This window comes from Aeromonas media (assembly GCF_000819985.1).
Classification (GTDB): Bacteria; Pseudomonadota; Gammaproteobacteria; order Enterobacterales; family Aeromonadaceae; genus Aeromonas; species Aeromonas media.
The window spans coordinates 1-54239 of record NZ_CDBZ01000071.1; the positions used below are offsets into that span (position 1 = coordinate 1).

Sequence of the window (54239 nt, forward strand, 5' to 3'; positions counted from 1 at the left end):
GTTGAGGCAGTTGAGGCAGTATCAGAATCCATTAAAAGAAAAGCCGGGACAAGCCCGGCTTTTTCTTTATAACTCAGCAGCTGCTTCAGCAGCGGCCGGGCGGTCTACCAGCTCAATGTAAGCCATAGGGGCGTTGTCGCCTGCACGGAAACCGCATTTCAGAATGCGAGTATAACCGCCGGCGCGCTCCAGGTAGCGCGGGCCCAGTTCATTGAACAGCTTAGCCACGATCGCGTTATCGCGAGTACGGGCAAATGCCAGGCGACGATTAGCAACGCTATCAGTCTTGGCAAGGGTGATCAGCGGTTCAACTACACGACGCAGCTCTTTTGCCTTAGGCAGAGTCGTCTTGATGATCTCATGACGAACCAGGGAGCTGGCCATGTTGCGGAACATAGCCTGACGATGGCTGCTGTTCCGGTTCAGTTGACGACCACTCAAACGATGGCGCATGACCTTATCCTTCTAACTAAATCTGTGAAACCCGTAATCTGGATTACTCGTCAGCGATGCTGGCGGGCGGCCAGTTCTCAAGGCGCATGCCAAGAGACAGACCACGGGAGGCCAACACGTCCTTGATCTCAGTCAGGGACTTCTTACCGAGGTTAGGAGTTTTAAGCAACTCAACTTCGGTACGCTGTACCAGATCACCAATATAGTGGATAGCTTCTGCCTTCAGACAGTTCGCTGAACGAACTGTCAGCTCCAAATCATCGACAGGACGCAGCAGAATCGGATCAAACTCGGGTTTCTCTTCTTTCTTCTCGGGCACGCTGACATCGCGCAGATCCACGAAGGCTTCCAGCTGTTCGGCCAAAATAGTGGCAGAACGGCGAATGGCTTCTTCCGGATCCAGAGTACCATTGGTCTCCATGTCGATAACCAGCTTGTCCAAGTCGGTGCGCTGTTCCACACGTGCCGCCTCAACATTGTAGGCGATGCGAACGATGGGGCTGAACGCGGAGTCCAGCAGCAGGCGACCAATAGGACGCTCTTCATCATCGTTGTGAACACGAGCAGAAGCAGGCACATAACCACGACCGCGCTGAACTTTCAGACGCATGCTGATCTCAGCATTGGCGCCTGTCAGGTGGCAGATTACGTGCTCCGGGTTTACGATCTCGACTTCATCACCGTGAGTGATATCACCAGCGGTAACGGGGCCTGTTCCAGACTTGGTCAGGGACAGAGTTACCTCGTCCTTGCCTTCCAGCTTCACAGCGATACCTTTCAGGTTGAGCAGGATTTCAAGAATGTCTTCCTGTACACCTTCTTTGCTGCTGTACTCGTGCAGTACTCCGTCGATCTCGACTTCAGTAACTGCACAACCGGGCATAGATGACAGCAAAATACGACGCAGGGCATTACCCAGCGTGTGACCAAAGCCACGCTCAAGCGGCTCGAGAGTCACTTTCGCGTGAGTCGGGCTAACTTGCTCGATGTCAACTAGCCGCGGTTTAAGAAAATCTGTTACAGAACCCAGCATTGTGTCCTCTCTTTAGAAGCTAGCTTTACTTGGAGTAAAGCTCGACGATCAGCTGTTCGTTAATGTCGGCAGACAGGTCGGAACGCTCTGGCAGGCGCTTGAAGGCACCTTCCATCTTAGCAGCGTCAACCTCTACCCAAGTCGGCTTCTCGCGCTGACCAGCAACTTCCAGGGAAGCTTTGATACGCGCTTGCTTCTTAGCCTTCTCGCGAACGCAGATCACGTCCTCAGGGGATACCTGGAAAGAAGGAACATTCACAACGCGGCCGTTTACCATGATGGCTTTGTGGCTCACCAGCTGACGAGACTCAGCACGAGTGGCGCCGAAGCCCATGCGGTAGACGACGTTGTCCAGACGACCTTCCAGCAGCTGCAACAGGTTTTCACCGGTGTTACCCTTTTGACGGGCAGCGTCGCGGTAGTAGTTGCGGAACTGTTTTTCCAATACGCCGTAGATACGACGTACTTTTTGTTTCTCGCGCAGTTGCACACCGTAGTCAGACAGACGCGCTTTACGCGCACCATGTTGACCAGGAACGGTGTCAATCTTGCACTTAGAATCAATCGCACGAACACCAGACTTCAGGAAGAGGTCGGTGCCCTCACGACGGCTAAGCTTAAGCTTAGGACCGATATATCTTGCCATCTTCTTTCTCCAACAATCCTAGACCAAGTAGCTACAGCGTTATACGCGGCGCTTCTTGGGAGGACGACAACCGTTGTGCGGGATCGGAGTCACATCAGTAATATTAGTGATGCGGAAACCAGCCGCGTTCAGAGCGCGGATGGAAGACTCACGACCGGGACCCGGACCTTTGACCATGACTTCCAGGTTCTTCACGCCGTATTCTTTGGCGATCTCACCAGCGCGCTCAGCAGCTACCTGGGCAGCAAACGGAGTGGACTTACGGGAACCACGGAAACCGGAACCACCAGAGGTAGCCCAAGACAGAGCATTGCCCTGACGGTCAGTAATGGTCACGATTGTGTTGTTGAAAGATGCATGAACGTGCGCAATACCGTCGCTCACTTGCTTTTTAACGCGCTTGCGAGCACGAGTCGGAGTTTTAGCCATTTTCTACCTTCCCGTTACTTCTTGATAGCCTTGCGCGGACCCTTACGGGTACGAGCGTTGGTCTTGGTACGTTGACCACGAACAGGCAGGCTACGACGGTGACGCAAACCACGGTAGCAACCCAGATCCATCAATCGCTTGATGTTCATGGAAATCTGACGACGCAGGTCACCTTCAACGGTGAATTTACCTACTTGTTCACGCAGACTCTCGATCTGAGCTTCGTCCAGGTCTTTAATTTTCACATTCTCAGCGATACCGGCTGCGGCACAGATGGCCTTGGAGCGGGTACGACCGACGCCATAAATCGCAGTCAACGCAATGACTGCATGCTTATGGTCAGGAATGTTAATGCCAGCGATACGGGCCACTATTCACTCCTACATATAGTAGATAACGACCACCACAAAGCCCGTGAGCGGATACGTGGCGGTCAACCAATACACAACAAAAGTTGGCTGGCTATATTAGCCAGCACAACTATTTGTTGCAAGTACTAACCGTAAAAAATTAGCCTTGGCGCTGTTTATGCTTTGGCTCGCTGCAAATCACACGCACCACACCGTGACGCTTGATGATTTTGCAGTTACGGCAGATTGCCTTAACGGAAGCACGAACTTTCATTGCTTAACTCCGTAACTACGCCGACCTTTAGCGGCCGTAGCCCTTCAGGTTGGCCTTCCTCAGGACGTCGCCATATTGATGAGACATCATATGGGTCTGAACCTGAGCCATGAAGTCCATGATAACTACCACGATAATCAGCAGCGAAGTGCCACCGAAGTAGAACTGTACGTTCCAGGCAGTCATCAAGAACTGGGGTACCAGACAGATAAAGGTTATATAAAGCGCACCTGCCAATGTCAGGCGAGTCATAACCTTATCGATGTAACGTGCTGTCTGCTCGCCCGGGCGGATCCCCGGGATAAAGGCTCCACTCTTCTTCAGATTATCTGCTGTCTCGCGGGGGTTGAACACCAGCGCGGTATAGAAGAAGCAGAAGAAGATAATGGCTGCTGCATAGAGCATCTCATACAAGGGTTGACCCGGCTGCAGGACCATAGAGACCTGTTGCAGGATATCTGCCACCTTGCCCTCGCCCTGACCAAACCAAGAGGTAATGGTCCCTGGGAAGAGGATGATGCTGGATGCGAAAATCGCAGGAATCACACCGGCCATATTCACTTTCAACGGCAGGTGTGTGCTTTGCGCGGCGAATACCTGGCGGCCTTGTTGACGCTTGGCATAGTTAACGACGATACGACGTTGACCACGCTCCACGAACACCACAAAGTAAGTCACTGCGAAAACAATCAAGCCCAGCAACAACAACAGCAGGATGTGCAATTCCCCTTGACGTGCCTGTTCGGCCGTAGCGCCAATGGCATGAGGCAGACCAGCAACGATACCCGTGAAAATAATCAGCGAGATACCATTACCAATCCCACGCTCGGTAATCTGTTCACCCAACCACATCAAGAACATGGTACCGGTGACCAGACTCACAACGGCTGTGAAATAGAAGCCCAAACCCGGATGAGTCACGAGTCCTTGCATCATATTCGGCAGACCGGTTGCAATACCAATGGCCTGGAACGTTCCCAAAACCAGCGTGCCCCAACGGGTATATTGGCTAATCTTGCGACGGCCGGATTCACCCTCTTTCTTGAGTTCAGCAAGAGCGGGATGAACCACAGTCAGCAGCTGGATAATGATCGACGCCGAAATATACGGCATGATCCCCAGCGCAAGAATAGAAGCACGCGAGAGTGCACCACCACTGAACATGTTGAACATCTCAATGATGGTGCCCTTCTGTTGTTGGAACAACTCGGCCAGTACGGCGGCGTCAATACCAGGAATCGGCACATAAGAGCCTGCGCGGAACACGATAATTGCCCCGAGAACGAAGAGCAGACGGCTCTTCAATTCACTCAGACCACCTTGTGCTTTAACATCCAATCCTGGTTTCTTAGCCATTGTACTGATTATTCCTCGATTTTACCGCCAGCGGCCTCGATGGCTGCACGTGCACCTTTGGTGACGGACAGACCACGAACGGTCACAGCACGGTCAATGTTGCCAGACAGAACAACTTTAGCGAAAACGATGTTCTTGGTAACAACACCGGCTTGCTTCAGAGTGCTCAGATCGACCACATCACCTTCTACCAGGGCGATTTCATTCAGGCGCACTTCGGCAGAAACCAAAGATTTGCGAGAGAAGAAACCGAACTTCGGCAGACGGATTTTCAAAGGCATCTGGCCACCCTCGAAACCGTTGCGGACTTTACCGCCACCGGAACGAGAAGTTTGACCTTTCACACCACGACCACCGGTCTTGCCCAGACCAGAACCGATACCACGGCCCGGACGGTGCTTAACACGCTTGGAACCAGCGGCCGGAGACAGAGTATTCAGACGCATGCTTAGCCCTCCACCTTAACCATGTAATAAACCTGGTTGATCATGCCGCGTACGCAGGGAGTATCTTCCAGCTCAACGGTGTGACCAATGCGACGCAGACCCAGACCACGCAGAGTCGCCTTGTGCTTTGGCAGACGGCCGATAGAGCTGCGAGTTTGAGTTACTTTTACAGTGTTAGCCATGTCGCATTACCCCAGAATTTCTTCAACGCGCAGACCACGCTTGGCAGCGATCTGTTCCGGTGATTGACCGTGAACCAGAGCGTCGACAGTTGCGCGAACAACGTTGATTGGGTTGGTGGAACCGTAGGTCTTGGCCAGCACGTTGTGGATACCAGCAACTTCCAGAACGGCACGCATGGCGCCGCCTGCAATGATACCAGTACCTTGTGAGGCCGGCTTCATGAACACGGTGGAACCGGAGTGAACACCGCGCACCGGGTGGTGCAGAGTGCCATTGTTCAGTTCAACCTTGTTCAGGTTACGCTTAGCCTGTTCCATCGCTTTTTGAATAGCGGCCGGAACTTCACGGGCCTTACCGTAACCGTAACCTACACGGCCGTTACCATCACCCACCACGGTCAACGCGGTGAAGGACATGATACGACCACCTTTAACAGTTTTCGAAACACGGTTTACTGCAATCAGCTTTTCTTGCAGTTCGCCGGCTTGAGATTCGACTTTAGCCATCTTCGACTCCTAGCTTAGAACTGAAGACCAGCGTCACGAGCAGCGGTAGCCAGAGCGGCTACACGACCGTGATACTTGAAACCGGAACGATCGAAAGATACGTTCTGAACGCCTTTGGCAATAGCACGCTCAGCGATTGCTTTACCTACTGCGGTAGCTGCATCAGCATTACCGGTAGATTTGAGCGCTTCACTGATGGCTTTCTCTACTGTAGAAGCAGAGGCCAGAACTTCGGAACCGTTGGCTGCGATAACCTGCGCATAGATATGACGCGGGGTACGGTGAACAACCAGACGGGTAGCTCCCAGTTCCTGCATCTTTTTCCGAGCACGAGTAGCACGACGGAGACGAGCTGCTTTCTTGTCCATAGTGTTACCTTACTTCTTCTTAGCTTCTTTAGTACGCACTTGCTCGTTGGCATAGCGTACACCCTTGCCCTTGTAGGGCTCCGGAGCGCGGTAAGCACGGATATCGGCGGCGACTTGGCCAACCAGCTGCTTGTCCACACCACGCAGAATGATCTCTGTGGCGGACGGACATTCAGCGGTGACACCAGCCGGCAGCGCATGCTCAACCGGGTGAGAGAAGCCCAGAGCCAGCGCGACAGCATTGCCCTTGATGGAGGCTTTGTAGCCTACACCAACCAGCTGCAGCTTGCGCTCGAAGCCTTGGGTAACACCGATTACCATGTTGTTAGCCAATGCACGTGCAGTACCGGCCTGAGCGTCAGCACCAGCGATGCCGTCGCGCGGGGCGAACTTCAGTACATTGTCTTCTTTGGTCACTTCTACACCGGCGTGGATGGAACGAACCAGAGAACCTTTACCACCTTTGATGGACAGTTCCTGACCGTTCAGAGTCACCTCTACGCCAGCAGGAATAGTGACGGGTGCCTTAGCAACGCGAGACATTTCCGACCTCCTATTAAGCGACGTAGCAGATGATCTCACCACCCATGCTTGCCTTGCGGGCAGCACGGTCGGTCATCACACCTTTAGACGTGGACACGATAGCAACACCGAGACCGCCCATGACTTTCGGCAGATCAGTAGTGCGCTTGTAAATACGCAGGCCGGGACGGCTCACGCGTTGGATCAGTTCTACAACCGGCTTGCCCTGGAAATATTTCAGTTCAATTTCCAGTTCCGGCTTCACATCACCTACTACGGAGTAGCCAGCGATGTAACCTTCTTCCTTCAGCACTTTGGCAATAGCCACTTTCAGCTTGGAAGAAGGCATGGAAACCGCAACTTTGCTCGCCGCCTGACCGTTACGGATGCGGGTCAGCATATCCGCGATCGGATCTTGCATGCTCATAGTCTAACTCCCGAGATTCTTACCAAGAGGCCTTTTTGAGGCCCGGAATTTCGCCCTTCATGGCATGCTCACGCACCTTGATGCGAGAGAGGCCAAACTTCCGCAGGAAACCGTGCGGACGACCAGTGATGTTGCAACGGTTACGCTGGCGGGACGGACTGGAATCACGGGGCAGCTGTTGCAGTTGCAAGACAGCATCCCAACGCGCTTCTTCAGAAGCGTTCATATCAACGATGATAGCTTTCAGCTCGGTACGCTTGGTCGCGAACTTGGCTGCCAGCTTCGCACGCTTTGCTTCACGTGCTTTCATGGATGTTTTAGCCATAACCCTAACCTTACTTGCGGAATGGGAAGTTAAAGGCAGCCAGCAGAGCACGGCCTTCTTCGTCGGTATTCGCGGAAGTGGTGATGGTGATATCCAGACCACGGACGCGATCGACCTTGTCATAGTCGATTTCCGGGAAGATGATTTGCTCACGCACGCCCATGGAGTAGTTACCACGGCCATCGAACGCCTTGGCGTTCAGACCACGGAAGTCACGGATACGCGGTACGGAGATGCAAATCAGCCGTTCCAGGAACTCCCACATACGCTCGCCACGCAGGGTTACTTTACAACCTATCGGGTAGCCTTCACGAATCTTGAAGCCCGCAACAGATTTGCGTGCTTTGGTGATCAGCGGTTTCTGACCGGAAATGGCAGCCATATCGGCAGCAGCATTTTCCAGCAACTTCTTGTCAGAGATCGCTTCACCAACACCCATGTTCAGGGTGATTTTCTCGATCCGAGGGACTTGCATGATAGTCTTGTAACCGAACTGCTTGGACAGTTCATTTACTACATCGGATTTGTAGTAATCATGCAGTTTCGCCATCGTTAAACTCCAATTACTTCACAAGTTCGCCGGTGGATTTGAAGAAACGGACTTTCTTGCCGTCTTCAATCCGGAAACCAACGCGGTCAGCCTTGCCAGTGGCAGAGTTGAACAGCGCGATGTTAGATACATCGATGGGGGCTTCTTTGGTGACGATACCGCCAGCCTGACCCAATGCGGGTACCGGCTTCTGGTGTTTCTTCACCTGGTTGATGCCTTCCACGATTACCTTACCTTTTGCAATCAGGACTTGAGTGACTTTGCCACGCTTGCCCTTGTCTTTGCCGGTAAGAACAATTACTTCGTCTTCGCGACGGATTTTAGCTGCCATCGTTCGACTCCTTACAGTACTTCGGGTGCCAGGGACACAATCTTCATGAACTTCTCATTACGGAGTTCACGGGTCACCGGGCCAAAAATACGAGTACCGATTGGCTGTTGGTTGTTGTTAAGCAACACAGCCGCATTGTTGTCGAAACGGATGACTGAGCCGTCCGGACGACGAACGCCTTTACGGGTGCGTACGACCACCGCGTTATACACATCACCTTTCTTCACTTTACCGCGAGGAATGGCTTCCTTGATGGAAACCTTGATGATGTCGCCGATGCCGGCATAACGGCGGTGCGAACCACCCAGAACCTTAATACACATTACACTGCGAGCGCCGGAGTTGTCGGCAACACCCAGCATACTTTGCATCTGGATCATCTTAGTGCTCCGCTTTGTTTACTTCTTATCCCTGATGGGATCTGGCTGCCTTCAAAAGGCGCGAAACTATAACACAGGTATTTTTGAAAAGGTAGCCTAAAAAACAAACGGCCCCGATGGGGGGCCGTTTGGGCTAAAAAGTACCGAATTAGGCCTTTTCTACGACAGCAACCAGGGTCCAGGACTTGGTCTTGGACAGCGGGCGGCATTCGCGGATTTCCACGAGATCGCCAGCTTTACACTCGTTGTTCTCGTCATGTACGTGCAGCTTGGTAGTGCGCTTGATGATCTTACCGTAGATCGGGTGCTTTACCTTGCGCTCGATAGCGACGGTGATGGACTTGTCCATCTTGTCGCTAATTACACGACCTTGCAGAGTACGGATCTTGTCAGTCATTACGCACCTGCCTTCTCAGTCAGTACAGTCTTGATACGTGCGACGTCACGACGCACTTGTTTCAGAGTGTGAGTCTGAGCCAGTTGGCCGGTGGAAGCTTGCATGCGCATGTTGAATTGCTCACGCAGCAGACCCAGCAGCTCCTGGTTCAGTTCTTCGACGCTCTTTTGACGCAGATCTTGGGCTTTCATCACATCACCGTCTTAATTACGAAAGTGGTCTGAACAGACAGCTTAGCTGCGGCCAGGGCAAACGCTTCACGCGCCAGAGCCTCAGGTACACCATCCATCTCGTACAGAACCTTGCCAGGCTGGATCGGGCAGACCCAATATTCCACGTTACCCTTACCTTTACCCATACGAACTTCGAGGGGCTTTTCGGTGATGGGCTTGTCCGGGAACACACGGATCCAGATCTTACCTTGACGCTTTACGTGACGGGTCATGGCACGACGGGCTGCTTCGATTTGACGAGCAGTCAGTTGACCACGAGATGTCGCCTTCAGGCCAAAGGTACCGAAGGATACTTCGTTACCAGAGTTGGCCAGACCGCGGTTACGACCCTTATGGGTCTTGCGGAATTTAGTACGCTTAGGTTGCAACATTTACCGAATCTCCTTACTTAGCAGCGCGGCGCTTGTTGTCACGCTTGGGCTTTGCAGGAGCTTGCTCTTGAGCAGCGGCAGCGTTAACAGCAGCCAGACCGCCCAGAACTTCGCCCTTGAAGATCCAAACTTTGACGCCGATCACACCGTAAGTGGTGTGGGCTTCAGAAGTTGCGTAGTCGATGTCGGCACGCAGGGTGTGCAAAGGCACACGACCTTCACGGTACCATTCGGTACGCGCGATTTCAGCGCCGCCCAGACGACCGGACACTTCTACTTTGATGCCCTTGGCACCCAGGCGCATGGCGTTCTGTACGGCGCGCTTCATAGCGCGACGGAACATTACGCGACGTTCCAGCTGAGAAGTGATGCTGTCGGCAACGAGTTTGCCATCCAGCTCCGGCTTGCGGACTTCGGAAATGTTGATCTGAGCAGGCACGCCAGCAATAGCGGCTACGGCTTTGCGCAGTTTCTCAACGTCTTCGCCTTTCTTGCCGATCACGACACCCGGACGAGCGGTGTGAATGGTCACACGGATGCTCTTGGCCGGACGCTCGATGGTGATCTTGGACAAGGAAGCGTTTTTCAGCTCCTTGGTCAGGAACTGGCGTACTTGGAAATCGCTGTACAGGTTGTCAGCGAAGTCTTTGGTGTTCGCGAACCAGGTAGAATTCCAAGGCTTGGTAATACCCAGGCGAATGCCATTAGGATGTACTTTCTGACCCATTGCTTATCTCCCAGCCTTAGCGTCGGATACCACTACAGTGATGTGAGCGGTACGCTTGAGGATACGATCCGCGCGACCTTTGGCACGCGGGCGGATGCGCTTCATGGAGGGACCTTCGTCTACCATGATGGTGGCAACACGCAGTGCGTCGATGTCGGCGCCTTCGTTGTGCTCAGCGTTTGCAATGGCAGATTCCAGCACTTTCTTCACCAGAACTGCAGCCTTTTTCGGGCTGAAGGTCAGGATGTTCAGAGCCTTGTCTACGGACAGACCACGTACTTGATCGGCTACCAGACGAGCTTTCTGGGCAGAAGTACGGGCATAACGGTGTTTAGCGATAGCTTCCATCATTTATCCCTTAGCGCTTCTTAGCCTTCTTATCAGCAGCATGGCCGCGATAAGTACGAGTCGGTGCGAATTCACCCAGTTTGTGACCGATCATTTCTTCGGTAACGAAAACCGGAACGTGCTGACGACCATTATGGACAGCGATGGTCAAACCGATCATGTTCGGGATGATCATTGAACGACGGGACCAGGTCTTAACCGGCTTTTTATCCCCGCTTTCCACCGCTTTCTCTACCTTCTTCAGCAAGTGCAGGTCAATAAATGGACCCTTCTTGAGAGAACGTGGCATGGTGATTCCTCTATGTTAACAATTACTTGTTACGACGACGTACGATGTACTTGTCGGTACGCTTGTTCTTACGGGTCTTGAAGCCCTTAGCCTTCTGGCCCCATGGGGACACAGGCTGCATGCCCTTGTTACGACCCTCACCACCACCGTGCGGGTGATCAACCGGGTTCATCGCCATACCGCGAACAGTCGGACGAATACCACGCCAGCGGTTTGCACCGGCTTTACCCAGTTGACGCAGCATGTGCTCGGAGTTACCCACTTCACCAATGGTGGCGCGGCACTCGGCCAGAACTTTACGTACTTCGCCGGAACGCAGACGCAGAGTTACATAGTTACCTTCACGAGCCAGAATCTGGATGAAAGTACCAGCGGAACGAGCCAGCTGAGCACCTTTACCAGGCTTCATTTCTACGGCGTGAACGGTAGAACCAACCGGGATGTTACGCATCGGCAGGGAGTTACCTACCTTGATCGCAGCATCAGCACCAGAAGCGATAGCATCACCTGCTTTCAGGCCTTTCGGAGCCAGGATGTAACGACGCTCACCGTCTGCATACAGCACCAGGGCGATGTTTGCGGTACGGTTAGGATCGTATTCCAGGCGCTCTACTTTGGCCGGAATGCCGTCTTTGTCGCGTTTGAAGTCGACGATACGGTAGTGTTGCTTGTGACCACCACCGATATGACGGGTAGTGATACGGCCGTTGTTGTTACGACCACCGGACTTGCTTTTGCTGTCCAGCAGAGCGGCAAAGGGCTTGCCCTTGTACAGCTCTTGGTTGACGATCTTGACGACGTGGCGGCGGCCCGGAGAAGTAGGCTTGCACTTAACGATTGCCATTTTTGAGAACTCCTCTTACTCGGCTGCGCCCATGAAGTCGATGTCCTGACCAGCTTTCAGGGTCACATAAGCCTTTTTCCAATCGGAACGACGGCCTACACGCGCACCTGAGCGCTTGGTCTTACCCTTCATGTTCAGGGTACGGACGGTCTCAACTTCGACCTCGAACAGTTTCGCAACTGCAGCTTTGACTTCCGCCTTGGTGGCATCAACAGCAACTTTGAACACGATAGTGTTCTGCTTTTCTGCGACCATGGTGCTCTTTTCAGAGATGTGCGGAGCCTTCAGAACTTTCAACAGACGTTCTTCGCGGATCATGCCAGCATCTCCTCGATTTGCTTAACTGCGTCAGCAGTCATCAGAATCTTGTCGAAAGCGATCAGGCTGACCGGGTCGATACCGGCAACATCACGCACGTCGACCTTGTACAGGTTGCGAGCAGCCAGGAACAGGTTCTCATCGACTTCAGCAGTCACGATCAGAACGTCAGTCAGTTCCATTTCTTTCAGCTTGGCGATCAGTTCTTTGGTCTTCGGCGCTTCGATGCCGAATTTCTCGACAACGATCAGGCGCTCTTGACGTACCAGCTCGGACAGGATGCTACGGATAGCGCCGCGGTACATCTTCTTGTTTACTTTCTGGCTGTGATCTTGCGGCTTAGCAGCAAAGGTCACACCACCGGAACGCCAGATGGGCGAACGGATGGAGCCAGCACGGGCACGACCAGTACCCTTCTGACGCCACGGCTTTTTGCCGCCACCAGACACTTCAGAGCGAGTCAGCTGCGCACGAGTACCCTGACGGGCACCAGCGGCATATGCAACGACGACCTGGTGAACCAGAGCTTCGTTGAATTCGCGCCCGAAGGTAGTCTCGGAAACTTCAAGAGCGCTCTTGGCGTCTTTCATTACCAATTCCATTACTATCTCCTCAGACGTTACGCTTTGACGGCAGGTTTGACGATCACGTTGCCGTTGGTTGCACCCGGTACTGCGCCTTTGATGAGCAGCAGGTTGCGTTCAGCGTCAACACGAACCAGTTCCAGGTTCTGAGTCGTTACACGCTCAGCACCCATGTGACCAGCCATCTTTTTGCCCTTGAATACACGGCCCGGGGTCTGGTTTTGACCGATGGAGCCAGGTACACGGTGGGACAGGGAGTTACCGTGGGTCATATCCTGGGTGCGGAAGTTGTGGCGCTTTACAGTGCCCGCAAAACCTTTACCCTTGGATGTGCCGGTAACGTCTACCATCTTAACGTCAGCGAGAAGATCTACTTTCAGCTCGCTACCAACAGTGAAAGTTTCACCGTTGTTCAGGCGGAACTCCCACAGACCGCGACCGGCTTCTACACCAGCTTTGGCGAAGTGGCCAGCTTCCGGCTTGGTCACACGGCTGGCTTTTTTGGCGCCAGTGGTAACCTGAATAGCGTTGTAGCCGTCGGTTTCTACAGATTTGACCTGAGTTACACGGTTAGCTTCAACTTCGATAACAGTCACCGGGATAGAAACGCCATCTTCAGTGAAGATGCGAGTCATACCCACTTTGCGACCTACAAGACCGATTGTCATTGTTATCAACCTCTTTCCGTAATTAACCCAGGCTGATCTGGACGTCTACACCAGCTGCCAGATCCAGACGCATCAGGGCGTCTACGGTCTTGTCAGTCGGCTCAACGATGTCTACCAGACGCTTGTGAGTGCGGATCTCGTACTGATCACGCGCATCTTTGTTGACGTGCGGGGAGATCAGGACGGTGAAGCGCTCTTTGCGAGTCGGCAGCGGAATAGGACCGCGAACCTGCGCGCCGGTGCGCTTTGCAGTTTCAACGATTTCCGCAGTGGATTGATCGATCAGGCGATGATCAAAAGCCTTCAGGCGGATACGGATTCTTTGGTTCTGCATTGACAGAGCTCCAATAGATAAAAGAACATAAATCAACACCGCCCGACCGAGATTACTCCCGCCAGAGGTGTGATTTTTCACGTTTCCCCCCATATCGGGAGGACTGTATGGCTGGCGACACGTAAACGGGAAGCTCAGCAAGCAGACATATCGTCTGGCATGCCTCATGGGCAAGCGGAGGGGATTATACGGATTTTTTCAATTCGCGCAAGAGAAGGCGGACAGATTGTGCGCAATTTTGTGTGGCGGATGGATCTCGCTGGCGATCGCTCCCTTGCCCGCCACAAAGCGGTAACGACAATGTTGCAAACAGGCTGATAGACTGCCCCCTTGCCTCAGTCAGCGGAACGACCCCGATGCTCAAGAATCAGAAGAAAGCCTATCAATACGGACTCTGCGCCGTCGCCCTCTGGTCGACGGTCGCCACCGCCTTCAAGATATCCCTCGCCTACTTCGAGCCGGTGCAGTTGCTGCTGGTCGCCGCCATCACCTCGACCCTGACTCTGGGGTCCATCGTTGCGATCCAAGGCAAGCTGCCCCTGTTGTTGAGCTATTTCAGGGCCCGCCCCTTCTACTATCTGGCCCTAGGGGTGCTGAACCCCTTCCTCTATTACCTGCTGCTGTTCAAGGCCTATGATCTGCTGCCGGCGCAACAGGCCCAGACCCTCAACTACACCTGGGCCATCACCTTGAGCTTGCTGGCCGTCCCCTTCCTCGGCCAGAAACTGCGTCGCCGTGACGGGGTGGCCATCGTGCTTGGCTACTTCGGCGCCCTGGTGATCGCCACCAGGGGAGATGTGTTTGGCCTGCAGTTTGACAGCTCGCTCGGTGTGACGCTGGCCCTGGTCTCGACCCTCATCTGGGCAGGCTACTGGATCCTCAATACCCGCAATCAGGGGGACCCCATCGTCAGCCTGCTGCTCGGCTTCCTCATCAGCCTGCCATTCATCGTGGTGGCGACCTGGCTGCTCGCCGACTTTGCCATGACCGCCTGGCAGGGCTGGCTCGGTGCCATCTATGTGGGGCTGTTCGAGATGGGCTTCGGCTTCGTGCTCTGGCTGATGGCCCTGCGCCACGCCACCAACACGGCTCCCATCAGCAACCTCATCTTCATCTCGCCGTTTGCTTCGCTGGTGCTGCTCAATCTGTTGATCGGTGAGAGCATCCACCCCGCCACCCCCATAGGGTTGGCGCTGATCGTCACCGCCCTGCTGATCCAGCAACTTAAATACGGCAAGCGCTACCGCAAGACGGCCGAGCCACAAGCCTGACAATGCAGAAGGGCGCATCCACTGATGCGCCCTTTGTTCAATCCATCCACTCCAGCGGCTGGTGCTTGGGTAGCCGGATCTCCACCAGCAAGCCTCCCAGCTCGGAGCGGCCCAGCCTGATGGTGCCGTGGTGCTGGGACACTATCTTGGCGACTATGGCCAGCCCCAGGCCACTGCCGCCGCCGGTGCGCGCCACATTACCCTGGGTAAAGGGCTTGAGCACCCGGGAGTAGTCCTGCTCCGCGATCCCGGGGCCATTGTCAGAGAGCCGAAGCCGAACCCAGTGACCATCGTCCTTCAGTTCGGCCTGCAGCCTGGTCGCGCCGTAACGCAACGCATTGCCCGACAGGTTGTTGAGGATGCGACGGATGCTGATGGGATGGCAGGCCACCCGCACCGCCTGCTCCGGCAGTAGCAGCTCCACCTCCAGCCCCTGATCGGTCTGCATCAACAGCGCATCGTGGATGAGCTGGGTCAGGTCGATGGGATGGGCATCCAGTCCCTCGTTCGGGCGTATGTAGTCGATGAACTGATCTATGATGCCGTTCGACTCGTCGATGTCCGCATTGATGCTCTCCTTGAGATACTCATCCTCGGAGGACATCATCTCGGTCGCCAGCCGGATGCGGGTCAGGGGCGTGCGCAGATCATGGGAGACCCCGGCCATCATCAGGTTGCGCTCTTCGATAAGGCCCTTGATGGAGTGCGACATGTGGTTGAAGGTGCGGGTCAGGCGGCGTACCTCCCGCGAGCCGTGCTCTCCCAAAGCATCGGGGAACTGGCCCCGCGCCACGGCCACGGCCCCTGCCTCCAGATCTTCCAGCGGTCGCACCAGCTGGCGGGCAAAGCGCCATGCCGCAAACAGGGTCACCACCAGCAGCACGCTCATGTAGATGATGAGGGGCTCGATGTCGTCATCCTCGATCTCGGTCAGGGGGATGCGCACCCACATCTGGCTGGCCTGGGGTGGCTGGATCCAGATGATGTAGTGATCCTGAATCTCTACCCTCACCTTGGTCTTCCCCCCCAGCTCGCGGCTGATGCTCTCCTCCAGATAGGGGTAGGGTTTGGACTCCTTGAGTCCGTGCTGCTCCGCCTCTGTCTGGGTATAGATGTCACTGCCGGTCGCCACATAGACCAGTGCCTCGGCATCTTCGCTCAGCGCCAGCTGGTTGCTTTCAACCGGAAAGATGAGTTTGACCTGATTGGCCAGCAGATGACTGATCTGCTTGACGGTGGGCGCCAGCAGATAGTTGTAGAAGGTGGCGTAGGAGACAACCTGATAGACCACCAGCACGGCGGCCAGGAACCAGAGCATGCGGGAGAACATGCTACCCACTTTTTTCATTCCCCGTCACCGTCCGGCACGAAGACATAGCCAAGGCCCCACACCGTCTGCAGGTAACGGGGCTGGGCCGGATCCTGCTCCAGCAGGCGGCGCAGACGGGAGACCTGCACATCGATACTGCGCTCGGTGGCGGTGTATTCCCGGCCACGGGCCAGGTTCATCAGCTTGTCTCGGGAGAGCGGCTCGCGAGGGTGGCTCACCAGCACCTTGAGCACGGCGAACTCGCCGCTGGTCAGGGCCACCGGCTCGCCGTCCCGGCTCAACTCCCGGGTCGCCAGGTTGAGCTGATAGGCGCCAAAGCTCACCATCTTCTCGGCGGCGGACGGCGCACCGGGCAGCTCGACGGTATGGCGGCGCAACACGGCGCGGATCCGGGCCAGCAACTCACGGGGATTGAAGGGCTTGGGCAGGTAATCATCGGCCCCCATCTCCAGCCCGACGATGCGATCTACTTCGTCCCCCTTGGCGGTGAGCATCAGCACCGGGATCTGATTGCCCGCCTCGCGCAGACGGCGGCAGATGGATAGGCCGTCTTCCCCCGGCAACATCAGGTCGAGCACCATCAGGCTGAAATTCTCGCGGGTCAGCAGGCGATCAGCCTGCTCACCATTGGCAACGCCCCGCACCACAAATCCCTGTTCGGTGAGGTAACGCTCCAGCAGGGAGCGTAGTTTCAGGTCGTCATCGACCACCAGGACCTTGTATTGCTGACTCATTGCCACCTCTCTTCTCTGTCTCCTCCCAATACTAGGGCCCGCTCTGGCAACCACAAAGCATAAATATGTTACCGGTTATTACCCTTGGCTGGGGGTTCCCAGGGACAAAAAGGCTCCCAACGAGCCTCTCACCATGTGTTTCTGCTCGACAGTCAGACGACAATGGCTAAGATCCCGAGCAAGACGACGCAACCCGCCATCCAGGCAGCAGGGACTGATAAGCCCATGAAAACCAAACTCATCACCCGTGAAGGCTACAACCAGCTCCGGCAGGAACACGACACCCTGTGGCGCGAGGAGAGACCCGAGACCACCAAGAAGGTGGCCTGGGCGGCGAGCCTCGGGGATCGCAGCGAGAACGCCGACTACCAGTACAACAAGAAGCGGCTGCGGGAGATAGACCGCCGGGTCCGCTACCTGCGCAAGTGCCTGGAGGAGCTGACCATAGTCGATTACTCCCCCTCCCAGGAGGGCAAGGTGTTCTTCGGTGCCTGGGTCGAGGTGGAGAACGACGAGGGTGAAACCAAGCGTTTTCGCATCGTCGGCTATGACGAGATCTTCGGCCGCAAGGATTACATCTCCATCGACTCCCCCATGGCCCGCGCCCTGCTCAAGAAAGAGGTGGGCGACGAGGCCATGGTGCGAACGCCAGTGGGTGACGTCTGCTGGTACATCAATGAGATCAGCTATCCCAAGCAAGCCAGTGCTGGCCCAGGCTGCCAAATCGGCTGACGAGGCCAAGATGGACAGCATGCTCGGCCACCGGATGCGATTCGTGTCATTTTTGCCGGAGTGGCATCCCGCAGCCCGACCCCATATAGTGCTCACACCCGGCGCCTTGTGGCGCCAACCGGCCCGCGCGACAGTGGCCCGGCTGGTACCTTGAGTACCGCCGGGACAGACCCCCTGACCGGCGACATCGCCTCGCGCCTGCCCGTTGACCAGGACCCGACCACAGAGACCACAGATGCACAGCCATGTAATTGAGAGACAGATTGCCGGTGAGCTGAATGCCCGCCCGGAACAGGTTCAGGCCGCCGTGCGCCTGCTGGATGAAGGCTCGACCGTTCCCTTTATCGCCCGTTATCGCAAGGAGGTGACCGGCGGTCTGGACGACAGTCAGTTGCGTACCCTGGAGAGCCGCCTCGGCTATCTGCGTGAACTGGAAGATCGCCGTCAGGTGATCATTCGCTCCATCGAGGAGCAGGGCAAGCTGACTCCCGAGCTGGCGCGCGAGCTGCACGGTGCCGACAGCAAGACCCGGCTCGAAGACCTCTACCTCCCCTACAAGCCCAAGCGTCGTACCAAGGGGCAGATGGCCATCGAAGCCGGGCTGGAGCCGCTGGCCAACCTGCTGCTGACCGACCCCATGCAGGATCCGGAGCAAGCGGCAGCCCGCTTCCTCAATGCCGAGCAGGGGATCACCGACAGCAAGGCGGCCCTCGACGGTGCCCGCTACATCCTGATGGAGCGCTTCGCCGAGCAGGCCGACCTGCTGGAAAAGCTGCGGGACTACCTGTGGCAGAACGCCACCCTGCGCGCCCGGGTTGTTGCGGGCAAGGAGCAGGAAGGGGCCAAGTTCAAGGATTACTTCGAGCATGACGAGCCCCTGCACAAGGCCCCCTCCCACCGGGTGCTGGCCATGCTGCGCGGGCGCAACGAGGGGATCCTCAACCTCGCGCTGGTGACCGGCGACGATGAGAGTGCCAGCCCCTGCGAAGGGATCATTGCCCACCACCTCAGGCTCAATCTGCAGAACCGCCCGGCGGACAAGTGGCTGCAGGGGGTGGTGAGCTGGACCTGGAAGATCAAGCTGTCGCTCCAGATGGAGACCGAACTGATCGGCCGCATCCGCGAGTCGGCAGAGGACGAGGCGATCAAGGTGTTCGCCATGAACCTTCAGGATCTGCTGATGGCGGCTCCGGCCGGCATGCGCTGCACCATGGGGCTGGATCCGGGCATCCGCACCGGGGTCAAGGTCGCCGTGGTGGATGCCACCGGCAAGCTGGTCGATCACGCCACCATCTATCCGTTCGAACCGAAACGCCAGATTGATCAGAGCCTCAAGACCCTGAGCGAGCTGTGCCAGAAGCACAAGGTGGAGCTCATCAGCATAGGCAACGGCACCGCCTCCCGGGAGACCGACCGGCTAGTGAGCGATCTGTTCGAGCGCTACCCCTTGGCCCGGGCCCAGAAGATAGTGGTGAGCGAAGCAGGCGCCTCCGTCTACTCCGCCTCCGAGCTCGCCTCCCAGGAGTTCCCTGATCTCGACGTCTCCATCCGTGGTGCCGTTTCCATCGCCCGTCGCCTGCAGGACCCCCTGGCCGAGCTGGTCAAGATCGACCCCAAGAGTATCGGGGTGGGCCAGTATCAGCACGACGTCGGCCAGAGCCAGCTGGCCCGCCGGCTGGATGCTGTGGTCGAGGATTGCGTGAATGCGGTAGGGGTGGATGTGAATACCGCCTCGGTCGCCCTGCTCAACCGGGTCTCCGGCCTCTCCCAGACGCTGGCCCAGAATATAGTCGCCTATCGGGATGAGCACGGCGCCTTCAAGAGCCGTCAGCAGTTGCTGAAGGTGAGCCGACTCGGACCCAAAGCGTTCGAGCAGTGCGCCGGCTTCCTGCGCATTCGCGGCGGCAGCAATCCGCTGGACGGCTCGGCGGTTCACCCGGAGTCCTATCCGGTGGTGGAGCGGATCCTCGCCCAGCTGGAACAGACAGTGGAGAGCCTGCTCGGCAACAGCAGCCTGCTGCGCAGCCTGAAACCGGCCGACTACACCGACGAGCAGTTCGGCGTGCCCACAGTCACCGACATCATCGGCGAGCTGGACAAGCCGGGCCGCGACCCGCGCCCCGAGTTCAAGACCGCCACCTTCAAGGACGGGGTGGAGAAGTTAAGCGACCTGGTGCCCGAGATGGTGCTGGAAGGGGTGGTCACCAACGTCACCAACTTCGGCGCCTTCGTCGACATCGGCGTCCATCAGGATGGGCTGGTGCATATCTCCTCCCTGACCGACCGTTTCGTCAAGGATCCCCGCGAGGTGGTCAAGGCGGGCGACATCGTCCGGGTCAAGGTGCTGGAGGTGGATGCACCGCGCAAGCGCATCAGCCTGACCATGCGCCTCGACGAGAAAGCGGGACAACCCGCCCGCAAGCCTGTGGAATCCCGACCATCGGGTGCAGGCAGCGCCAGACCCAGGCAGGAGCCGAAACAGGGCGCCCCTGCCGGTGGCGCCATGGGCAACGCCTTCGCCGCCGCCCTCTCAAAGCTGAAGAAGTGACGATCCTGAATGACAAAAGCCCCGCGAGGGGCTTTTTACTGGGCGTCAGGCAGGCGACGGATTTTGAATCCGGCGGATCCGGCCTCTCAGATGTCCTGGCTGAAGGTCTGACGAGGGGCGGGTCTGACGGCCTGCTGGTAGTGTTGGGCTATCACCTGATTGCGCCTGTCCATGTAGGCGCCAAGCGGCCCGATTGCAGCGCCTCTGACATCCATCAGTTCCTTGCGGGCCTGAGCCTCTTTGGCGGTGGCGGCGCGGGCCACGCTCAGATCCTGTGACGAGGGTTCCACCGGTGCCAGGGCGGCGGCACGCACCTGCTGCATCTTGGCGAGGGTGGCAGCCGGATCGCCATGGACAACACCGATGTCGATGGCCACCTCACCCCCGGTGGCGTAACGCTTGCCATCCGGCCCCTGGGAAAACTGGTAGCTGGGGCTGCCCGCATGCTCGCCACCTGCCATCTGGTGCGCCTGCTCGTGCTTGCGCACCTCGAGATCCCGCTCCACCAGTGCGGCCAGCTGGCGTTGCTGCCTCTGTTGCTCCTGCTGCTCGGGATCCTGCTGCTGCCGGCGCTGGCTCTCCTCCCCCGTGGCCTCGACGAAGCGATGGGACGGGGTCGTCGGGCTGGTCTGTGCATTATCCCGGGTTGAAGAAGCGGCGGGCGGATTGGCCTGGGCGGCTCTGGACTTGTCTTTCTGGGAGGCAACACCGGACTCGGCGTTGGACGCCTCGCTCTGGCGGCTGGGAGGCACCAGTTCTGCGCGGCGGTTGTCAGTCTGCGCCGATTCCGTCTGCGGTTGCAGTTGATTCGGAATGATAGGCGGCAGGCTGACATTGATGTTCATCTCACACCTTGATGTCGATCAGGGTGCCCAGCATGTCGCTGGCAGTCTGGATCACCTTGGCAGAGGCGCCGGCATGCAGCTCGGCCACCTTGAGATTCACCAGCTCGTCCGTCACCTGTACCTGGTCACCCGACGGGGTGTTGAGGCGGGCGAGCTGGCCGGATGCCTGACCGGCCAGTTGCTCGGCCCGCTGGAATCCCTGTACGCCCGTGGTCATGGCAGAATCGATACGCATCGGCTCACTCCTTTCATGGTTGGCTAATTATCCACCACCTCGAGGCGTTATTGAAGCATGTCGCTCAAGGATCAGCCAATGAACTGTCGCAACAGTGTGATGAAAGGCTCTGGATGGGAGATGAAGGGGGCGTGGGAGGCCTTCTCCAGCACCAGGCTGCGGCTCGCGGGATAACGCTCGTCCAGCAGCGGTATGGCCGCCTTGGGCACCAGGGAGTCCAGCCTGCCATAGATCCGCAGCCAAGGCAGATCCAGACCGACCAGCTCATCCCGCAGATCCACGTCGGCCAACAGGCCGAGACCCGCCTCCAGCGCGGCAAGCTGGGGAGCCGGACGCTCCGCCAGCCAGTGGCGCAACTGGCGAATGTCGTTTCTGGCATGCTCGCTGCCCATGGCCTGGATCGCCAGGAAGCGCTCTATGGTCTGCATGAAGTCCCCCGCCAGCATCTGGTTGAACCCAGCAAGCACCTTGGGGGCTATCCCGGGCCAGTCTTCGCGGGCCATGAAGCAGGGGGAGCTGGCGACAGTAATGAGGGAGTGGAGGCGCTCGGGCCGGGTCAGGGCCAGCTGGCTCGCCACCAGACCGCCGAGGGACCAGCCGAGCAGATGGCATTTTTCCGGCAGGACTGTGGCAACCTGCTCCGCCAGCCAAGGCAGGGTGTACTCACTCCCCTCGTGCAGAGGGCTGTTGCCAAACCCGGGCAAGTCCACCAGGTGCAGCCGATAGTGGGCCGCCAACTGCTGGGCAATACCGTGCCAGACAGCACCATTCATGCCCCAGCCATGCAACAACACCAGGTCCTGGCCCTGGCCAAACCGCTCAACCGATACGCTCATCTAGACTCAAGATCCCTGTTCATCTGCTTGGAGCCTGCATGTTAAAGCGGCTGCTCGCCAAAGCAAGTCCGATCCTCGGCAGCCGGTCCGACTGGCTCGGCCTCTGCCTGCTCTGTCGCCAACCCTGTGATGATCAGCCTCTGCTGTGTAGCTGGTGCCAGCAGTCCCTGCACCAGCCTTGCCGCAAATGCAGGCTGTGCGCGACCCCCTTGCCAGAGCAACATACAGGAAACGAGCTGCTGTGCGGACGCTGCCAGCGCAGGCCCCCGCCCTGGGAGCGGCTGCAGGTGATAGGCGACTATCAGCCCCCCTACTCCCTGCTCATTCCCCGGCTGAAATACTCGGGCCAGATCCTGCTGGCGCCGCTGCTCGCCCAACTGCTGGCCGACCATCTGGAGGGAGACGATCCTCCCGAGGTCATCATCCCCGTCCCCCTGCACTGGTGGCGCCAGTGGTGGCGCGGCTTCAATCAGGCAGAGGAGATAGGAACCGCCCTCGGCGAGCTCACCGGCATCCCCTGTGACACCCGGCTGCTGCGCAGGGTCAGGGCCACTCCGCAGCAAACCCGGCACAGTGCCGGCCAGCGGCGGCGGAACCTGCGCGGCGCCTTCCAGATAGCGCCCCACCATTACCGTCACGTGGCCCTGCTCGATGACGTGGTGACCACGGGGGCCACCGCAGGTCAGCTCAGCCGCCTGCTCCATGAGAGCGGTATCACCAGGGTGGAGGTGTGGGCCATCTGCCGTACCCTGAGACACCTCAAATAACCGGGCAGGGATCCGGCCAAGCAGGCCGATGGCGGCATGATTCCGATACGCCCGGGCTCACAAGCTCGCCATCGACACGCTACCCAAGCCCCTCCAAGCGAGTTATCATGAATACCCTAGTCGTACACTCAGGTTTATGAGGATAGTGATGATCAGCATTTCCGACACCGCCCAGGCCCACTTCCGCAAGTTGCTGGAAAAGCAGCCTGATGGCACCAACATCCGGGTGTTTGTGGTCAATCCGGGAACCCAGAATGCCGAGTGCGGCGTATCCTATTGCCCACCCGACGCGGTCGATCCGGAAGATCAACACCTGCCCTTCAGTGGCTTCGACTGCCTGGTCGATCCCCTGAGCGCCCCTTACCTAGTCGATGCCACCATCGACTTCGTCACCGATCAGATGGGCTCCCAGCTCACCCTCAAGGCGCCAAACGCCAAGATGCGCAAGGTGGCCGACGATGCGCCCCTGGCCGACCGCATCGAGTACGTGCTGATGTCTGAAGTGAACCCCATGCTGGCCGGTCACGGTGGCAAGGTGACCTTGATTGACATTACCGACGACAAGCTGGCGATTTTGCAGTTTGGTGGTGGTTGCAACGGCTGTTCTCAGGTGGATTACACCCTGAAAGAGGGGATCGAGAAGCAGCTGCTGGAGAAATTCCCGGGCGAGCTCAACGGCGTGAAGGATGCCACCGAGCACCAGCGTGGCGATCACTCCTACTACTGATTTGTTGCCATTTCGGCGCAAAGAAAAGGCCCCGCCAGCTGGCGGGGCCTTTTGCATTCTGCGGCGGGCAGATCACTCGTCCTTCTTGTCTCGCGACAGCAGGGCGATGGCCGCCTCTTTCGGGTTCTTGCCTTCGTACAGCACCTTGAAGATCTGCTCGCAGATGGGCATCTCGACGCCACAACGGGCCGCCAGCAGATGCACCTCCTTGGTGTTGCGATAACCTTCCACCACCTGACCGATCTCGGTCATGGCGGTTTCCACCGACTTGCCGGCCCCGAGGGCCAGACCGAAGCGACGGTTGCGCGACTGGTTGTCGGTGCAGGTCAGCACCAGATCCCCGAGCCCTGCCATCCCCATGAAGGTCTTGGCATCCGCACCCAGTGCGGCGCCGAGGCGTTGCATCTCCACCAGGCCCCGAGTGATAAGCGCGGTTCTGGCGTTGGCGCCAAAGCCCAGCCCGTCGGAGAGACCGGCGCCGATGGCGATGACGTTCTTGACCGCCCCACCCAGCTGCAGACCGATGAAGTCCGGATTGGTATAGACCCGGAACGAGCGGCCGCAGTGCAGCAGTTGCGAGAGATCATCGGCAAAGTCGTCGTGGGTCGACGCCACCGAGATGGCGGTCGGCAGGCCGGCAGCCAGCTCCCTGGCAAAGGTCGGACCCGAGATCACCGCCAGCGGGATAGTCTCCCCCAGCACGTCACGGGCCACGTCCTGCAACAGGCGGCCGCTGTCCGGCTCCAACCCCTTGGTGGCCCAGGCGATACGGGTATCGGGGCGCAGGAAGGGTTTGACCCGGGCCAGCACCTGACCGAACACATGGCTCGGCACCACCAGCAGCAACACGGGAGCGGCCTGCACCGCCGCTTGCAGATCCGCAGTCAGCTGCAGATCTGCAGGGAAAGGGACATCAGGCAGAAACGCCTTGTTGCAGCGATCTTGTTCCAGCTCGGCGACATGGGCAGGATCGTGACCCCACAGCAGGGTCGGATGGCCGTTGCGCGCCAGAGAAATGGCAAGGGCGGAGCCATAAGACCCCGCCCCCAAGACCGAGATTGCGATCTGGTCGGCCATTATCAGGCTTCCGCAGTCGCCTGCTGGGCCTGAACCTGTGCCATGTGCTGGGCAAACAGGGCGTCGAAGTTGACCGGTGCCAGGTTCAGCTGCGGGAAGGAACCCTTGCTCACCAGGTTGGCCACGGCTTCGCGGGCATAGGGGAACAGAATGTTCGGGCAGAAGGCGGCCAGGCAGTGTGCCAGCTGCGGCTCCGGCAGGTTGCCGATGGTGAAGATACCAGCCTGCTGCACTTCACACAGGAAGGCAGTTTCGGTTTCCAGCTTGCAGGTCACGGTCAGGGTCAGCACGACCTCGTACACGCCGTCAGCCAGGACATTGGTCTTGGTGTCCATGTCCAGCTTGACGTCCGGCTGCCACTCTTTCTGGAAGATGTGCGGAGTATTGGGGGCTTCGAAGGAGACATCCTTGGTGTAGACACGCTGGATGTGGAATTCCGGTTGCACTTCCTGATTGTTGATTTCGTCAGCCATTTCGTTTGATTCCTTTTTAAGAAAATAGGTGGGCGCAGGCCCTTAAATCAGCGTTTTTTGGTCACCGGCAGATTATCTGCACGCCATTGGGCCATGCCACCGCTGAGCACATATACCTGTTTGAAGCCGGCCTTGCTCAGTTGGCGACCCGCGCCACCAGCGGTCATCCCCGACTCGCACACCACTATGATGGGGGCATCTTTGTGCTTTTCAACCGGGCCCAGATTGTTCGCCTGGATCTGGGTGAGGGGAAGGTGATGGGCACCGGCCAGATGACCCTTGGCAAACTCATCCTGACTGCGAATGTCCACCACGATGGCATTTTCACGGTTGATCAGCAGGGTGGCGCCGTGATTGTTCACCGCCTTCACCGGAGAAAAACGAGCACGCACAGTGGTATACACCAGGGTGCCTGCCAGGCCGAACCAGGCTGCTGCCAGCAGCGGGTTGCGGGCCGCAAAATCCAAATACTCTTGCATCTTCTACTATCCAGGGACCAAGACAAGGGCCCGAGTATACATGGGGCCCTTGATAAGATCAGCCATCTTGGCGGCAAAGCGAGAGCAAGCTCCCATCAGGGATTGCCCGTCCCAAAACCGGCTTGGGGAAGGGCTGCCACCCGCTTCGGGAGAGAGGCGCCAGGGGGAGAACCCTACACAAAGACAAGCCAGCAACATGCCGAAAACAGTGGGATAACAGGTAAAAACAGAGGTGGAAGAGGGACTTGGCTATCAGGTGACTATTTCGGCAGATGTAGTAATATTACGCTAGTTTCACTTCCCGCAATTCATTCCTATCCGAGAGGACATAGTCTTATGTCAACAGCTAAGAAACCTTTGGTTCTGGTCATCATGGACGGTTGGGGCTACAGCACCAAGCAAGAGCACAACGCCGTTGCCGCCGCCAAGACCCCGAATCTGGATCGCCTGGCCCGTGACTACACCAGCACCCTGATCTCCGGCTCCGGCCTGGACGTGGGTCTGCCGGACGGCCAGATGGGCAACTCCGAAGTGGGCCACGTCAACATCGGCGCCGGTCGCATCGTCTACCAGGAGCTGACCCGCATCTCCAAAGACATCCAGGACGGCGACTTCTTCCAGAACGTCGAGCTGGGCAAGGCTGTTGACACCGCCGTGACCAAAGGCAAGGCCGTGCACATCATGGGCCTGATGTCCCCGGGTGGCGTACACAGCCACGAAGAGCACATCATGGGCATGATCGAAATGGCCGCCAAGCGTGGCGCCGAGAAGATCTACTTCCACGCCTTCCTGGATGGCCGTGACGTACCGCCGCGCTCCGCCCAGTCCTCCATCGAGCTGTTCGACGCCCTGTTCGCCCGTCTGGGCAAGGGTCGTTTCGCCTCCATGATCGGCCGTTACTTCGCCATGGACCGTGACAATCGTTGGGATCGCGTGCAGCAAGCCTATGACCTGATGACCCAGGGCAAGGGCGAGTTCACCGCCGACAGCGCCAGCGAAGCCCTGGCCAATGCCTACGCCCGCGACGAGAACGACGAGTTCGTCAAGGCCACCCGCATCGGTGACGCCGCCCCGATGGAAGACGGCGATGCGCTGATCTTCATGAACTTCCGTGCCGACCGTGCCCGCGAGATCACCCGCGCCTTCGTCGACAGCGACTTCACCGGCTTCGCCCGTGCCGCCACCCCGGCCCTGAACTTTGTGATGCTGACCGAGTACGCGGCCGACATCAAGACTGCCTGCGCCTACCCGCCCACTGCCCTGGTGAACACCCTGGGTGAATGGCTCGCCAAGCAGGGCAAGACCCAGCTGCGCATCTCCGAGACCGAGAAGTACGCCCACGTCACCTTCTTCTTCAACGGTGGCGAAGAGTCCTGCTTCACCGGCGAAGATCGCGAGATCGTCGCCAGCCCGAAAGTGGCCACCTACGACCTGCAGCCGGAAATGAGCTCCGAAGAGCTGACCGACAAGCTGGTCGGCGCCATCAAGAGCGGCAAGTACGACGTCATCATCTGCAACTACCCGAACGGCGACATGGTTGGCCACACCGGCGTGTTCGATGCGGCCGTCAAGGCCTGCGAAGCCGTTGACCACTGCATCGGTCGCGTCACCGAGGCCCTGGCCGAAGTGGGTGGCGAGTGCCTGATCACCGCCGACCACGGCAACGCCGAGAAGATGCTGGACGAAGAGACTGGTCAGGCGCACACCGCCCACACCAATCTGCCGGTTCCCCTCATCTATTTCGGTCGCAAGGCCGAGGTACTGGAAGGCGGTAAATTGTCCGATCTGGCCCCGACCATGCTGACTCTGATGGGTCTGCCTGTCCCGCCGGAAATGACTGGCAAGCCCCTGATGATTCTGAAATAATCCTGCCCCATGCGGGGATGCGAAGTTATTTCACAGAAAACCAGTCGCGTCGGCCTGTTGGCCGGCGCGCTGTTTTTTTGCCTGATCGGCGGTGCCGGCACGGCCCAGGCTGCGAACCAGCAGCTGGGGGCCATGCAGTCCGAGATCAAGGAACAGCAGAAGACCCTCAAGCTCAGCAAGCAGGAGCTTGCCAAGCTCAACACCCAGCTCAAGGCTGACGAGCAGGCCATCTCGGCCGCCGCCGCCAAGCTGGATCAGACCAGACAGCAACTGAAGCAGAACCAGCAGAAGCTGGCCGAGCTGCAGCAGGACAAGCTGGCGCTGGAACAACAAGCGAAACACCAGAAACAGTTGCTGGCCAAGCAGGCGGAAAGCGCCTTCCAGGCGGGCAACCACGACTACCTCAAGCTGCTGCTGAACCAGCAGGATCCGGCCAAGCTGAGCCGCTCTCTCGATTACTACGACTACCTCAACAAGGCCCGCATCGAGGCCATAGACGCCCTGCGCGCCACCCGCAACAAGCTGGCGAAAAACCAGCTGGCCACCAAAGAGACCGAGACCAGGCTGCAGACCCTGCTGAGTGAACAGCAGCAGCATCACCAGAGCCTGCTGGCCAGCCAGCAGAGCCGGGCCAAGGTGCGCAACCAGTTGCAGCAGTCGGTGCAAAACGACGAACAGAAGCTCACCAAGCTGGTCAAGGCGGAGAAAGCCCTGAAAGCGCGGCTGGAAGAGCTGCGCCGTCAGCGGGAAGAGCAGGAACGCCGCGAAAGGGCCGAGCGGGAGCGCCTCGCCAAGATCAAGGCTGAGCAGGAGCGCCAGCGCCGCCTGGAGGCGCAGCGACTGGCCGCCGAGCAGAAGCGGATTGCCGAGCAGCAACGGATCGCGGCACAGCAGCGGCAGGCCGGCGAACAGCAAAGGCTCGCCGCCGAACAACAGAGAGTCACCGAACAGCAGAACCGGGTGGCGAAGCAACAAGCCGCCGCACGCAGCAGCAGCACCAAGGCAAGTGGCAGCTACAACGGCCTCAGCACCAACGGCAGTCTGCGCTGGCCGGTACAGGGCCCCATCCTCATCTCCTATGGCTCGCCGCGCACCGCCGAGCTCAAGTGGAAGGGCACCCTGATAGGCGCAAGCGAGGGGACCCAGGTCAAGGCAGTCGCCCCTGGCCAGGTGGTCTATGCGGACTGGCTCGACGGCTTCGGCATGCTGCTGGTGATCGATCACGGCCGCGGCTACATGAGCCTCTACGGTCACAACCAGTCGCTGCTGCGTCAGGTGGGCCAGAGCGTGGAACAGGGCGAACCCGTGGCCCTGGTCGGCGACAGCGGCGGTCAGGACAGACCCGGTCTCTACTTCGAGATCCGTTACCAGGGCGAGGCCATCAACCCGACCAAGTGGCTGGCCAGACGCTGAGTCCCTGCTGACGGGGCCATCAACCCGGCCAACAACAGCTGGCCAGATGCTGAGCCAGCCCTTCTCCCGCGAGGGGAGAAGGGTGCAAAAGACGACAACACCGCTTCGTTTACCACTTCACCTAGCAAAAAGCCTGCATCGTGCAGGCTTTTTGCTTTGCAGGGGAAGAGCAACGCCGCCCACCCCCGTTGATGAAAACTTACCTCTTTTCCACCCCGCTCAGGGGAAGACCACCAGCCCGATCTGCTCCAGCAGCCCCTGCTGCTGCTCTTCATTGATCTGCACGCCGTCCAGGTTGACCCGGCGCAGATCCAGCCCGGGCAGGTCGCACTGGCGCAGATCGCAGCCCTGCAGGTTGAAGCTGGTCCAGTCGATCTGCCCAAACTCGGAGCCGCTGAGATCGGATCCCGCCAGGGAGGCCCCCAGCAGGCTGGCCCCCTGCCAGCGGTTGCCGCCGAGCTCGCACCTCTCCAGCAGGCAGCCGTCGAAGTTGGCGTAGCTGAAGTTGTTGCCGGTCAGATGGGCATCGCAGAAGTAGCTCTTGACGGTGATCTGGTTGGCAAAGCTGGCGTGGGCGAAGTTGATGCCCATGGCCTGGCAGTCGCGCATCTCCAACCCCAGGCACTGGCTGCGACTAAAGTCAGCCAGGGTGAGGTCGCAGCGCAGGAAGCTCGCCTCCCGCAAATCGCAGCCCTGCAACTGGCAGCCGAGCTCGCGCTCCCGCTCGTAGAAGCTGCAGTCAACAAAGCGGCATTCGGCCAGATCGAGCCAGGAGAAATTGCAGCCGACGAAGCGGCACTCCGAGAACGATTGCCCCTCCACCTCCTGCTGCTCGAACCTTTTCCCCTCGAAGCACTTGCCCTTGATCATCCCCAGCCTCTCCTGTGATGGCGTCATATGCTGACTTTTTTGCGCAAAAACGGTAATGTTACCTGTAACATTCTTTGCCGGATCCCGAGATGAACGACACCCGCAAGCGCCGCCCCACACTGCAGGACATCGCCGACCTGACCGGGGTCACCAAGATGACCGTCAGCCGCTACCTGCGTGACCCGTCCGCCGTGGCCGAAGGCACCCGTGAGCGGATCGCCGCGGCGGTGGAGGAACTCGGCTACATCCCGAACCGGGCACCGGACATGCTCTCCAATGCCACCAGCAAGGCGATCGGCATCCTGATCCCCTCCCTCTCCAACCAGGTCTTCTCGGCAGTGATCCACGGCATCGAGGCGGTGACCCGGCCCGCCGGCTACCAGACCCTGCTCGCCCACTACGGCTACAGCCCGGAGCGGGAGGAGGAGCAGGTCGCCTCCCTGCTCTCCTACAACGTGGATGGCCTCATCCTCTCCGACACCCAGCACACGGATCGCACCCGCAAGATGATCGCCACCGCCGGCATCCCGGTGGTGGAGACCATGGATCTGCCGCTCTCCCCCATCGACATGGTGGTCGGCATGGATCACCGCGCCGCTGCCCGGGCCATGGTAACAGAGATGCTGCGCCGGGGACGGCGCAAGGTGGTCTATCTGGGGGCGCGCCTCGACGTGCGTACCCAGCTGAGGATGGAGGGCTACTACCAGGCGATGGCGGACTTCGGCCTGAATGGCCAGCACCTGCTGACCGAGCAGTCCTCCAGCTTCACCCTGGGGGGCCAGTTGCTGGAGCAGGCCATGGCCCGCTATCCCGATCTGGACGGCCTGTTCTGCACCAACGACGACGTGGCGGTCGGTGCCCTGCTGCAGTGCCAGGCCAGGTGGATACCTGTGCCCCAGCAGATCGCCATCGCTGGCTGCAACGCCCTCGACATCGGCCACGCCATGACCCCCAAGCTCGCCAGCATCAGCACCCCGCGCGAGGCCATCGGCCGCGAGGCGGCCGCCATGCTGCTGGCCCGGCTCAATGGACAACCCCAGACCGAGCACCGCAAGGACATGGGCTTCTCCCTCTATGAGGGGGAGAGTCTGGGATAATCCCCTCCCTCACAGACTAGAGCCACGCCGATAGCAAACAGGCCACCCGAAGGTGGCCTGTTTGGTTTTTCTGCACAACTGATGCTTAGCGTTTAACCATTTCAACCGCTTCGCGGGAGAGACGGGTCACCTCCTCCCAGTTGCCACTCTTGACCGCATCGGCGGGCAGCATCCAGGAGCCGCCGACCGTGGCCACGCATTTCAGCGCCAGGTAGTCAGCGACGTTTTTCGGGCCTATGCCGCCGGTGGGGCAGAAGCGAACCTGGGGCAGAGGGGCGGCGATGGCGGAGAGCGCCTTGGTGCCACCGTTCGCCTCGGCCGGGAAGAATTTGAGGTGGTCGTAACCCGCTTCCAGCGCCTGCATCACCTCGGACGGCGTAGCCACCCCCGGGATCAGCGGCGCCGTGCTCTTGGCCGCGTGGGCCAGCAGGGCCGGGGTCATCCCCGGGGAGATGACGAAGCGGGCACCGGCGGCAACGGCGGCGTCAAACTGCGCGCAGTTGAGCACGGTACCGGCCCCCACCATGGCATCCGGCATCGCCTTGGCGATCAGAGCGATGGCCTCGAGGGCCACCGGGGTGCGCAGGGTGATCTCGAGCACCGAGATGCCGCCATCCAGCAGCGCCTTGGCCATCGGCAGGGCCTGCTCCAGGTCGTTGATGACCATCACGGGCACCAGGGGGGAGGCGGCAAACACCTCGGCAGGGGTCACTTTCCAGTTCTGCATAGCTCTTCCTCAGTCAAAGATGGTGGCGCCGCACTCGGCGCTCGATACCGCGCGACGCATCACGCTGAACAGTTCACGGCCCCACCCCTCTTGTTCCTGGGTGAGGTCGATCTCGGCCTGGGTACGGCCACTCAAATCGGTCAGGCAGTCGAGGCGACCGGACTCGGCATCCACCCGCAGCAGATCGCCATCCTGCAACAGGCCTATGGCCCCGCCGTGCAGCGCTTCCGGGGTGACGTGGATGGCGGCCGGGATCTTGCCGGAGGCGCCGGAGAGACGGCCATCGGTGACCAGGGCCACCTTGTGACCCGCCTTCTGCAGGTTGCCGAGCACCGGCATCAGTTTGTGCAGCTCCGGCATGCCGTTGGCAGCCGGGCCGTTGTGGCGCACGACGATGACGGCGTCCTGGTTCAGCTGACCGGCCTTGTAGGCCGCCTCCACCGCGTGCTGGGAGGAGAAGACCCGGGCCGGCGCTTCAATCACCCGGTATTCGGGGGCGACCGCTGAGACCTTGACCACGGCGCGGCCCAGGTTGCCACTGAGCAGCTTGGTGCCACCTGTGGCCTGGAACACGCTGCCAGCGACGGACAACACGCTCGGATCCGTACTCTCCCCCACCGGTTGCCACACCAACTTGCCATCCACCAGCGCGGGGCGGCTCAGGTAATCCTGCATCTCGCCAAACACCGGGGTGGCATCCAGGTGGATCAGGTCCGCCTCCGCCAAACGGCGCATCAGGCCAGGCACGGCCCCCGCCTGCTCGAAGGCGTTCACGTCAGCCGGGCCGTTCGGGTACATGCGCACCAGCAGCGGCACCACGTCTGAGAGATCGCTCAAGTCGTCCCAGGTCAGCTCCAGGCCGGCGGCACGGGCCAGCGCCACCATGTGGATGCTGTGGTTGGTGCTGCCGCCGGAGGCGAGCAGGGCCACCAGGCCGTTGACCAGGGCGTGCTCGTCCAGCACCTGGCTCAGGGGGCGGTAGGCCGGGGAGCCCGGGATCATGGCGCTGATGCGGTGGGCCGCCTCCTCGGTGAGGGCGTGGCGCAGCTCGCTGTGGGGGTGGACGAAGGCGGAGCCCGGTAGCATCAGTCCCATGGCCTCGAACACCAGCTGGTTGGTGTTGGCGGTGCCGTAGAAGGTGCAGGTGCCAGCCGAATGGTAGGCGCCGCACTCCATCTTGAGCAGGGCATCGCGGCCCACTTCGCCGGCGGCGTACTGCTGGCGCACCTTGACCTTCTCGTCGTTGCCTATGCCGCTCGCCATGGGGCCGGCGGGCACGAAGGCGGTGGGCAGGTGAGCGTGGGAGAGGGCCCCCATGATCTGGCCCGGGGCTATCTTGTCACAGATGCCGAGCAGCAGAGTGGCGTCGAAGGTGTTGTGGGAGAGGGAGACGGCGGTGGCCTGGGCGATGAGATCCCGGGAGAACAGGGACATGTCCATCCCCGGCTGGCCCTGGGTCACGCCGTCGCACATGGCGGGCACGCCGCCGGCGACCTGGGCGCTGTGGCCGAGTCCGGCCAGCGCCCCCTTGATGATGTCCGGGTAGCCCTGATAGGGCTGATGGGCGCTCAGCATGTCGTTGTAGGCGGTGACGATGGCCACGTTGGCGCGGGTCATGTCGAGGATGCGCCCCTTGTCATCACAGCTGGAAGCGGCCACGGCGTGGGCCAGGTTGCCGCAGGAGAGGGAGGCGCGGGTCTTGCCCTGCTCGGCCTGGCGCTGGATGCGGGCCAGGAAGGCCTGGCGGCGAGCGACACTGCGCTCGCGGATGCGGTTGGTCACTTCGGTGATCACGGGATGGGTCATAGGATTGTCTCCAACACGGAAATACGGACGCGATCGACAGGGGCCGGGCGCGCGAAATGGCTCATTGCACCTGTGCCAGGGCGGTGACGGCGCGGTCGACCACCTGCTCGAAGGTGCCATCTATGTCGACGCGAAACACACCGGCCTCGCCATCCGGCCGCTCCAGGGTCTCAAACTGACTTTTTACCATGCCTTCCCGCATGAAGTGACCCTGGCGTGCCCGCATCCGGTCGAGAATGAGGGACTGGCTGCCGTCCAGAAACAGGAAGTGCACCGATTCGTTGCCCTCGCGGATCTGGTCGCGGTACTGCTTCTTGAGGGCAGAGCAGACGATGACGCCCAGCTCGTTCTTCTGCTCCAGGCTGTAGGCCGCATCGCGGATCCGCTCCAGCCAGGGCGCCCTGTCTTCATCGTTGAGAGGGTTGCCGCCCGCCATCTTCTGGATGTTGGCGCGGGGGTGCAGATCATCACCGTCGATGAACTTGGCGCCCAGGGCGCTGGCCACCTTGAGGCCTATGCTGGACTTGCCACTGCCACACACACCCATCACGATAATGCTCTTGCCCGCCATTATTTGACCTCTCTCTCACTTTTCAAAAAACGTTTGTCTGATGGGTTCTAAGTTAGCACGTTACCGGTAACATGTTACCGGTAACGTTGCGCAATGTGAAGTGGAGCACAGAAATGTGCAGAACAACTACTAGAACCATTTGAGGACATTTTATGGACGGAGCGATGAACACACCCGATGTCGCCTATCTGCTCTCGGTAGCCGCTGGGGCTATCGTCATGCTGCTGGTGCTGATCATGCGATTCAAGGTACATGCCTTCGTGGCATTGACCCTGGTCAGCATGCTGACGGCCCTGGCCACCGGGGTCACCTATGACCAGGTGATCCCCACCATGCTGACCGGTTTCGGCGGCACCCTGGCCTCGGTCGCTCTGCTGGTCGGCCTCGGGGCCATGATAGGCAGGATCCTGGAGATGACGGGGGGCGCCAAGGTACTTGCCGACACCCTGATCAACCGCTTTGGCTCCCACCGCGCCCCCTTCGCGCTCGGGGTCGCCTCCTTGCTGTTCGGCTTCCCGATCTTCTTCGATGCCGGCCTCATCGTCATGCTGCCCATCATCTTCAGCGTGGCCAAGCAGTTCGGCGGCTCAGTCCTCAAATATGCCCTGCCCTCCGCCGGTGCGTTCGCGGTGATGCACGCCTTCCTGCCGCCCCACCCGGGCCCGGTGGCCGCCAGCGAACTGCTGGGTGCCAACATAGGGCTGCTCACCATAGTGGGTCTGCTGGTCGCGCTGCCGACCTGGTATCTGGGTGCCTATCTGTTCGGGCTCTGGTCCGGCAAGAAGTTTGAGCTACCCCTGCCCCCGAGCTTCACCGAGACCGCCGAGCGACTCTCCGACAAGGCGCCGAGCTTCGGCCAGGTGATCTCCATCCTGCTGCTGCCGCTGGTGCTCATCTTCATGGATACCGGCCTCAACACCCTAGGCGTCATGGGTGTCATCGACAAGGGTGCGGACTGGGTCAACGTGCTGCGCATGGTCGGCAAGACGCCGGTGGCCCTGCTCATCACTGTGCTCTATGCCCTCTGGCTGTTCCGCCAGACCCAGGGCAAGGTGCAGCTCGAGAAGTTCTGCAACGATGCGCTGGCTCCCGTCTGCGCCGTCATCCTGGTGACGGGTGCCGGTGGCATGTTCGGCGGCGTGCTGCGTGCCAGCGGTATCGGCACGGCCCTGGCCGACGTGCTCTCCGACACCGGCATGCCGGTGATCCTGGCCGCCTTCCTGGTCTCCACCGCGCTGCGGGTGGCCCAGGGCTCTGCCACAGTGGCGCTGACCACCACGGCCGCCCTGATGGCGCCGACGGTCGCGGCCACGGCCGGGCTGAGCGATCTGGACCTGACCTTCATCGTCATCGCCATCGCCGGTGGGGCGACTGTGCTCTCCCACTTCAACGACTCCGGTTTCTGGCTGGTCAGCCGCTTCCTCAACATGGACGAGAAGACCACCCTCAAGACCTGGACCGTGATGGAGACACTGCTCGGTACCATCGCCTTCCTCATCGTTGCCATGGCAAGCATCGTCTTCTAACACCCCCATCTCGGGGCCCCATCCGGCGGCCCCGATATGGCGTCACATCGACATTTTTACGGATTCTTGCTTGGGCCCGTCGCCACAGATTGCTAGAATTGCCTATTCATCGCCCCGAGTGGAACGCTTCATCCCGTGATTTCAGGCTTCTCTATGCATTCATCGGCACATTATCGACAGTTGCTGGCACGTTTACCCCAGATCGCGGTTGCCGCAGATCAGTTCCAGGTACTCAACAGCGCCAAAGATTTCAAGAGCCGTATCCTCTCGCTCATCGCGGGCGCGACCCAGCGTATCTATCTGATCGCCCTCTACCTGCAAGATGACGAGGCGGGACGGGAAATCCTCTCCGCCCTCTACGCCGCCAAGCAGCGCAACCCCGCCCTCGACATCAAGGTCTTCGTCGACTTCCACCGTGCCCAGCGCGGCCTGATCGGCAAGGGCAAACAGGGGGGCAACCACCTGATGTATCAAGCCATGGCCGCCCGCCATGAACACCAGATCGAGATCTATGGCGTGCCGGTCAAGGGCCGCGAGCTGCTCGGCGTCCTGCACCTCAAGGGCTTCATCTTCGACGACATCCTGCTCTACTCAGGTGCCAGCCTCAACGACATCTACCTGCACCAGCAGGAGCGCTACCGCTTCGATCGCTATCACCAGATCCACAGCCAGGCGCTGACCCGCAGCATGGTCAACTACGTGGATGACGTCTTCCTCAAGAGCGAAGCCGTGCAGCGGCTGGATCGCCCCGGTATCCCGGGCGCCAAGCAGCTCAAGGGACAGATCCGCCGCTTCAAGCACAACCTGCGCACCAGCCAGTACCGATTCGAGAGCATACCGGCCAACAGCCAGGAGATCGCCATCACCCCCATGGTGGGCCTGGGCAAGCGCGGCAACCAGCTCAACCGGATGATCCGCAACCTGGTGCGGGCCACCGAGCGGGAGATCTTCATCTGCACCCCCTACTTCAACCCCCCCAAAGAGTTGAACAAGGACGTAGAAGCCCTGCTCAAGCGCGGTTGCAAGGTGACCATAGTGGTGGGCGACAAGACCGCCAACGACTTCTTCATCCCGCCGGAGGAGAAATTCTCCACCATAGGCGGCCTGCCCTATCTGTACGAGACCAACCTGCGCAAGTTCGCCGAGCGCAACCAGCATCACATCGATAGCGGCCGCCTCAACCTGATGCTCTGGTGTTGCGACAAGAACTCCTATCACCTCAAGGGGATCTTCGTGGACGAGGAGTGGGCCCTGCTCACCGGCAACAACCTCAACCCCCGTGCCTGGGCGCTGGATCTGGAGAACGGCCTGCTGGTCCATGACCGTCACCACCACCTGCGCATGCGCTTCCAGGAGGAGCGGGACTGCATCCTGGCCCATACCCGTCGCATCAGCCACTTCGATCAGATTGAGCAGATCAAGGATTACCCCGAGCAGGTGCGCAAGCTGCTGGCCCGGATCCACAGGGTCAAGGCCCATATTCTGCTCAAGCGGATCATCTAACCGCCAATAACTGACGGTTGCAAAAGAGGATTCTATGCCATGCCACTAGTCATCTCGACACAAGATGTAGATACATGGAAGAAACGAATTCAAAAAAATGGGCTCAGAGGCTCAACATACTTTTGTCAGCAAAGTGGGAAAGTTTGGGTATCGGCATCTGCGGATCATAAGCAGATATGCCAGCAAGTCCTTGGTGATGATTCAGGTACAAGCTCTCTAGACAGCTATCTTCGCTGGGATAATGTAAGTGCGGTGAAACTAGTAGAATTGCTGTACCAAATTGAAAAGGCATAATGCTTTCAAAGACTAGGTTTGCATTTAAAGCATCAGATGTTTCCCCGCCTATCAGTATTCATTCAAAGGCCTCCCGTGTTCGGCAGGCCTTTGTCGTATGCGCCCTCTCATCCCGCCTGGGGAGCCCTTGCCGCTGCAACGCGGCTTGCATCGAGGCAGCAACAACCCCTATCATCTGGACATATTTACAGTGTTTTCGGGCATCTAATTGATGAAATTGGATAAAATTCCTCTCGATAGCCTCAAGGGCGTCGGCAGCAAGATGCTGGAGAAGCTCGAGCGGCTGGGGCTGGCCACGGTACAGGATCTGCTGTTCCACCTCCCCCTGCGCTACGAGGACCGCACCCAGGTGTGGCCCATCGGCGATCTGCCCCCCGGGCTGCACGGCGCCGTCGAGGGCGAAATCCAGGACACCCAGCTGGTCATGGGGCGCCGCCGCATGCTGGTCTGCCGCATCAGCGACGGCACCGGCAGCCTGACACTGCGTTTCTTCAATTTCACCGCCGCCCAGAAAAACAGCCTGGCCCAGGGCCGCCTGATCCGCTGCTTCGGCGAGGCCCGTCCCGGCAAGTACGGACTGGAGATGGCCCACCCCGAGTACAAGCTGCTCGGCGAGGAGCAGGCCGGCCAGACCGAAGAGGCGCTCACCCCCGTCTACCCGACCACCGAAGGCTTGCGCCAGCTCAGCCTGCGCAGCCTCACGGATCAGGCGCTGGCCCAGCTCGACCTCTATGGCGTCGAGGAGTTACTGCCCGCCGGCCTCTACCCTCAGCAGATCGAGCTCGCCGCCGCCCTGAAGCTGCTGCACCGCCCTCCCCCCTCGGTGGCGCTGGCCCTGCTGGAGAGCGGCCAGCATCCGGCCCAGCAGCGACTGGTGCTGGAAGAGCTGCTGGCCCACAACCTCTCTGTCCTCAAGGTGCGCGCCCAGGCGCAGACCCAGCTGGCCCGCACCCTCAAGTCGGCCCCGGCTCTGGTGGAAAAGCTGCTAAGCGTCCTGCCCTTCACCCCCACCGGCGCCCAGAACCGGGTGGTGGCGGAGATAAGCCAGGATCTGCAACGCAGCCATCCCATGATGCGGCTGGTGCAGGGGGACGTGGGCTCAGGCAAGACCCTGGTCGCGGCCTTGGCGGCGCTGCAAGCCATAGGCAACGGCTGCCAGGTGGGGCTGATGGCGCCGACCGAACTCTTGGCCGAACAGCACGCCATCAACTTCGCCAACTGGCTGGAACCCCTCGGCATCAAGGTGGGCTGGCTGGCGGGCAAGCAGAAGGGCAAGGCGCGGGAGGAGGCGCTGGCCGCCATTGCCGACGGCAGCGTCAAGATGGTGGTGGGCACCCACGCCATCTTCCAGGAGCAGGTGGTGTTCCAGCGCCTGGCCCTGGTGATCATCGACGAACAACACAGATTCGGGGTGCACCAGCGCCTCGCCCTGCGGGAGAAGGGGGAGCGGGAGGGGGTGCATCCCCACCAGCTCATCATGACCGCCACCCCCATTCCTCGTACCCTGGCGATGACCGCCTATGCGGATCTCGATACCTCCGTCATCGACGAACTGCCGCCGGGCCGTACCCCCATCACCACGGTCGCCCTGCCGGACAGCCGCCGTCAGGATGTGATCGAGCGGGTCAAACTCGCCTGCGAGGAGGGCAAGCAGGCCTACTGGGTCTGCACCCTGATCGAGGAGTCCGAGGTGCTGGAGTGCCAGGCCGCCGAAGACACGGCCGCCGAGCTGCAAGCTAGGCTGCCCGGCCTGCACATAGGCCTGGTCCATGGCCGGATGCGCCCGGTCGAGAAGCAGCGGGTGATGGAGGAGTTCAAGGCGGGCATATTGCAACTGCTGGTCGCTACCACCGTCATCGAGGTGGGGGTGGACGTGCCCAATGCCAGCCTGATGATCATCGAGAACCCGGAGCGGCTGGGGCTGGCCCAGTTGCACCAGTTGCGCGGCCGGGTCGGCCGGGGGTCTGTGGCCTCCCACTGCGTGCTGCTCTACCATGCCCCCCTCTCCAAGACGGCCCAGAGCCGGCTCGGGGTGCTGCGGGAGACCAACGACGGTTTCCTGATCGCCCAGCGCGATCTCGAGCTGCGCGGCCCGGGGGAACTGCTCGGCACCCGCCAGACCGGGTTGGCGGATCTCAAGATCGCCGATCTGGTGCGGGATCAACCGCTCATTCCCCAGGTGCAGAAGATGGCGCGCTTCCTTATGGACCGTCATCCCAACCATGTCGAACCGCTGATCCGCCGCTGGCTCGGCCTGCGGGATCACTACTCAAACGCCTGACAACACACCCCAAAACAGGAGGAAAGCATCCATGAATTCCTGGCTACGCGCCCTGCTCTATCTGTTTGCCTTCCTGCTGCTATTCGTCTGGGTCGGCCTCGGTCTGTTCGACGCCGAGCGGGCCAAGGGTCCCATCGCCGGCTGGATCAGCCAGCAGACCGGCGTGCCTGTCACCATAGGGCGGCTGGTGTTCAACCCGCTTCACCCCTACACCCTGCTGGCGGAGCAGGTGCAATACGGGGATGCGGTGCAGCTGGAGAAGATCTATCTAGAGATAGACAACATCGACTGGCTGAACCGGGACGTGCGTATCGCCCACCTGGATCTCATCCGCCCCGTCATCAAGCTGCCGCTGCCGAACCAGCTGCCGACCCTGCCGGTGCACTCCCTCACCATCAGCGACAGCACCATAGACAACCTGAGCCTGTACAGCGAGACTCTGACCCTGCGCGGTCTGAGCGCCACCCTGAGCGACTGGGAGCTGATCGATCCGAAACGCCAGCCCCAGGCCAACCTGACCCTGGGCATCAACCAGCTGGAGACGCCGCAGCTCACCCTGGCCCGACTCAGCCTCAAGGGGCGGCTGGAGGGGCAGGTGCTGAGCACGGACAAGCTGACCACCAACCTGTTCGAAGGTCTGCTGGAAACCGGCATGGTGCTGAACTGGCCAGAGCGCGGCCTGCAACTGCACACCTTGAAGGCCCGTGGCATGCGGGTCGAGCTCGGCGATCTCCCACAGGGTGAGTTTCCCTTGCGCCGCATCACCCTGGACCGGGGCCAGCTCGATCGAGTCAGCATCAATGCCATAGAGCAGGAGCTCTCCCTCAACAACTTCAGCGGTCAGCTCACCGCCTTCGACTGGCAGGCGGGCAGCCAGCCAAGCGGCTATCTCTCCGGCACCCTAGCGGATCTCGGCCGCGGCCTGTTCCAGCTGGAAGCCATCGAGGGCAAGCTCGCCTTCTCCCCCCGGCAGATCGATGCCGAGCTGCAGGGCAAGGCATACGAAGGGGAGTTCAATGTCGAGTTTGCCCTCGACACCCAACTGCAAAAACTGACCCTCAAGGACATGGCCCTGAGCGGCATGGACATCAGCCTGCCGGAAGGGTGGTGGAAGGAGTGGCAGGGCTGGCGCCCCCAGCAGATCGACGTGCGCAAGCTGGCCTTCGACAAGCTCAAGGTGCTCTCCTTCGACGATGCACTGCCCCTCTCCCTGACTGGCTGGCAGCTCTATCTGAGCGATCTCAGCCTGCGAGGCACCCAGCCGGGCCCGCTGCTCGGCCGTACCCGCATCGAGAGCAAGTGGTTCGAGCTGGTGTGGGACGGCTTGAGTGCCCGCAACGGCGTGCTGGACGGGGAGCTGACCCCCAGCACCTGGCAGCTCAACAGGCTCAGCAGCGAGCTGCCGGATGAGGGCTCCCTCAGCCTCAGCGGCCAATGGGGCAAGGTGCCCGGACAGGAGAGCCGCCTGCAACTGCAGGGCAAGCAGCTGGATCTGGAGAAGTGGGGCGAACTGCTCCATGCACCTGTCTCGCTGGCGGGCAAGGTGGATCTGGAGACGGATCTGCAGGCCGATCTGGCCCCCCAGCCGGAGCAGACTCCCGGCAACTGGCGCCGCACCCTGCAGGGCAGCCTGAGCCTGGAGGCCAGGGATCCCTTCTGGGACAAGGTCGGGATAGACCCGCTGCTGGACAACTGGTTCAAGGAGACGACCCCGCCCACCCTGACTCCCGAGACCCTGTGGCAGGCGATGCAGCAGGGGGATACCCCCTTCTACCACATCAGGCTGAAGGCAAGGGCTGAGCAGGGCAAGCTGCAGATCGAGCAGGGCGGCGCTTCCACCATCACCCACCTGCTCGGGTTGCAGGGCGGGGTCGATCTCGCCAGCGACCAGTGGCAGCTGGATCTCGGCGTGCTGAACAAGCGGCGCTGTGCCGAGCTGCTGGCGCGCTGGCGAGGCCCTCTTGAGAGCCCGACCCTTGAATGGCGCTTCCCGAGCGGGGAAACCACTTGCGACTGGGAGACTGGCGTACGCTACCCGGCCCAGGGGCGCAGCGGCCCGCTCTGGCGTCCACCACAGCCCAAGCCGGCAGCGCAATAACGAACAAGGCCTCATCATGAGGCCTTGTTGCTACCGGATGCCAGACGACGGGGTCAGTGCCCCGCCCGCTTGATGGGCAGCACCACGTACTGACCGACAAACTCCACCGCCAGCTTGCGGCCGCTGAACAGCTGCACCCGCAGGCTGAACTTGGCGGACTCCCCGTTCTTTAGCGGCGCCAGCACGGCGGGCATCCCCTCCCGGGCGACCCTGGCCTCAGGCTCCTCGCTCACCGGTCTGTAGTATTTGATGTTGCCCTCCGCCAGCACCGTATCCCCGCCTAGACCGGCCTCCTTGAGTTGCAGCCAGATGAGGCCCCAGCCCGCCAGCACGCACTGACTGTAAATGCTGCCGGCAAACATGGTGTCGTGGACGTTGAGGTTGGCCGCCAGGTTGGCCTTGAGGTGGAAGGTCTGGCCATCGTAGTGGGTGATGTGCACCCCCATCTTCTCGCTGATGGGGATCCCCCTCGACCAGCGGGTGGTGAGATCCTGACACCACTCGGGGCGATACTGTATGGTCTGCAGCGGGCTGATGGATTTGATCATCTGGCGATGGGGAATGCGGCCGAAGGAGACGGGCCCCTCACCCACCTCGAGAAAACCGCACCTGCGATAGAACTCCACCGCCTCCTGGCGGGCGTTCATCACCAGCCGTTTCACCTTCTCGTCCCGGGCCAGCTGTTCGAGATCCTCCACCATGCGGGCTCCCAGCCCCTGACCGCGAAACTCAGGGCGCAGCGCCATAAAGCGGATCTGGGCCTCGTCACCCCCGATGAAGAGGCGGCCGACGGCGATGGGGGTGCCGTCTTCGGCCAGCATCAGCCGATGAATGGCGACGGTATCGTATTCATCACGCTCGGAGCCCACGGGCAGATTGAAAGGCTTGCGCAGTAGTTCCCAGCGCAACTGGTAGTAGGCATCCAGCTCCGCTGGCGTTTGGGGGGTGACTACCCGATACATAAAGAGATCCTTGAGTTTGCGCCGACGGGCAGATTGAAGGGCTTGCGCAACAATGCCTCCCGGCGCAGCGGGTAGCTGGCATCCAGCTCCGCTGGCGTTTGAGGGGTGACCACTCGGTACATAGCGACATCCTTGAGTTACACTGGTCGAAAGCCATCTTGCCGTGCAAATTCATGGACTTCAATCTGCAAGCGTACCAAGCCGATCACTTATTGCACCTCAGCGCCAAACCCGAACGCCGCCTCTCCATCCTGGAAAATGCCCGCCACCGCTGGCTGGAAATGGACGGCGTGGTGCAATCCGCCATGAGCCTGAGCCAACCGGAACACCTCTGCCTGCCCCATCAGCAGAGCATCGCCGAGCGGCTGCCCGCACAGGCGAGCCGGATCCTGGAGCTGGGGCTCGGAGGGGGGGATCTCACCCGTCATCTGGGGGCGCGCTGGCCCGAGGCCCGCCACGACTGCGTGGATCTGGACGCCGAGATCCTCACCCTGTTCCAGCAGTTTTTCCTGCCCTCAACTGGGGGTGCGCCACGGTTGCACCACGCCGATGCACTGCACTTCCTGCTGGAGAGTCGGGAGCAATACGACCTGGTGCTGCTGGACCTGTTCAGCCAGGACGGCAATCCCCTGCTGCTGTTCCAGGCTCCCATCTATCAAGCGCTGGCCAACTGCCTGCACGGCACTCTCATCATCAATCTGTTGCCACGGACCCATCTCGAACTGGCTCAGGCCAAAAAGCTGGCCGAGGAGTGGATAGGCCCCACCACGGCCCACGGGGTGCCGGGCTATCGCAACGTCATACTGCACGCCACCAATCTGAGCGCCTAGGACCTGCTGCGGGCCCCTCACTCTTGCTGGCGGGTCGCCGCGAGAGCCCTCGACAGGGTGAACAGCTAGCGCAACCCGGGCGCCAGCAATGACGCCTACACCTGCAGCCAGAAGGTCACGGGGCCGTCGTTGAGCAGCCTGACTTTCATGTCGGCGGCAAAGCGTCCCGTCTCGGTCGGCACGCCGCTCTCCCTAGCCCGGGCAACGAAGTAGTCGTAGAGCCGCTCGGCATCGCTCGGGTGGGCACCGCCGGAGAAGCTGGGTCGCATCCCCTTGCCGGTATCCGCCGCCAGGGTGAACTGGGAGACTACCAGCAAGCTGCCCCCGACCTGGCCCACGTTGAGGTTCATCTTGCCCTCTGCATCGGAGAAGATGCGATAGCCACTCACCTTGTGCAGCAGCTTGTCGGCCTTGGCATCATCGTCCCCCTGCTCTACCCCGAGCAGTACCAGCAGCCCTTGTCCTATGGCCCCGGTCACTTCTCCCTCGACGGTCACGCTGGCCTCGGATACCCGCTGAATCAATGCAATCACATCCCTCTCCTCTCAAAACAGAACGGCCGCCGCCGTCGTCATGACGGGAGCGGTCGTTGATGCTACCAATAAATACCCTGCCCGGGCCAACGCCTTTCCCACCCGGGGTCCGGCACACGATGGAAGGCAGGCCTCAAGCCAGCTCCTCTGCTCCCGGTTTCTCGTATTCCCCCAGGCAGGCGGTGGTCTCGGCGCCGAGCAACACCACCAACCAGCTCAGATAGACCCAGACGAACAGAATGGGGATGGTCGCCAGGGCGCCGTAGATGGCCTGATAAGAGGGAAAGTTGGTGATGTAGATGGCGAAGCCGCGCTTGGCCAGTTCGAACAGGGTGGCCGCCACCAGGGCGCCGATCAAGGCGTGGGTCAGCCGCACCTTGCAGTTGGGCACCACAGTGTAGATGAGCAGGAAGCCGAACACCGAGAACAGGAACGGCAGGCTGCGCAGCACCAGATAGCCGGCGCCAAACAGGCTGTCAGCGGCAAACAGCTTCAGCGACAGTATGTAGGAGGAGATAGCGAGACTGGCCCCGATAAGCACGGGGCCCAGGGTCAGGATCATCCAGTACATGGCGAAGGCCTGAGCCAGCGGTCGATTCTGGGTCGAGCGCCAGATGTAGTTGAGGTTCTTGTCGATGGCCGAGATCAACATCAGGGCCACCACTATCAGGGCGCCGATGCCGACCGCAGTGGTGTTGGTGGCATTGGCCACGAAGCCGTCTATGTATTCCTTGAGCATCTCGCCGGCGGTGGGCACGAAGTTGTGATAGACGAACTGTTCCATCTGCTGTTTCAGGGTCTGGAACACCGGGAAGGCCGACATCATGCCGAACACCACGGCAACCATGGGCACCAGAGAGAGCAGGGTCACATAGGCCAGGTAGCCGGCGGTGACCGTCAGCCTGTCCTGCTGGAAACGGCCCCAGACAAACTGGGCGAAATGGGCACCATCGTGGCGCAAGAAGGAGAGTGCGTGGGCCAGGCGGCCGCGGATTTGCTGCTGCATCTTGATTCTCGTAAGCGTCATCATGCAGATATTGTGTCAGATAGGGTGCCCATCTGACCACCCATGAGCCGGTTCGGTGCCATCCCGGAGGCGAGAAGCTACCACGCGACCATAAAAAAAGAGGCCATAAGGCCTCTCTTTGGTCTGTCGATGAACAGCTATCAATCAAGCACGACCGGCGCGCTTGCGATCCATCTCGGTCAGCAGTTTCTTGCGGATACGGATGGCCTTCGGCGTGATCTCAACCAGCTCATCATTGTCGATGAACTCGAGAGCCTGCTCCAGGGTCATGCGGATCGGCGGAGTCAGCACCTGGGCTTCGTCGGTACCGGAGGCACGCATGTTGGTCAGCTGCTTGCCTTTCAGGCAGTTGACGGTCAGGTCGTTGGAGCGGGAGTGGATCCCGATCACCTGGCCTTCGTACACTTCGGTCGCGTGACCGATGAACAGACGACCACGGTCTTGCAGACCGAACAGGGCGAAGGTCAGGGCCTTGCCGGTAGCGTTGGAGATCAGCACGCCGTTCTGACGCTCACCGATGCTGCCACCCTTGTGCGGACCGTAATGGTCGAAGGTGTGGTACAGCAGACCGGTACCTGAAGTCATGGTCAGGAACTCGGTCTGGAAACCGATCAAGCCACGGCTCGGGATCATGAAGTCGAGACGGACACGACCCTTGCCATCCGGGGTCATGTTGGTCATCTCGCCCTTACGCAGGCCGAGTTGCTCCATGACGGAACCCTGGTGGATCTCTTCTACGTCCACGGTAACGGTTTCGAACGGCTCGTGCAGAACGCCGTCAACGGTGCGCAGGATAACTTCCGGACGGGATACCGCCAGCTCGTAACCTTCACGACGCATGTTTTCGATCAGGATGGACAGGTGCAATTCACCACGGCCGGAGACGCGGAACTTGTCCGGATCTTCAGTCTCTTCCACGCGCAGGGCCACGTTGTGGACCAGCTCCTGGTTCAGACGCTCCAGAATGTTGCGGGAGGTCACGAACTTGCCTTCTTTACCGGCGAACGGTGAGGTGTTGACCTGGAAGGTCATGTTCACGGTCGGCTCGTCAACAGAGAGCGGCGGCAGGGCTTCGACGGCATTGTTGTCACAGATGGTGTCGGAGATCTTCAGCTCGCCCAGACCGGTGATGGCGATGATATCGCCCGCTTGCGCGTCGGCCACTTCGGTACGGGACAGACCCAGGTAACCCAGCACCTGACCAACCTTGCCGGTACGGTTCTTGCCGTTGGCACCGACGATGGTGACCTGCTGGTTGGTCTTGACGCGACCACGGGTGATGCGGCCGATACCGATAACACCGACGTAGGAGTTGTAGTCCAGCTGGGAGATCTGCATCTGGAAGCCACCGGCGGGGTCACCCTTCGGCTGCTCGACGTTGTCAACGATGGCCTGGAACAGGGGTTCCATGTTATCGGACTCGACGCTCTGGTCCAGGGTGGCCCAACCGTTCAGTGCAGAGGCGTAAACAACCTTGAAGTCCAGTTGCTCATCGGTGGCACCCAGGTTGTCGAACAGGTCGAATACCTGATCCATTACCCAGTCAGGACGCGCACCCGGACGGTCGATTTTGTTGATGACAACGATAGGCTTCAGACCCTGGGCGAAGGCTTTCTGGGTCACGAAACGGGTTTGCGGCATCGGACCGTCAACGGCGTCGACCAGCAGCAGCACGGAGTCAACCATGGACATGACGCGCTCGACTTCACCACCGAAGTCGGCGTGACCCGGGGTATCGACGATGTTGATGCGGTAGTCATTCCAGCGGATCGCAGTGTTCTTGGCGAGAATGGTAATACCACGTTCCTTTTCCAGATCGTTGGAATCCATCAGACGCTCTTGACCATCAGTGGTACGGTCCAGGGTTCCAGACTGCTGCAGCAGCTTATCAACCAGGGTAGTTTTGCCGTGGTCTACGTGCGCAATAATCGCAATATTGCGTAAATTCTCTAACATTCTCGCCTCAATCACCGGGTAAAATTGGGCGCTAATTGTACTCTCGCCTTTGTGATCTGCCTAGCATAATTGCAGACCATTCGCGCACAACAGGGGATCAGGATCATAGACCCCATGCTGAAAGCCTGCTTAGATGGTGGCTGATCGTGCTGGCGCACCACGATGGTGCACCAAAACGATCCAAGGTTGCACCACTTTGAAGCGCAACCAAGCATGAAAGCGGGTGTCCCGGCAGCCTGAAACGGTGCAAATGCCCTGAAATCAAGCTGTCACAAACTTGGCACGATACTGGCTTATGTGAATGTGATGACGCATTCACCCAAAGAGTTTTAACACCGGAGGTTACTTAGCATGTCAGCCCAGAACGTTTTGGCCCTGATCCAGGAACACGAAGTCAAGTTTGTTGATCTGCGTTTTACCGACACCAAGGGTAAAGAGCAGCACGTATCCATTCCCTCCCACCAGGTCGACGAAGACTTCTTCGAAGACGGCAAGATGTTCGATGGCTCCTCCATCGGCGGCTGGAAGGGCATCAACGAGTCTGACATGGTGCTGATGCCGGATCCGGCCTCCGCCAAACTGGACCCGTTCACCGAAGAGACCACGCTGAACATCGTCTGTGACGTGCTTGAACCTGCCACCATGCAAGGCTATGACCGCGATCCGCGCTCCATCGCCAAGCGTGCCGAAGATTTCCTGAAAGCCAGCGGCATCGCTGACACCGTGCTGTTCGGGCCGGAGCCGGAATTCTTCATGTTCGACAACATCACCTTCTCCAACACCATGGGCCACAGCTTCGTGAAGATCGAATCCGAAGAAGCTGCCTGGAACTCGGGTACCGAGTACGAGCACGGCAACAAGGGTCACCGTCCCTTCGTCAAGGGTGGTTACTTCCCGGTTGCGCCGGTTGACTCCTCCCAGGACATCCGTGCCGCCATGTGTCTGGTGCTGGAAGAGATGGGCCAGGTCGTTGAGGCTCACCACCACGAAGTGGCCACTGCCGGTCAGAACGAGATCGCCACTCGCTTCAACACCCTTACCCTGAAGGCCGACGAAGTGCAGGTCCTGAAGTACGTGATCCACAACGTGGCCCACGCCTACAACAAGACTGTCACCTTCATGCCGAAACCCATGTTCGGTGACAACGGCTCCGGCATGCACTGCCACCAGTCCCTGGCCAAGAACGGCGTCAACCTGTTCGCCGGCGACCTGTACGGCGGTCTGTCCGAGATGGCACTGCACTACATCGGCGGCATCATCAAGCACGCCAAGGCCATCAACGCCTTCGCCAACCCGACCACCAACTCCTACAAGCGTCTGGTACCGGGTTATGAAGCACCGGTCATGCTGGCCTACTCTGCCCGCAACCGCTCTGCCTCCATCCGTATCCCGGTGGTGCCGAGCCCGAAAGCCCGCCGCATCGAAGTCCGCTTCCCGGATCCGGCTGCCAACCCGTACCTGGCCTTCGCAGCCCAGCTGATGGCCGGTCTGGACGGCATCATCAACAAGATCCATCCGGGCGATGCCATGGACAAGAACTTGTATGACCTGCCGCCGGAAGAAGCCGCAGAAGTGCCGACCGTTGCCGGTTCCCTGGACGAAGCCCTGTCCGCACTGGATGCTGATCGCGAGTTCCTGACCCGTGGCGGCGTGTTCAGCGACGACTTCATCAACTCCTACCTGGAGCTGAAGCAGCATGATGTGGATCGTGTCCGCATGACCCCGCACCCGCTGGAGTTCGAGCTGTACTACTCCGTCTAATCCGGTGTCCTTGCTTCATCATGACAAACCCGCCATCTGGCGGGTTTTTTATCTAAGGGGCTGAAATATCATGACTCATGGCATGATGCCTCAGAGTCGTCCGGCTCATCGAGCCCATGCTTCACCGCACATCCGACAATAGGCCCGACATTTTTTTCTCTGATAGGATTAAGGTGAACCCCGTCAAGGAGAGATGGATGAAAAAAGTACACCCGACATGGACGCTGGGCCTCTTGCTGATGATCTCCTGCACCGCCCAGGCGGCCAGAGTCTATTCCTGGATAGACCCCCAAGGGGTGACCCATTACACAGACGCCCCTCCCCCCGGCAAGAACGCCAGGGAAATAGACCTGCGGGTCTCCCCCCTCATCGGCACCTCACCCCATTCGGTCCAGGTTGATGATTTCAACCATCTGACCGGTGTCGATGCAAGGAAGGCTCTGGAAGCCGCCCCTCTGGAGATAGAGCTGCTCTCCCCCGAGCCGGGCAGCACACTGCGCGACAACACGGGCAACATCGTCTTCCAGGCCCAGGTCCATCCCCAGGCACCGGTGCAATATGACGTGCGCCTGCTGCTGAACGACAAGGCAGTTCCCCTCGTTCACAACAGCCTGGCCATCCGGGTGGAGAACCTGGATCGTGGCGCCTACGAGGCGCGGCTCGAACTCCTCGCCAAAGACGGTACGATCCTTGCTAAATCCAAAGCAGCCACCTTTTACCTGCATAGAACGACTGTGAATCAGGCTCCCAAAGCCACCCCCAAGGCCAATTAGGGGTGATGTGACGCACCGATGCGGGTAAACTCAATGCACCATATCGGTGCATAATAGGTGTAAAGCACCGTTTTAGGGAGAAACCTGTGCCAACCCGCCTGGATCACGCCAAGACACTCTTGGACAACCTGCTGACCGCCGTCATCCTGATGGATGAACGGCTCTGCATTCAATTCGTCAACCCGGCGGCCGAACAGCTGCTGTCCCTCAGCGAACGGCGACTGATCGGGATCGAACTGCCCCATCTGCTGGAGCACATCTCCCTCGACCTGCAACGATTCAAACAGTGCCTCATTTCAGGGCAGGGCTTCACCGACAGCGAAGTCACCCTGGTGGTGGAGGGAGAGCCCAGGCTGGTGGAGATCAGCGTAAGCCCCATGGCCGACCACGAGCAGCGGTTGATGGTGGTGGAGCTGCGCAAGATCGATCAGCAGAAGAAGATCAGCCAGGAACTGCAGCAACATGCCCAGCAGCAGGCCGCCAAGGAGCTAGTGCGCGGGCTGGCCCACGAGATCAAGAACCCCCTCGGGGGCCTGCGCGGCGCCGCCCAGCTACTGCAAAAGGAGCTGCCGGACCCGGCCCTGCGCGAATACACCGGTATCATCATCGAACAGGCCGACCGCCTGCGGGTGCTGGTCGATCGGCTGCTCGGCCCCCAGCGGCCGGGACGCCATCAGATGCACAATGTGCATTCGGTACTGGAGCAGGTGCGCCGCCTGGTGGATCTGGAACTGCCGCCCCAGATCCGCATCGAGCGGGATTACGACCCCAGCATTCCCGAGTTCGAGATGGAGCCGGACCAGCTGCAGCAGGCGTTTCTCAACATAGTCCGCAATGCCGCCGAGGCCCTCGGTGATCAGACCGGGCTCATCCGCATCAAGACCCGCACCGCCTTCCAGATCACCATCCATGGTCAGCGCTATCGCCTGGCCGCCGAGATCAAGATCATCGACAACGGCCCCGGCATTCCCGATGCCATTCGCGACACCCTCTTCTATCCCATGATCACCGGCAAGGAGGGGGGCACCGGCCTTGGCCTCTCCATCGCCCAGAATCTGATCGATCAGCACAAGGGACGCATCGACTGCATCAGCTGGCCCGGCCACACCGAATTCACCATCTATCTACCACTTCGCAAGTAAGGGAACCTCATGACAGCAAAAGTGTGGATCGTCGACGACGACAGCTCCATCCGGTGGGTCCTGGAGCGTACCCTTGGCAGCGAAGGCTTCGAATGCGAGAGCTTTGCCGATGGCGAAGCCCTGCTGAGCTCGCTGGAGATGCGCTCACCGGACGTGATCCTCTCCGATATCCGCATGCCGGGCATAGATGGCCTCAGCCTGTTGGAGCAGATCCACCGCCGCCAAGCCGATCTGCCCATCATCATCATGACGGCCCACTCGGATCTGGACAGCGCGGTCAACGCCTACCAGCGCGGCGCCTTCGAATACCTGCCCAAGCCGTTTGACATCGACGAGGCGGTCACCCTGGTGCGCCGCGCCGAGAATCATCTGAAAGAGCAGCGCACCAAGCGCAAGGCGCGCCAGCAGGAAGCCACCACCACCCCGGAGATCATCGGTGAGGCCCCCGCCATGCAGGAGGTGTTTCGTGCCATCGGCCGGCTGTCGCGCTCCAGCATCTCGGTGCTGATCAACGGCCAGAGCGGCACCGGCAAGGAGCTGGTCGCCCATGCTCTGCACAAGCACAGCCCGCGCGCCCACAAGAATTTCATCGCCCTCAACATGGCCGCCATCCCGAAGGATCTTATCGAATCCGAACTGTTCGGCCATGAGAAGGGGGCCTTCACCGGCGCCAACAACATACGTCACGGCCGCTTCGAGCAGGCAGACGGCGGCACTTTGTTTCTCGATGAGATAGGTGACATGCCGCTGGACGTCCAGACCCGGCTGCTGCGGGTGCTGGCGGACGGCCAGTTCTACCGGGTAGGCGGCCATCAACCGGTGCAGGTAGATGTGCGGATCATCGCCGCCACCCACCAGAATCTGGAGAAACGGGTCGCCGACGGCGAATTTCGGGAGGATCTGTTCCACCGCCTCAACGTCATCCGCATCCATATCCCCGCCCTCAAGGAGCGACGGGAGGACATACCTCAGCTGGCCCAGCACTTCTTGCTCAGAGCCGCCAAGGAGCTGAACGTGGAGGCCAAGAGCCTGCACCAGGATACCCAGACCTACATCAGCCGCCTGCCCTGGCCGGGCAACGTGCGCCAGCTGGAGAACGTCTGCCGCTGGCTGACCGTGATGGCGTCGGGCCAGGAGGTGCTGGTCGGCGATCTGCCCACCGAGTTGCTGACCCCCATCACCAGCACGGCGGAGCCCGGCCAGCCCGCGCTGACCGGTGGCTGGCAGCAACAACTGCAAGACTGGGTGGGCGCCAAGCTGGCGCTGGGGGAGACCGACATCCTGGCCGATGCCATGCCCCAATTCGAGCGGATCATGCTGGAGACGGCGCTGGAGCACACCCATGGCCACAAGCAGGAGGCCGCCCGCCTGCTCGGCTGGGGTCGCAATACCCTGACCCGCAAGCTCAAGGAACTCGATATCCCCTGAGTCCTCGGGAAAAACGATTCCCATCACGCCTTGAGGGAAAGCCTGACCAATCACATCCCGTTTGCCCGCAAACGGGGTATCTTTTTCAAGATCCCCGCCTAGAATGGCAGGCTTTCCAACCCGACTCGCAGAAGGCGCCACCATGATTGACAGATCCCTCCCCCTGACCGACCTGCACCGCCATCTGGATGGCAACATCCGTCCGCAGACCATTCTCGAGCTGGGTCGCCTGCACAACATCCAGTTGCCAGCCGATGAGCTGGAGGCGCTGCGCCCCCACGTGCAGATCGTCGAGAACGAGCCGAGTCTGGTGGCCTTCCTGAAGAAGCTGGACTGGGGCGTGGCCGTGCTGGCTGATTACGATGCCTGCCGCCGGGTCGCCTACGAGAATGTGGAAGATCTGCTGCGTGCCGGTATCGACTATGCCGAGCTGCGCTTCAGCCCCGCCTACATGGCGATGGCCCACAAGCTGCACCCGCAGGGGGTGGTGGAAGCCATCATAGATGGCGTGGCCGCCGGCAGCCGCGACTTCGGCATCAAGACCAACCTGATCGGCATCATGAGCCGCACCTTCGGCACCGAACAGTGCAATCAGGAGCTGGCCGCCTGTCTGGCCCACCGCGACAAGCTGGTCGCCATCGATCTGGCCGGTGACGAGCTGGGCTTCCCGGGCACACTCTTCACCGAACATTTTCGCAAGGTGCGGGATGCGGGCATGCGAGTGACGGTGCACGCCGGTGAAGCGGCCGGCCCCGAAAGCATGTGGCAGGCCATTCGCGATCTTGGCGCCGAGCGCATCGGCCACGGCGTCAAGGCCATCCAGGATCCGGCCCTGATGGCCTATCTGGCGGAGCACCGCATCGGCATCGAGTCCTGCCTCACCTCCAACATCCAGACCACCACGGTCGCCAGCCTGACCGAGCACCCGATCCGCCAGTTCCTGGCCGCCGGCGTGCTGGCCTGCCTCAACACCGACGATCCCGCAGTGGAAGGCATCGACCTGCCCCACGAATACGAGGTGGCCGCACCGGCCGCCGGCATGACGGCGAGCGAGATCCGCACCGCCCAGCAGAACGGCCTGACCCTGGCCTTCCTGAGCGATGGCGAGAAGGCCGAACTGAGCGCCCGCGCGGCTCAACGCTGAGCAGGGGCAAGCCCAATAAAAAAACCGCCGAAAGGCGGTTTTTTTATTGTAGAGAACCTGGCCGAGGGCTCAGATCACCCGGGAGAACTGCTGCTGACGCGCCTTGCTGCGCAGGTAGACGTCGAAGCACATGCAGATGTTGCGAATGAGCAGCTGACCGGTGGAGACCACCTCCAGTCCGTCGTCTGTCAGGCGCACCAGACCATCGTCGATGAAGGTCTGCAGCAGCTTGAGATCCTCGGCGAAGTACTCCCGGAAGACCAGACCATGGGCCTGCTCGACGGCGGCGAAGTTCAGGGAGAAGTCGCAGATGAGACGCTTGATCACCTCGCGGCGGATCAGATCGTCCCGGTTGAGGGAGCACCCCTTCCACTGGGCATGGCCGAGCGTCTCCACCTGGGCGTAATAGGTCTTGAGATCCTTCTGATTCTGGGAGTAGGCATCCCCCATCATGCTGATGGAAGAGACCCCCAACCCCAGCAGATCGCAATCCCCCTGGGTGGTATAGCCCTGGAAGTTGCGATGCAACTTGCCCCCACGCTGGGCAACCGCCAGCTCGTCATCGGGCTTGGCGAAATGATCCATGCCGATGAACTGATAACCCTGACCGGTGAGGAAGGCGATGGTGTCCTGCAGCATGGCCAGCTTCTCCCGGGGGGCCGGCATGTCTTCCTCCTTCAGCTTGTGCTGGGCGGCGAAGCGGCTCGGCAGATGGGCATAGTTGAAGATGGAGAGGCGGGCCGGATCCGTTTTGAGTACTTCCTCCAGAGTGTGATGGAAGCTCTCCCGGTTCTGGTGCGGCAGGCCGTAGATGAGGTCGAGATTGGTGGAGCGGAACCCCAATGATCGGGCGCGCTCCAACATGGCGCGGATGAAGTCGTTGTC

64 protein-coding genes and 1 pseudogene (1 of these 65 running past the window's edge) are annotated in these 54239 nt (G+C 60.2%); 19 read left to right on the forward strand and 46 right to left on the reverse strand.

Annotation, left to right across the window (positions count from 1 at the left end; genetic code table 11):
- Nucleotides 1-66: 66 nt before the first annotated feature.
- The 28 genes from rplQ to rpsJ form a co-directional block, all read right to left on the reverse strand.
- A complete protein-coding gene (gene rplQ, locus BN1127_RS06065; protein WP_042648860.1) occupies nucleotides 67-453 on the reverse strand; it encodes a 50S ribosomal protein L17 in 387 nt (128 codons plus the stop codon).
- Nucleotides 454-496: 43 nt separating this feature from the next.
- On the reverse strand, nucleotides 497-1486 hold the full coding sequence (locus BN1127_RS06070; protein ID WP_005307997.1) for a DNA-directed RNA polymerase subunit alpha: 990 nt from the start codon (nucleotides 1484-1486) through the stop codon (nucleotides 497-499).
- Between the two features lie 25 nt (nucleotides 1487-1511).
- Nucleotides 1512-2132 (reverse strand): 30S ribosomal protein S4, encoded by a 621-nt coding sequence (rpsD, locus tag BN1127_RS06075; RefSeq protein ID WP_010672568.1) that lies wholly within the window; start codon nucleotides 2130-2132, stop codon nucleotides 1512-1514.
- A gap of 39 nt (nucleotides 2133-2171) precedes the next feature.
- A complete protein-coding gene (gene rpsK, locus BN1127_RS06080; RefSeq protein WP_005319702.1) occupies nucleotides 2172-2561 on the reverse strand; it encodes a 30S ribosomal protein S11 in 390 nt (129 codons plus the stop codon).
- 14 nt (nucleotides 2562-2575) lie between these two features.
- The gene (gene rpsM / locus BN1127_RS06085) at nucleotides 2576-2932 is read right to left on the reverse strand and encodes a 30S ribosomal protein S13 (protein WP_005307991.1); all 357 of its coding nucleotides are present in this window, start codon (nucleotides 2930-2932) and stop codon (nucleotides 2576-2578) included.
- A 139-nt stretch (nucleotides 2933-3071) separates the two neighbouring features.
- Nucleotides 3072-3185 carry a 50S ribosomal protein L36 gene (gene rpmJ / locus BN1127_RS21190; RefSeq protein WP_005319705.1) on the reverse strand — a complete coding sequence of 38 codons (114 nt, stop codon included), beginning with the start codon at nucleotides 3183-3185 and terminating at the stop codon, nucleotides 3072-3074.
- A 27-nt stretch (nucleotides 3186-3212) separates the two neighbouring features.
- Nucleotides 3213-4541: a preprotein translocase subunit SecY gene (gene secY, locus BN1127_RS06090; protein ID WP_005307989.1), complete on the reverse strand. Its 1329-nt coding sequence runs from the start codon at nucleotides 4539-4541 to the stop codon at nucleotides 3213-3215.
- A gap of 8 nt (nucleotides 4542-4549) precedes the next feature.
- A complete protein-coding gene (gene rplO, locus BN1127_RS06095; protein ID WP_025325390.1) occupies nucleotides 4550-4987 on the reverse strand; it encodes a 50S ribosomal protein L15 in 438 nt (145 codons plus the stop codon).
- Between the two features lie 2 nt (nucleotides 4988-4989).
- Nucleotides 4990-5169 carry a 50S ribosomal protein L30 gene (gene rpmD, locus BN1127_RS21195; protein ID WP_005307985.1) on the reverse strand — a complete coding sequence of 60 codons (180 nt, stop codon included), beginning with the start codon at nucleotides 5167-5169 and terminating at the stop codon, nucleotides 4990-4992.
- Between the two features lie 6 nt (nucleotides 5170-5175).
- A complete protein-coding gene (gene rpsE / locus BN1127_RS06100; protein WP_005340605.1) occupies nucleotides 5176-5676 on the reverse strand; it encodes a 30S ribosomal protein S5 in 501 nt (166 codons plus the stop codon).
- A 14-nt stretch (nucleotides 5677-5690) separates the two neighbouring features.
- Nucleotides 5691-6044: a 50S ribosomal protein L18 gene (gene rplR, locus BN1127_RS06105; RefSeq protein WP_033130012.1), complete on the reverse strand. Its 354-nt coding sequence runs from the start codon at nucleotides 6042-6044 to the stop codon at nucleotides 5691-5693.
- A 9-nt stretch (nucleotides 6045-6053) separates the two neighbouring features.
- Entirely contained in the window at nucleotides 6054-6587 is a 534-nt protein-coding gene (gene rplF, locus BN1127_RS06110) for a 50S ribosomal protein L6 (RefSeq protein WP_025325388.1), read from the reverse strand.
- Between the two features lie 13 nt (nucleotides 6588-6600).
- Nucleotides 6601-6993 (reverse strand): 30S ribosomal protein S8, encoded by a 393-nt coding sequence (gene rpsH, locus BN1127_RS06115; RefSeq protein ID WP_042648861.1) that lies wholly within the window; start codon nucleotides 6991-6993, stop codon nucleotides 6601-6603.
- Between the two features lie 19 nt (nucleotides 6994-7012).
- A complete protein-coding gene (gene rpsN, locus BN1127_RS06120) occupies nucleotides 7013-7318 on the reverse strand; it encodes a 30S ribosomal protein S14 (protein ID WP_005331161.1) in 306 nt (101 codons plus the stop codon).
- 10 nt (nucleotides 7319-7328) lie between these two features.
- Nucleotides 7329-7868, reverse strand: coding sequence for a 50S ribosomal protein L5 (rplE, locus tag BN1127_RS06125; RefSeq protein WP_005331162.1), 540 nt, complete (start codon nucleotides 7866-7868; stop codon nucleotides 7329-7331).
- Nucleotides 7869-7881: 13 nt separating this feature from the next.
- The gene (gene rplX, locus BN1127_RS06130) at nucleotides 7882-8199 is read right to left on the reverse strand and encodes a 50S ribosomal protein L24 (protein ID WP_025325387.1); all 318 of its coding nucleotides are present in this window, start codon (nucleotides 8197-8199) and stop codon (nucleotides 7882-7884) included.
- A gap of 11 nt (nucleotides 8200-8210) precedes the next feature.
- Nucleotides 8211-8579, reverse strand: coding sequence for a 50S ribosomal protein L14 (rplN, locus tag BN1127_RS06135; RefSeq protein WP_005307975.1), 369 nt, complete (start codon nucleotides 8577-8579; stop codon nucleotides 8211-8213).
- A gap of 148 nt (nucleotides 8580-8727) precedes the next feature.
- Nucleotides 8728-8976, reverse strand: a complete 249-nt coding sequence (gene rpsQ, locus BN1127_RS06140) for a 30S ribosomal protein S17 (protein ID WP_005307966.1) — start codon at nucleotides 8974-8976, stop codon at nucleotides 8728-8730.
- Nucleotides 8976-9167 carry a 50S ribosomal protein L29 gene (gene rpmC, locus BN1127_RS06145; protein WP_005307965.1) on the reverse strand — a complete coding sequence of 64 codons (192 nt, stop codon included), beginning with the start codon at nucleotides 9165-9167 and terminating at the stop codon, nucleotides 8976-8978. The genes rpsQ and rpmC overlap by 1 nt, the downstream gene beginning before the upstream one ends.
- A complete protein-coding gene (gene rplP / locus BN1127_RS06150) occupies nucleotides 9167-9580 on the reverse strand; it encodes a 50S ribosomal protein L16 (protein WP_005307963.1) in 414 nt (137 codons plus the stop codon). Before rplP ends, rpmC begins: the two co-directional genes overlap by 1 nt.
- 13 nt (nucleotides 9581-9593) lie before the next feature.
- Nucleotides 9594-10307, reverse strand: coding sequence for a 30S ribosomal protein S3 (gene rpsC, locus BN1127_RS06155; protein ID WP_005331168.1), 714 nt, complete (start codon nucleotides 10305-10307; stop codon nucleotides 9594-9596).
- A 3-nt stretch (nucleotides 10308-10310) separates the two neighbouring features.
- A complete protein-coding gene (rplV, locus tag BN1127_RS06160) occupies nucleotides 10311-10655 on the reverse strand; it encodes a 50S ribosomal protein L22 (protein ID WP_005319741.1) in 345 nt (114 codons plus the stop codon).
- Nucleotides 10656-10665: 10 nt separating this feature from the next.
- A complete protein-coding gene (gene rpsS / locus BN1127_RS06165) occupies nucleotides 10666-10944 on the reverse strand; it encodes a 30S ribosomal protein S19 (RefSeq protein WP_005307960.1) in 279 nt (92 codons plus the stop codon).
- A 22-nt stretch (nucleotides 10945-10966) separates the two neighbouring features.
- Nucleotides 10967-11788: a 50S ribosomal protein L2 gene (gene rplB / locus BN1127_RS21200; protein WP_005331177.1), complete on the reverse strand. Its 822-nt coding sequence runs from the start codon at nucleotides 11786-11788 to the stop codon at nucleotides 10967-10969.
- 15 nt (nucleotides 11789-11803) lie between these two features.
- The gene (gene rplW, locus BN1127_RS06175; RefSeq protein WP_005331199.1) at nucleotides 11804-12106 is read right to left on the reverse strand and encodes a 50S ribosomal protein L23; all 303 of its coding nucleotides are present in this window, start codon (nucleotides 12104-12106) and stop codon (nucleotides 11804-11806) included.
- Nucleotides 12103-12708, reverse strand: coding sequence for a 50S ribosomal protein L4 (gene rplD, locus BN1127_RS06180; RefSeq protein WP_025325386.1), 606 nt, complete (start codon nucleotides 12706-12708; stop codon nucleotides 12103-12105). The genes rplW and rplD overlap by 4 nt, the downstream gene beginning before the upstream one ends.
- 17 nt (nucleotides 12709-12725) lie before the next feature.
- Complete coding sequence (rplC, locus tag BN1127_RS06185; RefSeq protein WP_025325385.1) at nucleotides 12726-13358, reverse strand: 50S ribosomal protein L3; 633 nt, start codon at nucleotides 13356-13358, stop codon at nucleotides 12726-12728.
- A gap of 22 nt (nucleotides 13359-13380) precedes the next feature.
- Nucleotides 13381-13692 (reverse strand): 30S ribosomal protein S10, encoded by a 312-nt coding sequence (gene rpsJ / locus BN1127_RS06190; RefSeq protein ID WP_005307944.1) that lies wholly within the window; start codon nucleotides 13690-13692, stop codon nucleotides 13381-13383.
- 356 nt (nucleotides 13693-14048) lie between these two features.
- On the opposite strand from rpsJ, the gene BN1127_RS06195 reads away from it, so the two are divergent.
- The gene (locus BN1127_RS06195) at nucleotides 14049-14963 is read left to right on the forward strand and encodes a DMT family transporter (protein ID WP_042648862.1); all 915 of its coding nucleotides are present in this window, start codon (nucleotides 14049-14051) and stop codon (nucleotides 14961-14963) included.
- A 37-nt stretch (nucleotides 14964-15000) separates the two neighbouring features.
- On the opposite strand, the gene envZ is transcribed toward BN1127_RS06195, so the two are convergent.
- Nucleotides 15001-16311, reverse strand: a complete 1311-nt coding sequence (gene envZ / locus BN1127_RS06200) for a two-component system sensor histidine kinase EnvZ (RefSeq protein WP_042648863.1) — start codon at nucleotides 16309-16311, stop codon at nucleotides 15001-15003.
- On the reverse strand, nucleotides 16308-17027 hold the full coding sequence (gene ompR, locus BN1127_RS06205) for an osmolarity response regulator transcription factor OmpR (RefSeq protein WP_005328510.1): 720 nt from the start codon (nucleotides 17025-17027) through the stop codon (nucleotides 16308-16310). The genes envZ and ompR overlap by 4 nt, the downstream gene beginning before the upstream one ends.
- A 225-nt stretch (nucleotides 17028-17252) precedes the next feature.
- Between ompR and greB the strand changes: the two genes are divergently transcribed.
- Together greB and BN1127_RS06215 are read left to right on the forward strand one after the other, a co-directional pair.
- A complete protein-coding gene (gene greB / locus BN1127_RS06210) occupies nucleotides 17253-17759 on the forward strand; it encodes a transcription elongation factor GreB (protein ID WP_042648864.1) in 507 nt (168 codons plus the stop codon).
- A gap of 235 nt (nucleotides 17760-17994) precedes the next feature.
- The gene (locus BN1127_RS06215) at nucleotides 17995-20307 is read left to right on the forward strand and encodes a Tex family protein (protein WP_042648865.1); all 2313 of its coding nucleotides are present in this window, start codon (nucleotides 17995-17997) and stop codon (nucleotides 20305-20307) included.
- Between the two features lie 86 nt (nucleotides 20308-20393).
- Here the strand turns inward: BN1127_RS06215 and BN1127_RS06220 are convergent, their stop codons facing one another.
- From BN1127_RS06220 to bioH, 3 genes are all read right to left on the reverse strand, one after another.
- Nucleotides 20394-21152, reverse strand: a complete 759-nt coding sequence (locus BN1127_RS06220) for a putative metalloprotease CJM1_0395 family protein (protein WP_042648866.1) — start codon at nucleotides 21150-21152, stop codon at nucleotides 20394-20396.
- A 1-nt stretch (nucleotide 21153) separates the two neighbouring features.
- Nucleotides 21154-21387: a flagellar hook protein FlgE gene (locus tag BN1127_RS06225; RefSeq protein ID WP_042648867.1), complete on the reverse strand. Its 234-nt coding sequence runs from the start codon at nucleotides 21385-21387 to the stop codon at nucleotides 21154-21156.
- 71 nt (nucleotides 21388-21458) lie between these two features.
- Entirely contained in the window at nucleotides 21459-22223 is a 765-nt protein-coding gene (gene bioH, locus BN1127_RS06230; RefSeq protein ID WP_042648868.1) for a pimeloyl-ACP methyl ester esterase BioH, read from the reverse strand.
- 38 nt (nucleotides 22224-22261) lie between these two features.
- Here bioH and BN1127_RS06235 point away from each other — a divergent pair, with 38 nt between their 5' ends.
- Nucleotides 22262-22990 carry a ComF family protein gene (locus BN1127_RS06235; RefSeq protein ID WP_042648869.1) on the forward strand — a complete coding sequence of 243 codons (729 nt, stop codon included), beginning with the start codon at nucleotides 22262-22264 and terminating at the stop codon, nucleotides 22988-22990.
- 148 nt (nucleotides 22991-23138) lie between these two features.
- A complete protein-coding gene (gene nfuA, locus BN1127_RS06240) occupies nucleotides 23139-23717 on the forward strand; it encodes a Fe-S biogenesis protein NfuA (protein ID WP_033129997.1) in 579 nt (192 codons plus the stop codon).
- A gap of 72 nt (nucleotides 23718-23789) precedes the next feature.
- On the opposite strand, the gene gpsA is transcribed toward nfuA, so the two are convergent.
- The 3 genes from gpsA to BN1127_RS06255 are packed head-to-tail and all read right to left on the reverse strand — an operon-like array spanning nucleotide 23790 to nucleotide 25746.
- Nucleotides 23790-24794, reverse strand: coding sequence for an NAD(P)H-dependent glycerol-3-phosphate dehydrogenase (gene gpsA / locus BN1127_RS06245; RefSeq protein WP_025325374.1), 1005 nt, complete (start codon nucleotides 24792-24794; stop codon nucleotides 23790-23792).
- 2 nt (nucleotides 24795-24796) lie between these two features.
- Nucleotides 24797-25267, reverse strand: coding sequence for a protein-export chaperone SecB (gene secB / locus BN1127_RS06250; RefSeq protein WP_005328525.1), 471 nt, complete (start codon nucleotides 25265-25267; stop codon nucleotides 24797-24799).
- 47 nt (nucleotides 25268-25314) lie between these two features.
- Entirely contained in the window at nucleotides 25315-25746 is a 432-nt protein-coding gene (locus tag BN1127_RS06255; protein WP_005328526.1) for a rhodanese-like domain-containing protein, read from the reverse strand.
- Nucleotides 25747-26082: 336 nt separating this feature from the next.
- Here BN1127_RS06255 and gpmM point away from each other — a divergent pair, with 336 nt between their 5' ends.
- Nucleotides 26083-27612, forward strand: a complete 1530-nt coding sequence (gpmM, locus tag BN1127_RS06260) for a 2,3-bisphosphoglycerate-independent phosphoglycerate mutase (protein WP_042648870.1) — start codon at nucleotides 26083-26085, stop codon at nucleotides 27610-27612.
- A gap of 9 nt (nucleotides 27613-27621) precedes the next feature.
- Nucleotides 27622-29025: a peptidoglycan DD-metalloendopeptidase family protein gene (locus BN1127_RS06265; RefSeq protein ID WP_042648871.1), complete on the forward strand. Its 1404-nt coding sequence runs from the start codon at nucleotides 27622-27624 to the stop codon at nucleotides 29023-29025.
- A gap of 219 nt (nucleotides 29026-29244) precedes the next feature.
- Here the strand turns inward: BN1127_RS06265 and BN1127_RS06270 are convergent, their stop codons facing one another.
- Nucleotides 29245-29895, reverse strand: a complete 651-nt coding sequence (locus BN1127_RS06270; RefSeq protein WP_042648872.1) for a Qnr family pentapeptide repeat protein — start codon at nucleotides 29893-29895, stop codon at nucleotides 29245-29247.
- Nucleotides 29896-29984: 89 nt separating this feature from the next.
- On the opposite strand from BN1127_RS06270, the gene BN1127_RS06275 reads away from it, so the two are divergent.
- Nucleotides 29985-30992: a substrate-binding domain-containing protein gene (locus BN1127_RS06275; protein WP_041206674.1), complete on the forward strand. Its 1008-nt coding sequence runs from the start codon at nucleotides 29985-29987 to the stop codon at nucleotides 30990-30992.
- A gap of 85 nt (nucleotides 30993-31077) precedes the next feature.
- On the opposite strand, the gene BN1127_RS06280 is transcribed toward BN1127_RS06275, so the two are convergent.
- The 3 genes from BN1127_RS06280 to BN1127_RS06290 form a co-directional block, all read right to left on the reverse strand.
- The gene (locus tag BN1127_RS06280; RefSeq protein WP_042648873.1) at nucleotides 31078-31719 is read right to left on the reverse strand and encodes a bifunctional 4-hydroxy-2-oxoglutarate aldolase/2-dehydro-3-deoxy-phosphogluconate aldolase; all 642 of its coding nucleotides are present in this window, start codon (nucleotides 31717-31719) and stop codon (nucleotides 31078-31080) included.
- Between the two features lie 9 nt (nucleotides 31720-31728).
- Nucleotides 31729-33525 carry a phosphogluconate dehydratase gene (edd, locus tag BN1127_RS06285; RefSeq protein ID WP_042648874.1) on the reverse strand — a complete coding sequence of 599 codons (1797 nt, stop codon included), beginning with the start codon at nucleotides 33523-33525 and terminating at the stop codon, nucleotides 31729-31731.
- 61 nt (nucleotides 33526-33586) lie between these two features.
- The gene (locus BN1127_RS06290) at nucleotides 33587-34096 is read right to left on the reverse strand and encodes a gluconokinase (protein WP_005328545.1); all 510 of its coding nucleotides are present in this window, start codon (nucleotides 34094-34096) and stop codon (nucleotides 33587-33589) included.
- A gap of 164 nt (nucleotides 34097-34260) precedes the next feature.
- On the opposite strand from BN1127_RS06290, the gene BN1127_RS06295 reads away from it, so the two are divergent.
- The 5 genes from BN1127_RS06295 (at nucleotide 34261) to BN1127_RS06310 (ending at nucleotide 41798) form a co-directional block, all read left to right on the forward strand.
- Complete coding sequence (locus BN1127_RS06295) at nucleotides 34261-35622, forward strand: GntP family permease (RefSeq protein WP_226171055.1); 1362 nt, start codon at nucleotides 34261-34263, stop codon at nucleotides 35620-35622.
- 153 nt (nucleotides 35623-35775) lie between these two features.
- A complete protein-coding gene (gene pssA / locus BN1127_RS06300; protein WP_042648876.1) occupies nucleotides 35776-37125 on the forward strand; it encodes a CDP-diacylglycerol--serine O-phosphatidyltransferase in 1350 nt (449 codons plus the stop codon).
- Between the two features lie 39 nt (nucleotides 37126-37164).
- Entirely contained in the window at nucleotides 37165-37419 is a 255-nt protein-coding gene (locus BN1127_RS22040; protein WP_156139751.1) for a hypothetical protein, read from the forward strand.
- Between the two features lie 211 nt (nucleotides 37420-37630).
- Nucleotides 37631-39700, forward strand: coding sequence for an ATP-dependent DNA helicase RecG (recG, locus tag BN1127_RS06305; RefSeq protein WP_042648877.1), 2070 nt, complete (start codon nucleotides 37631-37633; stop codon nucleotides 39698-39700).
- A 31-nt stretch (nucleotides 39701-39731) separates the two neighbouring features.
- A complete protein-coding gene (locus BN1127_RS06310) occupies nucleotides 39732-41798 on the forward strand; it encodes an AsmA family protein (RefSeq protein ID WP_042648878.1) in 2067 nt (688 codons plus the stop codon).
- A gap of 53 nt (nucleotides 41799-41851) precedes the next feature.
- Here the strand turns inward: BN1127_RS06310 and BN1127_RS06315 are convergent, their stop codons facing one another.
- Nucleotides 41852-42760, reverse strand: coding sequence for a bifunctional GNAT family N-acetyltransferase/hotdog fold thioesterase (locus BN1127_RS06315; RefSeq protein ID WP_025325359.1), 909 nt, complete (start codon nucleotides 42758-42760; stop codon nucleotides 41852-41854).
- 17 nt (nucleotides 42761-42777) lie between these two features.
- Nucleotides 42778-42882: pseudogene (locus tag BN1127_RS23170) on the reverse strand (GNAT family N-acetyltransferase); the annotation flags it as partial.
- Between the two features lie 51 nt (nucleotides 42883-42933).
- On the opposite strand from BN1127_RS23170, the gene BN1127_RS06320 reads away from it, so the two are divergent.
- The gene (locus BN1127_RS06320; RefSeq protein ID WP_042648879.1) at nucleotides 42934-43590 is read left to right on the forward strand and encodes a spermidine synthase; all 657 of its coding nucleotides are present in this window, start codon (nucleotides 42934-42936) and stop codon (nucleotides 43588-43590) included.
- A 95-nt stretch (nucleotides 43591-43685) separates the two neighbouring features.
- Here BN1127_RS06320 and dtd read toward each other — a convergent pair whose 3' ends face one another.
- From dtd to typA, 3 genes are all read right to left on the reverse strand, one after another.
- Nucleotides 43686-44123, reverse strand: coding sequence for a D-aminoacyl-tRNA deacylase (dtd, locus tag BN1127_RS06325; RefSeq protein WP_042648880.1), 438 nt, complete (start codon nucleotides 44121-44123; stop codon nucleotides 43686-43688).
- Between the two features lie 133 nt (nucleotides 44124-44256).
- Nucleotides 44257-45129 (reverse strand): virulence factor BrkB family protein, encoded by an 873-nt coding sequence (locus tag BN1127_RS06330; RefSeq protein WP_042648881.1) that lies wholly within the window; start codon nucleotides 45127-45129, stop codon nucleotides 44257-44259.
- A 165-nt stretch (nucleotides 45130-45294) separates the two neighbouring features.
- The gene (gene typA / locus BN1127_RS06335) at nucleotides 45295-47106 is read right to left on the reverse strand and encodes a translational GTPase TypA (RefSeq protein WP_041206669.1); all 1812 of its coding nucleotides are present in this window, start codon (nucleotides 47104-47106) and stop codon (nucleotides 45295-45297) included.
- Nucleotides 47107-47457: 351 nt separating this feature from the next.
- Between typA and glnA the strand changes: the two genes are divergently transcribed.
- From glnA to add, 5 genes are all read left to right on the forward strand, one after another.
- Nucleotides 47458-48867, forward strand: coding sequence for a glutamate--ammonia ligase (glnA, locus tag BN1127_RS06340; RefSeq protein ID WP_025325354.1), 1410 nt, complete (start codon nucleotides 47458-47460; stop codon nucleotides 48865-48867).
- A 197-nt stretch (nucleotides 48868-49064) separates the two neighbouring features.
- Nucleotides 49065-49640 carry a DUF4124 domain-containing protein gene (locus BN1127_RS06345; RefSeq protein ID WP_042648882.1) on the forward strand — a complete coding sequence of 192 codons (576 nt, stop codon included), beginning with the start codon at nucleotides 49065-49067 and terminating at the stop codon, nucleotides 49638-49640.
- 86 nt (nucleotides 49641-49726) lie between these two features.
- Nucleotides 49727-50782 carry a nitrogen regulation protein NR(II) gene (gene glnL, locus BN1127_RS06350; RefSeq protein ID WP_042648883.1) on the forward strand — a complete coding sequence of 352 codons (1056 nt, stop codon included), beginning with the start codon at nucleotides 49727-49729 and terminating at the stop codon, nucleotides 50780-50782.
- A gap of 9 nt (nucleotides 50783-50791) precedes the next feature.
- Nucleotides 50792-52210, forward strand: coding sequence for a nitrogen regulation protein NR(I) (gene glnG, locus BN1127_RS06355; RefSeq protein WP_042648884.1), 1419 nt, complete (start codon nucleotides 50792-50794; stop codon nucleotides 52208-52210).
- 142 nt (nucleotides 52211-52352) lie between these two features.
- A complete protein-coding gene (add, locus tag BN1127_RS06360) occupies nucleotides 52353-53354 on the forward strand; it encodes an adenosine deaminase (RefSeq protein WP_042648885.1) in 1002 nt (333 codons plus the stop codon).
- A gap of 69 nt (nucleotides 53355-53423) precedes the next feature.
- Here the strand turns inward: add and hemN are convergent, their stop codons facing one another.
- Nucleotides 53424-54239: the 3' portion of an oxygen-independent coproporphyrinogen III oxidase gene (gene hemN / locus BN1127_RS06365; protein ID WP_042648886.1), read on the reverse strand. It continues 558 nt past the right edge of the window; only the last 816 of its 1374 coding nucleotides appear in the window; the start codon falls outside the window, past its right edge; it ends in the stop codon at nucleotides 53424-53426.

Excerpts from the sequence above, each read along its gene's own strand:
- rplQ (WP_042648860.1), bottom strand. The coding sequence starts at position 453 with ATGCGCCATCGTTTGAGTGGTCGTCAACTGAACCGGAACAGCAGCCAT.
- BN1127_RS06070 (WP_005307997.1), bottom strand. The coding sequence starts at position 1,486 with ATGCTGGGTTCTGTAACAGATTTTCTTAAACCGCGGCTAGTTGACATC.
- rpsD (WP_010672568.1), bottom strand. The coding sequence starts at position 2,132 with ATGGCAAGATATATCGGTCCTAAGCTTAAGCTTAGCCGTCGTGAGGGC.
- rpsK (WP_005319702.1), bottom strand. The coding sequence starts at position 2,561 with ATGGCTAAAACTCCGACTCGTGCTCGCAAGCGCGTTAAAAAGCAAGTG.
- rpmJ (WP_005319705.1), bottom strand. The coding sequence starts at position 3,185 with ATGAAAGTTCGTGCTTCCGTTAAGGCAATCTGCCGTAACTGCAAAATC.
- secY (WP_005307989.1), bottom strand. The coding sequence starts at position 4,541 with ATGGCTAAGAAACCAGGATTGGATGTTAAAGCACAAGGTGGTCTGAGT.
- rplO (WP_025325390.1), bottom strand. The coding sequence starts at position 4,987 with ATGCGTCTGAATACTCTGTCTCCGGCCGCTGGTTCCAAGCGTGTTAAG.
- rpmD (WP_005307985.1), bottom strand. The coding sequence starts at position 5,169 with ATGGCTAACACTGTAAAAGTAACTCAAACTCGCAGCTCTATCGGCCGT.
- rpsE (WP_005340605.1), bottom strand. The coding sequence starts at position 5,676 with ATGGCTAAAGTCGAATCTCAAGCCGGCGAACTGCAAGAAAAGCTGATT.
- rplR (WP_033130012.1), bottom strand. The coding sequence starts at position 6,044 with ATGGACAAGAAAGCAGCTCGTCTCCGTCGTGCTACTCGTGCTCGGAAA.
- rplF (WP_025325388.1), bottom strand. The coding sequence starts at position 6,587 with ATGTCTCGCGTTGCTAAGGCACCCGTCACTATTCCTGCTGGCGTAGAG.
- rpsH (WP_042648861.1), bottom strand. The coding sequence starts at position 6,993 with ATGAGCATGCAAGATCCGATCGCGGATATGCTGACCCGCATCCGTAAC.
- rpsN (WP_005331161.1), bottom strand. The coding sequence starts at position 7,318 with ATGGCTAAAACATCCATGAAAGCACGTGAAGCAAAGCGTGCGAAGCTG.
- rplE (WP_005331162.1), bottom strand. The coding sequence starts at position 7,868 with ATGGCGAAACTGCATGATTACTACAAATCCGATGTAGTAAATGAACTG.
- rplX (WP_025325387.1), bottom strand. The coding sequence starts at position 8,199 with ATGGCAGCTAAAATCCGTCGCGAAGACGAAGTAATTGTTCTTACCGGC.
- rplN (WP_005307975.1), bottom strand. The coding sequence starts at position 8,579 with ATGATCCAGATGCAAAGTATGCTGGGTGTTGCCGACAACTCCGGCGCT.
- rpsQ (WP_005307966.1), bottom strand. The coding sequence starts at position 8,976 with ATGACTGACAAGATCCGTACTCTGCAAGGTCGTGTAATTAGCGACAAG.
- rpmC (WP_005307965.1), bottom strand. The coding sequence starts at position 9,167 with ATGAAAGCCCAAGATCTGCGTCAAAAGAGCGTCGAAGAACTGAACCAG.
- rplP (WP_005307963.1), bottom strand. The coding sequence starts at position 9,580 with ATGTTGCAACCTAAGCGTACTAAATTCCGCAAGACCCATAAGGGTCGT.
- rpsC (WP_005331168.1), bottom strand. The coding sequence starts at position 10,307 with ATGGGTCAGAAAGTACATCCTAATGGCATTCGCCTGGGTATTACCAAG.
- rplV (WP_005319741.1), bottom strand. The coding sequence starts at position 10,655 with ATGGAAGCTATCGCTAAACACCGTTATGCCCGTACTTCTGCCCAGAAA.
- rpsS (WP_005307960.1), bottom strand. The coding sequence starts at position 10,944 with ATGCCACGTTCTCTCAAGAAGGGTCCATTTATTGACCTGCACTTGCTG.
- rplB (WP_005331177.1), bottom strand. The coding sequence starts at position 11,788 with ATGGCAATCGTTAAGTGCAAGCCTACTTCTCCGGGCCGCCGCCACGTC.
- rplW (WP_005331199.1), bottom strand. The coding sequence starts at position 12,106 with ATGATCCGCGAAGAACGTCTGTTGAAAGTTCTGAAGGCTCCGCACATC.
- rplD (WP_025325386.1), bottom strand. The coding sequence starts at position 12,708 with ATGGAATTGGTAATGAAAGACGCCAAGAGCGCTCTTGAAGTTTCCGAG.
- rplC (WP_025325385.1), bottom strand. The coding sequence starts at position 13,358 with ATGACAATCGGTCTTGTAGGTCGCAAAGTGGGTATGACTCGCATCTTC.
- rpsJ (WP_005307944.1), bottom strand. The coding sequence starts at position 13,692 with ATGCAGAACCAAAGAATCCGTATCCGCCTGAAGGCTTTTGATCATCGC.
- BN1127_RS06195 (WP_042648862.1), top strand. The coding sequence starts at position 14,049 with ATGCTCAAGAATCAGAAGAAAGCCTATCAATACGGACTCTGCGCCGTC.
- envZ (WP_042648863.1), bottom strand. The coding sequence starts at position 16,311 with ATGAAAAAAGTGGGTAGCATGTTCTCCCGCATGCTCTGGTTCCTGGCC.
- ompR (WP_005328510.1), bottom strand. The coding sequence starts at position 17,027 with ATGAGTCAGCAATACAAGGTCCTGGTGGTCGATGACGACCTGAAACTA.
- greB (WP_042648864.1), top strand. The coding sequence starts at position 17,253 with ATGAAAACCAAACTCATCACCCGTGAAGGCTACAACCAGCTCCGGCAG.
- BN1127_RS06215 (WP_042648865.1), top strand. The coding sequence starts at position 17,995 with ATGCACAGCCATGTAATTGAGAGACAGATTGCCGGTGAGCTGAATGCC.
- BN1127_RS06220 (WP_042648866.1), bottom strand. The coding sequence starts at position 21,152 with ATGAACATCAATGTCAGCCTGCCGCCTATCATTCCGAATCAACTGCAA.
- BN1127_RS06225 (WP_042648867.1), bottom strand. The coding sequence starts at position 21,387 with ATGCGTATCGATTCTGCCATGACCACGGGCGTACAGGGATTCCAGCGG.
- bioH (WP_042648868.1), bottom strand. The coding sequence starts at position 22,223 with ATGAGCGTATCGGTTGAGCGGTTTGGCCAGGGCCAGGACCTGGTGTTG.
- BN1127_RS06235 (WP_042648869.1), top strand. The coding sequence starts at position 22,262 with ATGTTAAAGCGGCTGCTCGCCAAAGCAAGTCCGATCCTCGGCAGCCGG.
- nfuA (WP_033129997.1), top strand. The coding sequence starts at position 23,139 with ATGATCAGCATTTCCGACACCGCCCAGGCCCACTTCCGCAAGTTGCTG.
- gpsA (WP_025325374.1), bottom strand. The coding sequence starts at position 24,794 with ATGGCCGACCAGATCGCAATCTCGGTCTTGGGGGCGGGGTCTTATGGC.
- secB (WP_005328525.1), bottom strand. The coding sequence starts at position 25,267 with ATGGCTGACGAAATCAACAATCAGGAAGTGCAACCGGAATTCCACATC.
- BN1127_RS06255 (WP_005328526.1), bottom strand. The coding sequence starts at position 25,746 with ATGCAAGAGTATTTGGATTTTGCGGCCCGCAACCCGCTGCTGGCAGCA.
- gpmM (WP_042648870.1), top strand. The coding sequence starts at position 26,083 with ATGTCAACAGCTAAGAAACCTTTGGTTCTGGTCATCATGGACGGTTGG.
- BN1127_RS06265 (WP_042648871.1), top strand. The coding sequence starts at position 27,622 with ATGCGGGGATGCGAAGTTATTTCACAGAAAACCAGTCGCGTCGGCCTG.
- BN1127_RS06270 (WP_042648872.1), bottom strand. The coding sequence starts at position 29,895 with ATGATCAAGGGCAAGTGCTTCGAGGGGAAAAGGTTCGAGCAGCAGGAG.
- BN1127_RS06275 (WP_041206674.1), top strand. The coding sequence starts at position 29,985 with ATGAACGACACCCGCAAGCGCCGCCCCACACTGCAGGACATCGCCGAC.
- BN1127_RS06280 (WP_042648873.1), bottom strand. The coding sequence starts at position 31,719 with ATGCAGAACTGGAAAGTGACCCCTGCCGAGGTGTTTGCCGCCTCCCCC.
- edd (WP_042648874.1), bottom strand. The coding sequence starts at position 33,525 with ATGACCCATCCCGTGATCACCGAAGTGACCAACCGCATCCGCGAGCGC.
- BN1127_RS06290 (WP_005328545.1), bottom strand. The coding sequence starts at position 34,096 with ATGGCGGGCAAGAGCATTATCGTGATGGGTGTGTGTGGCAGTGGCAAG.
- BN1127_RS06295 (WP_226171055.1), top strand. The coding sequence starts at position 34,261 with ATGAACACACCCGATGTCGCCTATCTGCTCTCGGTAGCCGCTGGGGCT.
- pssA (WP_042648876.1), top strand. The coding sequence starts at position 35,776 with ATGCATTCATCGGCACATTATCGACAGTTGCTGGCACGTTTACCCCAG.
- BN1127_RS22040 (WP_156139751.1), top strand. The coding sequence starts at position 37,165 with ATGCCACTAGTCATCTCGACACAAGATGTAGATACATGGAAGAAACGA.
- recG (WP_042648877.1), top strand. The coding sequence starts at position 37,631 with ATGAAATTGGATAAAATTCCTCTCGATAGCCTCAAGGGCGTCGGCAGC.
- BN1127_RS06310 (WP_042648878.1), top strand. The coding sequence starts at position 39,732 with ATGAATTCCTGGCTACGCGCCCTGCTCTATCTGTTTGCCTTCCTGCTG.
- BN1127_RS06315 (WP_025325359.1), bottom strand. The coding sequence starts at position 42,760 with ATGTATCGGGTAGTCACCCCCCAAACGCCAGCGGAGCTGGATGCCTAC.
- BN1127_RS06320 (WP_042648879.1), top strand. The coding sequence starts at position 42,934 with ATGGACTTCAATCTGCAAGCGTACCAAGCCGATCACTTATTGCACCTC.
- BN1127_RS06330 (WP_042648881.1), bottom strand. The coding sequence starts at position 45,129 with ATGCAGCAGCAAATCCGCGGCCGCCTGGCCCACGCACTCTCCTTCTTG.
- typA (WP_041206669.1), bottom strand. The coding sequence starts at position 47,106 with ATGTTAGAGAATTTACGCAATATTGCGATTATTGCGCACGTAGACCAC.
- glnA (WP_025325354.1), top strand. The coding sequence starts at position 47,458 with ATGTCAGCCCAGAACGTTTTGGCCCTGATCCAGGAACACGAAGTCAAG.
- BN1127_RS06345 (WP_042648882.1), top strand. The coding sequence starts at position 49,065 with ATGAAAAAAGTACACCCGACATGGACGCTGGGCCTCTTGCTGATGATC.
- glnG (WP_042648884.1), top strand. The coding sequence starts at position 50,792 with ATGACAGCAAAAGTGTGGATCGTCGACGACGACAGCTCCATCCGGTGG.
- add (WP_042648885.1), top strand. The coding sequence starts at position 52,353 with ATGATTGACAGATCCCTCCCCCTGACCGACCTGCACCGCCATCTGGAT.